The 57671-nt window shown below is 52.5% G+C and carries 49 protein-coding genes (1 of these 49 only partly in view); 17 read left to right on the top strand and 32 right to left on the bottom strand.

Annotation, left to right across the window (positions count from 1 at the left end; genetic code table 11):
- Window positions 1–165: 165 nt before the first annotated feature.
- The 4 genes from ACS5NO_RS27580 to ACS5NO_RS27565 all read right to left on the bottom strand — a co-directional run bounded on the left by ACS5NO_RS27580 (window position 166) and on the right by ACS5NO_RS27565 (window position 5239).
- Window positions 166–1086, bottom strand: coding sequence for a helix-turn-helix domain-containing protein (locus tag ACS5NO_RS27580; RefSeq protein WP_439418116.1), 921 nt, complete (start codon window positions 1084–1086; stop codon window positions 166–168).
- A gap of 73 nt (window positions 1087–1159) precedes the next feature.
- Entirely contained in the window at window positions 1160–2170 is a 1011-nt protein-coding gene (locus ACS5NO_RS27575) for an aldo/keto reductase (RefSeq protein WP_439418115.1), read from the bottom strand.
- Window positions 2171–2323: 153 nt separating this feature from the next.
- Window positions 2324–4198, bottom strand: a complete 1875-nt coding sequence (locus tag ACS5NO_RS27570) for a serine hydrolase domain-containing protein (protein WP_439418114.1) — start codon at window positions 4196–4198, stop codon at window positions 2324–2326.
- A 108-nt stretch (window positions 4199–4306) separates the two neighbouring features.
- Entirely contained in the window at window positions 4307–5239 is a 933-nt protein-coding gene (locus ACS5NO_RS27565; protein WP_439418113.1) for a M20/M25/M40 family metallo-hydrolase, read from the bottom strand.
- 149 nt (window positions 5240–5388) lie between these two features.
- On the opposite strand from ACS5NO_RS27565, the gene bla reads away from it, so the two are divergent.
- The gene (gene bla / locus ACS5NO_RS27560) at window positions 5389–6138 is read left to right on the top strand and encodes a subclass B1 metallo-beta-lactamase (protein ID WP_150879867.1); all 750 of its coding nucleotides are present in this window, start codon (window positions 5389–5391) and stop codon (window positions 6136–6138) included.
- Between the two features lie 67 nt (window positions 6139–6205).
- Here bla and ACS5NO_RS27555 read toward each other — a convergent pair whose 3' ends face one another.
- The 7 genes from ACS5NO_RS27555 to ACS5NO_RS27525 form a co-directional block, all read right to left on the bottom strand.
- Window positions 6206–6379, bottom strand: coding sequence for a hypothetical protein (locus ACS5NO_RS27555; RefSeq protein WP_439418112.1), 174 nt, complete (start codon window positions 6377–6379; stop codon window positions 6206–6208).
- A 333-nt stretch (window positions 6380–6712) separates the two neighbouring features.
- Entirely contained in the window at window positions 6713–7132 is a 420-nt protein-coding gene (locus ACS5NO_RS27550) for a hypothetical protein (RefSeq protein WP_439418111.1), read from the bottom strand.
- A 54-nt stretch (window positions 7133–7186) separates the two neighbouring features.
- Window positions 7187–7687: a hypothetical protein gene (locus ACS5NO_RS27545; RefSeq protein ID WP_439418110.1), complete on the bottom strand. Its 501-nt coding sequence runs from the start codon at window positions 7685–7687 to the stop codon at window positions 7187–7189.
- A gap of 33 nt (window positions 7688–7720) precedes the next feature.
- Window positions 7721–8173, bottom strand: coding sequence for a hypothetical protein (locus tag ACS5NO_RS27540; RefSeq protein WP_439418109.1), 453 nt, complete (start codon window positions 8171–8173; stop codon window positions 7721–7723).
- A gap of 100 nt (window positions 8174–8273) precedes the next feature.
- Window positions 8274–8909, bottom strand: coding sequence for a response regulator (locus ACS5NO_RS27535; RefSeq protein WP_150879863.1), 636 nt, complete (start codon window positions 8907–8909; stop codon window positions 8274–8276).
- On the bottom strand, window positions 8906–10891 hold the full coding sequence (locus tag ACS5NO_RS27530) for a tetratricopeptide repeat protein (protein ID WP_439418108.1): 1986 nt from the start codon (window positions 10889–10891) through the stop codon (window positions 8906–8908). The genes ACS5NO_RS27535 and ACS5NO_RS27530 overlap by 4 nt, the downstream gene beginning before the upstream one ends.
- A gap of 74 nt (window positions 10892–10965) precedes the next feature.
- Window positions 10966–11166: a hypothetical protein gene (locus tag ACS5NO_RS27525; protein WP_439418107.1), complete on the bottom strand. Its 201-nt coding sequence runs from the start codon at window positions 11164–11166 to the stop codon at window positions 10966–10968.
- A 480-nt stretch (window positions 11167–11646) separates the two neighbouring features.
- Between ACS5NO_RS27525 and ACS5NO_RS27520 the strand changes: the two genes are divergently transcribed.
- Window positions 11647–12216, top strand: coding sequence for a DJ-1/PfpI family protein (locus tag ACS5NO_RS27520; protein WP_439418106.1), 570 nt, complete (start codon window positions 11647–11649; stop codon window positions 12214–12216).
- A 110-nt stretch (window positions 12217–12326) separates the two neighbouring features.
- Here the strand turns inward: ACS5NO_RS27520 and ACS5NO_RS27515 are convergent, their stop codons facing one another.
- The 7 genes from ACS5NO_RS27515 to ACS5NO_RS27485 all read right to left on the bottom strand — a co-directional run bounded on the left by ACS5NO_RS27515 (window position 12327) and on the right by ACS5NO_RS27485 (window position 20730).
- The gene (locus ACS5NO_RS27515; RefSeq protein WP_439418105.1) at window positions 12327–12476 is read right to left on the bottom strand and encodes a hypothetical protein; all 150 of its coding nucleotides are present in this window, start codon (window positions 12474–12476) and stop codon (window positions 12327–12329) included.
- An 11-nt stretch (window positions 12477–12487) separates the two neighbouring features.
- Window positions 12488–12751 carry a helix-turn-helix domain-containing protein gene (locus tag ACS5NO_RS27510; protein WP_439418104.1) on the bottom strand — a complete coding sequence of 88 codons (264 nt, stop codon included), beginning with the start codon at window positions 12749–12751 and terminating at the stop codon, window positions 12488–12490.
- A gap of 105 nt (window positions 12752–12856) precedes the next feature.
- Window positions 12857–13405, bottom strand: coding sequence for an AAA family ATPase (locus ACS5NO_RS27505; RefSeq protein WP_150879857.1), 549 nt, complete (start codon window positions 13403–13405; stop codon window positions 12857–12859).
- Window positions 13402–13608 carry a hypothetical protein gene (locus tag ACS5NO_RS27500; RefSeq protein ID WP_150879856.1) on the bottom strand — a complete coding sequence of 69 codons (207 nt, stop codon included), beginning with the start codon at window positions 13606–13608 and terminating at the stop codon, window positions 13402–13404. Before ACS5NO_RS27500 ends, ACS5NO_RS27505 begins: the two co-directional genes overlap by 4 nt.
- 238 nt (window positions 13609–13846) lie before the next feature.
- Complete coding sequence (locus tag ACS5NO_RS27495; RefSeq protein ID WP_439418103.1) at window positions 13847–15235, bottom strand: cyclodeaminase/cyclohydrolase family protein; 1389 nt, start codon at window positions 15233–15235, stop codon at window positions 13847–13849.
- Between the two features lie 137 nt (window positions 15236–15372).
- Entirely contained in the window at window positions 15373–18792 is a 3420-nt protein-coding gene (locus ACS5NO_RS27490) for a ThuA domain-containing protein (protein WP_439418102.1), read from the bottom strand.
- Window positions 18793–19392: 600 nt separating this feature from the next.
- Window positions 19393–20730, bottom strand: a complete 1338-nt coding sequence (locus ACS5NO_RS27485; RefSeq protein WP_439418170.1) for a Gfo/Idh/MocA family protein — start codon at window positions 20728–20730, stop codon at window positions 19393–19395.
- Window positions 20731–20930: 200 nt separating this feature from the next.
- On the opposite strand from ACS5NO_RS27485, the gene ACS5NO_RS27480 reads away from it, so the two are divergent.
- Window positions 20931–21464 (top strand): hypothetical protein, encoded by a 534-nt coding sequence (locus tag ACS5NO_RS27480; RefSeq protein ID WP_439418101.1) that lies wholly within the window; start codon window positions 20931–20933, stop codon window positions 21462–21464.
- A gap of 80 nt (window positions 21465–21544) precedes the next feature.
- On the opposite strand, the gene ACS5NO_RS27475 is transcribed toward ACS5NO_RS27480, so the two are convergent.
- From ACS5NO_RS27475 to ACS5NO_RS27440, 8 genes are all read right to left on the bottom strand, one after another.
- Window positions 21545–23488, bottom strand: coding sequence for an SGNH/GDSL hydrolase family protein (locus tag ACS5NO_RS27475; protein WP_439418100.1), 1944 nt, complete (start codon window positions 23486–23488; stop codon window positions 21545–21547).
- A gap of 250 nt (window positions 23489–23738) precedes the next feature.
- Window positions 23739–24563 carry a polysaccharide deacetylase family protein gene (locus ACS5NO_RS27470; RefSeq protein ID WP_439418099.1) on the bottom strand — a complete coding sequence of 275 codons (825 nt, stop codon included), beginning with the start codon at window positions 24561–24563 and terminating at the stop codon, window positions 23739–23741.
- 40 nt (window positions 24564–24603) lie between these two features.
- Entirely contained in the window at window positions 24604–25956 is a 1353-nt protein-coding gene (locus tag ACS5NO_RS27465) for a neutral/alkaline non-lysosomal ceramidase N-terminal domain-containing protein (protein ID WP_439418098.1), read from the bottom strand.
- Window positions 25957–26077: 121 nt separating this feature from the next.
- Entirely contained in the window at window positions 26078–29131 is a 3054-nt protein-coding gene (locus ACS5NO_RS27460; protein ID WP_439418097.1) for a PVC-type heme-binding CxxCH protein, read from the bottom strand.
- Window positions 29132–29135: 4 nt separating this feature from the next.
- Complete coding sequence (locus ACS5NO_RS27455) at window positions 29136–30782, bottom strand: RagB/SusD family nutrient uptake outer membrane protein (protein ID WP_439418096.1); 1647 nt, start codon at window positions 30780–30782, stop codon at window positions 29136–29138.
- A gap of 21 nt (window positions 30783–30803) precedes the next feature.
- Window positions 30804–34253 carry a SusC/RagA family TonB-linked outer membrane protein gene (locus tag ACS5NO_RS27450; RefSeq protein ID WP_439418095.1) on the bottom strand — a complete coding sequence of 1150 codons (3450 nt, stop codon included), beginning with the start codon at window positions 34251–34253 and terminating at the stop codon, window positions 30804–30806.
- Between the two features lie 55 nt (window positions 34254–34308).
- Window positions 34309–35313: a FecR family protein gene (locus ACS5NO_RS27445; RefSeq protein ID WP_439418094.1), complete on the bottom strand. Its 1005-nt coding sequence runs from the start codon at window positions 35311–35313 to the stop codon at window positions 34309–34311.
- 69 nt (window positions 35314–35382) lie between these two features.
- Window positions 35383–36078, bottom strand: a complete 696-nt coding sequence (locus ACS5NO_RS27440) for an RNA polymerase sigma-70 factor (RefSeq protein WP_439418093.1) — start codon at window positions 36076–36078, stop codon at window positions 35383–35385.
- Window positions 36079–36282: 204 nt separating this feature from the next.
- Here ACS5NO_RS27440 and ACS5NO_RS27435 point away from each other — a divergent pair, with 204 nt between their 5' ends.
- From ACS5NO_RS27435 to ACS5NO_RS27395, 9 genes are all read left to right on the top strand, one after another.
- Window positions 36283–37776: an arabinose isomerase gene (locus ACS5NO_RS27435; protein WP_439418092.1), complete on the top strand. Its 1494-nt coding sequence runs from the start codon at window positions 36283–36285 to the stop codon at window positions 37774–37776.
- Between the two features lie 298 nt (window positions 37777–38074).
- Window positions 38075–38593, top strand: a complete 519-nt coding sequence (locus tag ACS5NO_RS27430; protein WP_439418091.1) for a helix-turn-helix domain-containing protein — start codon at window positions 38075–38077, stop codon at window positions 38591–38593.
- A 97-nt stretch (window positions 38594–38690) separates the two neighbouring features.
- Window positions 38691–39917 carry an ice-binding family protein gene (locus tag ACS5NO_RS27425; protein ID WP_439418090.1) on the top strand — a complete coding sequence of 409 codons (1227 nt, stop codon included), beginning with the start codon at window positions 38691–38693 and terminating at the stop codon, window positions 39915–39917.
- 162 nt (window positions 39918–40079) lie between these two features.
- Window positions 40080–42002 carry a polysaccharide biosynthesis protein gene (locus tag ACS5NO_RS27420; RefSeq protein ID WP_439418089.1) on the top strand — a complete coding sequence of 641 codons (1923 nt, stop codon included), beginning with the start codon at window positions 40080–40082 and terminating at the stop codon, window positions 42000–42002.
- Window positions 42003–42040: 38 nt separating this feature from the next.
- Window positions 42041–42670 carry a response regulator gene (locus ACS5NO_RS27415; protein ID WP_439418088.1) on the top strand — a complete coding sequence of 210 codons (630 nt, stop codon included), beginning with the start codon at window positions 42041–42043 and terminating at the stop codon, window positions 42668–42670.
- Window positions 42671–42826: 156 nt separating this feature from the next.
- On the top strand, window positions 42827–43267 hold the full coding sequence (locus tag ACS5NO_RS27410) for a response regulator (protein WP_439418087.1): 441 nt from the start codon (window positions 42827–42829) through the stop codon (window positions 43265–43267).
- Between the two features lie 162 nt (window positions 43268–43429).
- The gene (locus ACS5NO_RS27405; protein ID WP_439418086.1) at window positions 43430–44110 is read left to right on the top strand and encodes an SGNH/GDSL hydrolase family protein; all 681 of its coding nucleotides are present in this window, start codon (window positions 43430–43432) and stop codon (window positions 44108–44110) included.
- Window positions 44111–44362: 252 nt separating this feature from the next.
- On the top strand, window positions 44363–45367 hold the full coding sequence (locus ACS5NO_RS27400; protein ID WP_439418085.1) for a porin family protein: 1005 nt from the start codon (window positions 44363–44365) through the stop codon (window positions 45365–45367).
- 117 nt (window positions 45368–45484) lie between these two features.
- Complete coding sequence (locus ACS5NO_RS27395) at window positions 45485–46720, top strand: multidrug effflux MFS transporter (protein ID WP_439418084.1); 1236 nt, start codon at window positions 45485–45487, stop codon at window positions 46718–46720.
- A gap of 87 nt (window positions 46721–46807) precedes the next feature.
- On the opposite strand, the gene ACS5NO_RS27390 is transcribed toward ACS5NO_RS27395, so the two are convergent.
- A complete protein-coding gene (locus ACS5NO_RS27390; protein ID WP_439418083.1) occupies window positions 46808–47239 on the bottom strand; it encodes a VOC family protein in 432 nt (143 codons plus the stop codon).
- Window positions 47240–47426: 187 nt separating this feature from the next.
- Here ACS5NO_RS27390 and ACS5NO_RS27385 point away from each other — a divergent pair, with 187 nt between their 5' ends.
- From ACS5NO_RS27385 to ACS5NO_RS27375, 3 genes are all read left to right on the top strand, one after another.
- Entirely contained in the window at window positions 47427–47957 is a 531-nt protein-coding gene (locus ACS5NO_RS27385) for a YMGG-like glycine zipper-containing protein (RefSeq protein ID WP_439418082.1), read from the top strand.
- A gap of 44 nt (window positions 47958–48001) precedes the next feature.
- Window positions 48002–48454 carry a YybH family protein gene (locus ACS5NO_RS27380; RefSeq protein ID WP_439418081.1) on the top strand — a complete coding sequence of 151 codons (453 nt, stop codon included), beginning with the start codon at window positions 48002–48004 and terminating at the stop codon, window positions 48452–48454.
- A 256-nt stretch (window positions 48455–48710) separates the two neighbouring features.
- Window positions 48711–49106, top strand: coding sequence for a T9SS type A sorting domain-containing protein (locus ACS5NO_RS27375; protein WP_439418080.1), 396 nt, complete (start codon window positions 48711–48713; stop codon window positions 49104–49106).
- 215 nt (window positions 49107–49321) lie between these two features.
- Here the strand turns inward: ACS5NO_RS27375 and ACS5NO_RS27370 are convergent, their stop codons facing one another.
- The 4 genes from ACS5NO_RS27370 to ACS5NO_RS27355 form a co-directional block, all read right to left on the bottom strand.
- Window positions 49322–49735, bottom strand: coding sequence for a DUF6157 family protein (locus ACS5NO_RS27370; protein ID WP_439418079.1), 414 nt, complete (start codon window positions 49733–49735; stop codon window positions 49322–49324).
- A gap of 22 nt (window positions 49736–49757) precedes the next feature.
- Window positions 49758–50117: an iron chaperone gene (locus ACS5NO_RS27365; RefSeq protein ID WP_439418078.1), complete on the bottom strand. Its 360-nt coding sequence runs from the start codon at window positions 50115–50117 to the stop codon at window positions 49758–49760.
- Between the two features lie 18 nt (window positions 50118–50135).
- Window positions 50136–50639: a hypothetical protein gene (locus ACS5NO_RS27360; protein WP_439418077.1), complete on the bottom strand. Its 504-nt coding sequence runs from the start codon at window positions 50637–50639 to the stop codon at window positions 50136–50138.
- Window positions 50640–50738: 99 nt separating this feature from the next.
- Window positions 50739–52439, bottom strand: a complete 1701-nt coding sequence (locus ACS5NO_RS27355; RefSeq protein WP_439418076.1) for a DUF6909 family protein — start codon at window positions 52437–52439, stop codon at window positions 50739–50741.
- A gap of 272 nt (window positions 52440–52711) precedes the next feature.
- Between ACS5NO_RS27355 and ACS5NO_RS27350 the strand changes: the two genes are divergently transcribed.
- Window positions 52712–54841 carry a M3 family metallopeptidase gene (locus tag ACS5NO_RS27350; RefSeq protein ID WP_439418075.1) on the top strand — a complete coding sequence of 710 codons (2130 nt, stop codon included), beginning with the start codon at window positions 52712–52714 and terminating at the stop codon, window positions 54839–54841.
- Window positions 54842–54930: 89 nt separating this feature from the next.
- Here ACS5NO_RS27350 and ACS5NO_RS27345 read toward each other — a convergent pair whose 3' ends face one another.
- Window positions 54931–55218 (bottom strand): hypothetical protein, encoded by a 288-nt coding sequence (locus tag ACS5NO_RS27345; protein ID WP_439418074.1) that lies wholly within the window; start codon window positions 55216–55218, stop codon window positions 54931–54933.
- Between the two features lie 275 nt (window positions 55219–55493).
- On the opposite strand from ACS5NO_RS27345, the gene ACS5NO_RS27340 reads away from it, so the two are divergent.
- A protein-coding gene (locus tag ACS5NO_RS27340) for a glycosyltransferase family 117 protein (RefSeq protein WP_439418073.1) crosses the window boundary here: on the top strand, window positions 55494–57671 show its 5' portion. The gene runs 855 nt beyond the window's last position; only the first 2178 of its 3033 coding nucleotides appear in the window; the start codon lies at window positions 55494–55496; the stop codon falls past the right edge of the window.

The following is a 57671-nucleotide window of genomic DNA, read 5'->3' as shown; positions in this document are numbered from 1 at the left end:
GTCCGATAATAGCGTTTTGTATGTCATAAAAATTGCTTGTAAAAGCAATTTTAAATTGACTTACTACAAGACAAAATTTATGGTAGAAAGAATGAATAAAGCGCATGTCGTAATAGGCTTCGGTTACGACATGCTCCGGCAATGCATTCCTATTACTTCGGAAATCTAGTTGAATGTATGCCGGAATTCGAGCGGAGAGAGATTCGTTTTATTCTTGAACAGTTTGCTGAATGACTGCGGGTATTCAAAACCGAGTTGATACGCAATTTCGCTCACCGAGAGGGAAGTGGTCGTCAGAATTTCCTGTGCTTTTTCGATCAGTTTATTGTGGATGTGCTGCTGGGTGCTCTGGCCCGTCAGGTTGCGCAGCAGGTCGCTTAAATAATTGGGCGAAATGGCGAGTTGTTCCGAAATGTAGTGTACCGTCGGCAGCCCCAGTTGCTGCACTTTCTCGCCGGAAAAATAATCCGCTAAGAGCGCTTCCAGCTTGATCAGCAAATCATGGTTGGCAGCCTTTCGGGTGATGAACTGCCGGTTGTAGAACCGGTTTGAATAATTAAGCAATAATTCAATGTGCGAAACAATAACATCCTGACTGTAGGAGTCAATATTCGAACGATATTCCTGTTCGATATTCTTCATAATGGTGGTGGCCATTGCTTCTTCTTTTTCGGAAAGATGCAGGGCTTCATTCGCGGCATACGAAAAAAAACCGTAATTGCGGATGGATTTTGCCAACTGGTAATTCCGGATGTAATCGGAATGCACCACCAGCCACCAACCCGAAAGTGCCAGTTCATCCGTGATATCCGTGGTAATGACTTGCCCCGGTGAAAAGAACGTCATGATCCCTTCGTCGAAATCATAATAGTTCTGACCATACTTTAATTTTCCTTTGAATCCTTTTTTAATGCAGATCGAGTAAAAATTGTAAATAAGGCTTCTCATGCTTTCATCCGTATAGCAGGTTATTTCTTCGAAATTAATCACGCTCACCAGCGGGTGTTCTGGTTTGGGTAACTCCAAAATCCGGTGTAATTCAGCGATTGAACTGATAAAATAGGGAGAACGGTCGTTCTTTTTCATGCCGGTTTCGTTTTTAAAGAACCGGAAAAGCATTTTTTGGCAATGCTTTTCCGGGTTGCCTTTCTACTTTTATTTATAAGTTTACCATCGCCATTCCTCCAGCGTCATACCGGTCGCCGGTTGGCGTTCCCAGCGGAATGATGGCTTCCAGCCGGGCCAGTTCGTCAGCACTCAGCGTGATGCCGGTGGCCGCCAGATTCTGCTCTACGTATTTCACGCGTTTGGTACCCGGAATGGGCAAGAAGCCTTTGGCAATCACCCAAGCAATGGCCAGTTGCGACGGCGTAATGTCTTTTTCAGCGGCCAGTTTCTTGATCTCGTTCACCAGCTCAATGTTTTTGTGAAACTGCTCCCCCTGAAAGCGGGGAATGCTCCGGCGGAAATCGTTGGCGGGAAAATCATCTGGTGTCTGAATGTCGCCGGACAGAAATCCGCGTCCTAACGGCGAATAGGCCACAAAACCGATGCCCAGTTCCTGAATCGTTGCCAGAATACCGTCTTCCTCCACACTGCGTTCAAACAGGGAATACTCGGTCTGGACCGCCGTCAGGGGATGAACGTTGTGCGCCTTCCGAATGGTTTCCGAACCCACTTCCGACAACCCGATGTACCCGATTTTCCCTTCCTGAACCAGCTCGGCCATCGCGCCTACGGTTTCTTCAATCGGCGTGTTGGGGTCCAGACGGTGGAGATAATAAAGGTCGATGTAGTCGGTTCCCAGGTTTTTCAGCGAACGCTCGACGGCTTTTTTGACATAGTCCCGCTGGCCGTTGATCCGCCAGGTCAGTTGCTCATTATCGTCGATCTCGTAGCCAAACTTGGTGGCAATCACATACTGATCCCGGTTTCCCCGGATGGCTTTGGCCACGAGCCGTTCGTTGGCGAGTGGGCCGTACAAGTCCGCCGTATCCAGAAAATTGCCGCCCAGTTCGAGCGAGCGGTGAATGGTCGCAATGGATTCGGCTTCGTCGGCTTTTCCGTAAATATCCATGCCCGCAATCTGCGTCATGCCCATGCAACCCAGTCCAATGGCCGGAACGACAAGCCCCAGACTGCCTAGTTTCGTTTTTTGAATACTGCTCATAAGTTCTCTTGTTAAATCGGAGTCAACTATTGACGCTGCAAAGGTGCGACAGTTCATCTCCGAAAAAGTAACCAGATCTCTTGATGTTGTATCCAAAATGAGGAAACGGATCGAACGGATTTCGATCCGTTTTTTCTGCCTGACGGATGGGCGTTACTGCCAGCTTGGTACGCCAATGGCCCCAAACCACGTTAGATACCCGGTGGCCATGATATGGAGAACCGACAGCACGACCATGTGCCAGTAAAGTGTTCTGTTCAGGCTGGCTTTCCGTTCCCGGATCAACGTGATGACGGACCAGACGGCCGCCAGGGCAAAAAGAATGGACAATACCAGCGCGGAAACCGATAGAAACCCCATCTTTCCCAGCCGTTCCATTGGATCCTGCCCGCCGATGATGCCCAGAATCGTGGTCACCACAAAAAGCAGACTCGTCAGAAAAGGCCACAAAATAACGTTGCGTGTCTCCTTACGGCCCTGGCTGGTCCTCCAGTATCGGATCAACCAGATGCTGCCGAAAATTACCGAACCCAGCAGATACAGGATCCAGAGGATACTGAGCAGGTATTGACCGAAGGCCAGAACCGGTGAAATCCGCAGCAGAGCCAGACTGCCCACGTGAACGACTTCCCCCGCCAGCGGGTCCTGTACCTGCACCACACTGATTTTCCCGGTTTCGGGTGAGGCATACTGCCGGTCGGTCAGGGCGACGTGGGTTTCTAAACCGCCCCCGAACAGGTTTCGGCTAAAAAGAAAATTTCCGTTCCGCCAAAGGCGCTTTACATCCACAATCCGCTGTTGAAAATACATCTTTTGCACCCGCGGATTGATCGGAACATAATAGCCCGAGATCGCATCATCGAGCTTTCGATCCACCGGTTTTTTGCGGGTCGAATCGGTCTGAAAAGGGGCGGTCTGAAAACTCCGGATCAGGTTCCCGATCTGGGAAAGGGCATTTCCGTTTGCGGCATTGATCATAATGGCATAGCCCACACGGTGGGTCGGGAGATATGCAAAATCCGTCAGTCCGCCGTTCACCCCGCCTGAGTGGGATCGGTACACAAACTGCTTATACGGGGTCGAATAGTTGGCCAAACCGTATCCGTAGTCCAGACCCGCCCGGGCGCCCGTGGTGGTGGAGGGAGTTTCCATGCGTTTCAGGGAGGCTTCACGCACGAGTTGCCGGCCACCAACCTGACCCCGGTTGACAAAAAAACGCAGCATCCGGGCCATATCCAGCGGTGACGCATTAATGGCCCCCGACGGACGAACGCTGATGTTCCAATACGGCTGGGGATCGTTGTTCACGTAGAGGGTGGCCCCCCGTTGCCGGTAAAGCTCCGACGCAAAATAGGTCGCCGTTGTCATGCCCAGCGGTTGAAAAAAATGAGTCTGTATGTAGTCTTCAAAACGCTGGCCCGTCCGTTTTTCGATGATGTAAGCGGCCACCGGCGGACCTGAATTGCTGTAGGCCATTCGTGTGCCCGGCATCCAGCGGGATGTCCGGGTGCCCGGCAGAAAATCGAGTCCCTGTTTCAGCGTAAGGGTTGGATCGTTGAGGGCGTAATCTGCCATGTGCATATCGTCCCAGCCCGTGGTGTGTTCCAGCAGATGCTCCACCCGAATCGGAGCGGTTTTTTCCCAGGGGTTAACGTAAGCGATTTCGGGAGCTAAATCCCGGACCTTGTCTTTCAGACTTATCCGGCCTTCTTCCTGGAGCTTCAGAATCGCCAGCGAAACGAACATTTTCGACACCGAACCAATGCGGAACAGCGTCGTAGCGGTAGCCTTTGTGTTTTTTTCCAGATTGGCTTTTCCCAAACCGGCCACCCAAACCGTACTGTCTCCGTTCACCAAAGCCACCCCGACCGCCGGGGTCCCGGTTTCTTTCAGCACGTTTTCAATCGCCCGTTGAAGTTCCGGAATGGTTTTGGGGGACTTTGGTTTTTCCTGGCTTTTTCCGGTCAGATGAACGAAAAGGAAGCAAAAAAGGAAAAACGTATAACGAATTTGTTGGGGGAAGGTCATGCCGGAGGTCTTTCTACGTGGGCCAACGCTGTCAATTGCGCATTTTCAGTAGAAAGTCGCTTTGGTTCCGGCCATACTCTGCCAGGACAGAATCGTTCGCCGGGTAGCTTACTGAACCGGGGTGAATGTCATCTTCGGCAGCTTCATGGCCTTGTCGATCAGTTTGATTTCCAGACGCAGAATTTCCTCCTCGGCTTTGGCGTCTATTTTCTCGGCATCGTCACTGGGTTTGTGGTAATCCGGATGACCGCCGGTGTGGAAGAACAGCACGGGAATTTTTTTGGCGTAAAAAGCCGCATTATCGGAACCGCCGTTGCCGGCCCGGTCGGTGAAAAATTTTACCCCGGCGGTGACTTCTTTGAAAACCGTCGGCCAGGCGTCGGCGGTTCCGTAGCCTCCGATGCCGATGCCGCGTTCCGGGTTATACCGGCCGATCATGTCCATACACACCATGAAGTTCATCCGGTCCAGCGGCAGGGTGGGGTGGTTCAGGAAATGCCGCGAACCCAGCAACCCCAGTTCTTCCGCGCCGAACGCCATGAACAGAAAATTGTACGGTTCTTTCTCCGAATTTTTTGCGTAATACTGCGCCAGTTCCAGCAAACCGGCCACGCCTGAGGCATTGTCGTCGGCCCCGTTGTGAATCTGTCCCCGCGGGTTGGCGTCCAGCGAACTGCCCTGATCGCCCAGGCCCAGGTGGTCGTAGTGCGCGCCGATCACGATGGTATGCTCCGCGCCGTTGTCCAGAAATCCAATGACGTTGGCGGCTTTGCGGAGGCTGTCGGGCACCACCACGCGCCGAATTTTGGCCGTAAAAGGCTGGTAAAAACCGTCTTCCCCCAGCGGTTTCAGACCGTATTTTCGGAAATGCCGGGCAATGTAGGCCGCGGCTTTGGCATTTTCACGACTGCCGGTACCCCGGCCTTTCATTTGGTCGGAAGCCAGTTTTTTGATGTGTCGGGTAATGCGGCTGGCCGATGGCTCCTGCGCAAGAACCGGAACGGTTAACAGAAGAAATAAAGCAAAAAATCGGTAGTTCATGCCCGTAAAAGTAGCGGATTTTGCCGGTTTTGAAGCACAGAGCCTTATTGCAATGGTTTCAGATTGAAAACATTTTCGCAACTTTGTTATCAGGTATCACCGCTTTTTCACCAACGAATCAATTCCTTCATCAAGCTGTTTTCTACTTCATGCGCATCCTGACAGCACTTGTTTTTGCTCTTCTGTTCCAGCGTCAGACCTCGGCTCAATCGTCGCAAAAACCGAAACTCAAGGTAACGCCCCTGAATGATAAGGTTCTCGTTCATACGACCTACGGGGTTTATCAGAACACCAGTGTTCCCTCTAACGGACTGATTATTAAAACAAAAGATGGTGTTGTGCTCGTGGATTCGGGTTGGGACAGCGATGGCAATACCGACAACACCCGGCAATTGCTCCAGTGGGTGGCCGACAGCCTGCGTCAGCCCGTTCGGCTTTGCATTGTCACGCACGCCCACGAAGACCGCGTCGGCGGGATTGCCGAACTCCGGAAAGCCGGGGTCCGTGTGATCAGTACCCCCTTGACGGCCCAAAAATCGGTAAAACTGGGTTATGAGGCTCCCGAAGCCATCGTACCAAACGATACCACGTTTACCATCGGGCAGGAACCCATCCGCTGTTATTTTCCGGGCGAAGGGCACACGAGCGACAACATTGTGGTCTGGTTGCCGAAGCAGCAGATTCTGCACGGCGGCTGTTTCGTCAAAAGTGTGGCTGCTTTCGGGATGGGCAACCTCGCCGACGCCAACCTGAAGGAATGGGCGAATTCCATTCAACGGGTAAAAAGCCGGTTTGGCACGGCAAAAATTGTAGTGCCGGGTCATGAAGAATGGAGTGATCCGAAATCCCTGGACCATACGCTGCGGTTGCTGGAGAAGCACGCGGCTTCCAAACGTTAAAAGGGCAAGCGTCAGGCGGTTTTAACGAATGCCGTCAAAGATTTTCCCGGTACGGTTCCGGTTTTATTTAATGCGTTAGCTTTCTCCGCACCGTTTCGGCAGTTCGTAAATCTTTTAGACTGATTTTGGCCCGGTCACGAAGGACTTTACTGGCGTGGAACTGGTCGGTAACCGTGTGCAGCAGGAAGGCCAGCATCTGCGCTTCGTTTGCCGTTAGCTCAAGTTCAATGCGCTTTTTCATGGTATCTGTTGTTGTAATAAATAGAAGCGTAAAACCGTATCAGCCCCATCATGAAACCGTGAAAACCTGCCGCTGGAAAAAGCCGCTCGGGTTCAATTAATCGCATGAATTGGGATACGCCTAGATAACAAAATAAGTACAGATTTAGATCGCAAAATGACCGGTTTAACTACGGAAAATACAAGTAATTTGCGCGTATGAACAGTCGTGAGTAGAGCGGAAAAGTTGGGTCTGACATAGAAAAAACCGACCTGGAACAGGCCGGTTTTTATGTACTAACCGGAAGCACCTGGTCAGGTGTTTGCCGATTCTGGCAAAGGCTATCGTGTGAACTTACCGGTATTTTTTTTCAATGGCATTCACCAGCTTACGGGCCGCAGCCCGTTTGGCGTTAAACCCGTTGGTGCCGTTGGGGCTGGCTCTGTAGGTGTCCGTTTCCCAGAGCAGCACATCGGCTTTGTCGTAGAACCGGGCACTACAGGCCATCGAGGTGCCTCCCCAGGACGTAACCCGGATGCCTCTGCTGGCTTCGAGGTTTAACTTGATGATGAAATCAGCCGAGGATTTGTTGGCGGCTACTTTCCAATGGCCCCATTCCTGAAGCTGATCGACAAAAGCTTTCAGCGTTTCCTGGCTATTTTCGTTTTTCGACAACGATTCGACATAAACGGTATTTCCCTTTTTGAGCGGTTCTTCGGACTGAGCCAGAGCCAGTGAGGAAACGAGGAGCAAAAAACTAATCCAGATTTTCATAGCCGTAGCGTTTTGAGTTGACAGGGAGATATAAAATGAACGGTCCAGGTCGCTTTACCTCCCGAATTTAAAGGCTGCACCGAGTTCGAAGCTGGAACCGGCCGAATTGACGAGTCCAAGATTGAGCTGCGCATACGGGCCAATCCGTTCATTGACCAGATACCGGGCACCGAGTTGGGCACCGGCAAAAACGTTTCCGGAGTCCGTTCGCCCATCCCGCGACGCAAAGGGTTTGGCGATGTGAATGCCCAGGAAAGGGTCAAGTTTATTGCCTATAACCGAAAAAGCTTTGGCCAGATGGTAGTTGCCCAGCACGCCAATCGAATAGGCACTGTAGCCCTTGTTTGACTGATAAACCACTTTACCAGCGATCCCGATCTCATCCGTAACGCCATATTCAACGGCTAACGTAACGGGTGTAGCATTGTTTTCCAGGAGCAAACCGGCGGTGCCAACAATCCGGCCCTGCTCAAAGGCTTTCTGGGCCTGCACACGATCGCTGCACAGCAGCATCAGGAAGGCCGTGCTGAGGATAAAAGCAAGTTTCTTGCACATAATCAGATCCTTAAATGGGTGGAACAAGTGAGGTTACTTTTCGGCCGTGAACTTGAGCTCGGATGTTTCCTTCGTGGTCGGATCGGTTTCGGAAATTGCCAGATTCATTTTTTTGCCGTCGGAACTGGCAATGGTCTGGTTTCCTGCGGTTAGATCATAGCCCGACCCGTTTTGCTGCACGGTGAGATTTTTCAGCTCGATGGACTGATCGTCGCTGCCCGTTATTTTCAGCGTCAGTCGGAGGGTCACCTGATCGTCGGTGGTTTGGGGCGTCAGGCTAGCGGTGCCGGATACGGTCTGGCCGTTCTGGGTATACGGCAGCGTCGGCAGATTGATGCGGTCGTCTCCCGAAACGTAATAGAACGACTTCAGGTTATATGTACCCGCCACGGCTTCCGCCGGTTTGGCGGGCGCGACTTCGTTATCGTCTTTTTTGCAGGCCGTAAAAGTCAGTGTTACCAGAAGGAACAGGAGGAGCGTTTTCATAATCGTGCGTTGTTTTGGGGTGATTACCGTCAATCACCGGGGCAAAACTATCGGCTCGTTCCCGAGCCGACAATACCGCATTTGTATGATTTTTTACGCTTTATTTCCGTCCCAGGTACTTGTTGACCGCTTCAACTTTGGAGTGGACCTGGAGTTTTTCGTAGATGTTGAAGATGTGTTTCCGGACGGTGGTGGGGCTGACAAACAGCTCTGTGGCCACTTCCTTGTGGCTGTGTCCTTTCGACAGCCGATCCAGAATTTCCCGCTCGCGGGGTGTCAGAACGTCCAGTTCGTTGGGGGCTGTTGGGCTAATGTGAAACGAACTGGCAATTTTGCGGGCAATGGTGCTGCTCATGGGCGATCCGCCTTCGTGCAGTTCGGTGATGGCTTCCAGGAGTTTATGGGGCGGGCTGCGCTTGAGGATGTAGGCATTCGCCCCCGCTTTGAGCGCTTCAAAAACCGTCTCGTCTTCGTCATACATCGTACACATCATGAACTGGGTGGTCGGGCAGAGCTGTTTCAGGTGCCGCACACAGTCGATGCCGTTCATGCCCGGCAGGTCGATGTCCATCAACACCACATCGACACACTGACCCGGCAAATGATCTAGGGCCGCTTCGGCTGTTTCAAAGGTGGCCTGACAGGCGAAACCGTCGGCACCATCGACCAGAATGGCCAGCGACTGCCGGATCAGTTCCTTGTCTTCTACAATGGCGACGGTGATGGGGGTGTTCATCCGGCAATATTGGCGCTTTTTTGGGTTTTCTGCCATACTGCATTTGCAGTATTTTTGGCCGTCGGGTAGGGATATGTGATGGTCACACGGGTACCCGTCGGCGAGGAAGAAATGTCACAGGTGCCGCCCGATTCGCCCATGCGGTTTTTCATATTCCCCAATCCGTTCCGGAACCGGCTTCGTTCATGCGGGGCAAAACCGTGACCATCGTCGGCGACTTCAATCACCAGCCGGTCGGCTTCGGGCCGGATCGTGAGCCAGACCTGCGTGGCCTGCGCGTGTTTCACCACATTATGAAGGGCTTCTTTTACGGTTAGAAACACATTCCGCCGGTCTACCCCCCGCATGGCAATCTCCCGGGGCGACTCGCTTACCTGCGTCCGCAGGCGCAAATCCGTATCTTCGATGAACTCGCTGGCGAAGGCCCGGGTGTAGGCAATCAGTCCGTTGAGACTGTCGTTTTTGGTGTTCAGCGACCAGATAATTTCGTTCATGGCCGTCACCATGTCGGCCGAAATTGCCGAAATTTTGGCAATTTCAGGGAGCGTTGCGGCATTCATCCGCGTTTTGACCACCTCGCTCAACAAACCGATCGTCGTCAGCGATGCGCCGAGGTCATCGTGCATTTCTTTGGAAATCCGCAGCCGTTCTTTCTGCTGCCCCTGCAATTCGGACTGCACCACGGCGAGTTCGTGGGCGCGCTCGGCCGCCAGCAGGGCGTTGTCTGCCGTACGCCGACGCTGGCGCATATAGAAGTAGGCGAACACCAGACCGCTCACCACGCTCAGTCCTACCAGCCCCGCCACCAATAGCCACAGCTTCTGACGTTGCTGCGCCTGTTCCAGTTGCTCGATCCGGCGTTGTTTTTCGGCCAGTTGCTGCCCCGCTTCGGCCTGCCGGAGTTTCAATTCGTATTCGCCCAGCAGTTCCTTGGCCTCCCGCGTCGACAACGAATCGTTGGTTTTGACATACTGCTGATACCACGAAAAGGCGGTTTTGTAATCCCCTAAACCGTGGCTGGCATTCGCATATTCCCGGTAGATGTTTCGAAATTCCGACAGGCCCACCCGGTTGGTTTTCGCCATGTCGTGCGCCCGATCCAGCAGCGGTTTTGCCTTTGCAAACTGGTTCAGGCCGTTATACGTAGCCGCCTGACCGGCCAGCAAATGCAACTCCTGGAGGGGGTTGTTAGACTGGCGATTCAGCCGCAGGGCTTTCTGGTAGTAAAACAAGGCTGAGTCGTACCGGGCTTCTTCGTTGTGCAGATTCGCGATGTTGCTGTACAAATTGATCAGCAGCGAAAGGTCTTTGGTCGTGTCGAGAAGGGCTTTTGTTTTCCGGTAATACACCAGCGCTTCCTTCAACCGGTTTTGTTTGACGTACACAGAGGCCAGGCTGTGGTAGTCCACCGCCAGTTCCTGATTCGTGCTTTTCGCAATCCGGTCATATTGAATCGCCCGGTTGTAGTAGTTCAGGGCCTGCGGATACAGCTTTTCGGCTTCGTAGATCAGGCCCAGATTCTGGTACAGAACCGCAGCCTTTTTCCGGTTCTGATGGGCCAGCATGTAGGGTGCGGCCAGCTTGAGGTGCTGAATGGCCTGCTTGTTTTTGCCCTGCCACTTGGCCGACTGTGCCAGCGCAAAATGGCATTGACTCCGGTATTGTTCGGACGGCTCCCGCAGGGCTTTTTGCAGGGCTTCGGTCGCCAGTTTTTCCGATTCGTCGTGCCGACCCAGCACATCCAGCAGGTAGGTGATGAGTCGTACACTTTCAAAATATCCTTTGGTGTAGCCGGTTTTCTGAGAGACTGCCAGGGCTTCCCGGTAGTCCTGCAGGGCCTTTTCGGGCTGCTGCATTTCAATAGCCTCGGCCTGGTTGAGTTGCGTCAGAATGGCCGAGGTGTCCGCTAGCGACTGTCCGAAAGCGTTTGTTTCCGATAGAACCAGAACCGAAACTACAAGCAAAAGTCGTTTGACCAGCATACAGATGTTGGTTGTGCCAAGGCATTGATTCGTAAATATAGATGACTGGTTCTTTATTTATTCATAACCGGTGTTTAATCGAGCGCATAGGCTTCCGAAAAAGTAAAACCCTTTTCGACGGGATCATAGACGTAATCCCCGTCGGGTTCCGACAGCCCGGCCTGTTCCAGGTATTCGATCACCTGAAAGTGGTTGGTGAAGACGATGGGGGCGTGGTCGTCGACCCGAAGCTCAAAAACGGATTGCTCGATGTTGTAGGAAACCGCATATTTCATGGCGTATGGTGGCAAGCGTGAGGTGAACCCATACAACACCGGGCGGCTGGTTAGTGTTTGCGGTTTTTTGGGCTTTTAAAGGACGGATCGGCGGTTTTTTGGCTGACATACCATACCGATCACTCTGCCCGGTTTTTAGTCGCGTAGCGACGAAATGTTTGTAGCCTAATGCCTACCGGGTTTCGGCCTTTTGGGTCGCATAGCGATCGGACTTTGCTTTTTGCTGGATCGCTACGCGTTACGCGATCCTGGAAGGGGAGAAATGCCTTCTTTTTCTACAAACATCTGGTCGCTACGCGACCCACAAGAACGGTTTTTTGAAAGGTTGACTTCTGTTGAATCCTACGAATCGCGGGCGCGGACTATCCGGAACGTAATCAGATTTTAACGGATAGGTAGGACGGCTGGATTGTTTGCTTTTGGTGGTTTAGCGGGGTAAAATGGCTCTATTATTACCTCATGTTTTAAAATCGTTACGCCATGAATCGCAAAATCCTGATTGTCACCGGTGATGGTGGCGAAAGTTACGAGACCCTCTATGCCGTTCACCGCTTTCAGGAAGAAGGCGACATTGCGGTGATTGCCGCGCCCATCAAACGCCGGCTGAACCTGGTAATGCACGATTTTGAACCCGGTTGGGATACCTACATCGAGCGGCCCGGCTATTGTCTGGTTTCCGACCTGACGATCGACGAGGTGGTGGTCGACGATTATGACGCCATTCTGCTGCTGGGTGGCCGCGCCCCCGAATACCTGCGCAACCATGCCGGGCTGCTGGAGGTTGTCCGGGCGTTTGACCGGCAGTGCAAATGGGTCTTTGCCATCTGCCACGGCATCCAGATTCTGGTCACCGCCGGTTTGGCGAACAACCGGAATCTAACCGCTTACGAACATGTGCGGACCGAAATTGAGATGGGTGGTGGCACCTATTCGACCCAACAGGCCGTCCGCGACCGGAACATGGTAACCGCACAGACCTGGCAATCACACCCCGAGTTCTACCGCGAAGTCTTTGCCTGTCTCAAAAAAGAGGAACTCGTGGAAGAGTAAAAGCCGAATTTGAAGCCGTGTCGTTTCTGCCTTCTTTCTGCGCTTGCTGAAGAAAGCAGAAACGGCTCTAAAGTTTGATTGAAAGCTCCAAATACCCATCTAAACCACGTTCAACGATTTTTTGAAGGGTTGAAAAGCGAACTTCTTTTGAAGTTTTCATAGCCCGCTTCCAATTCTTCCCGCTTCACACTGCCCCGTTCGCCGTAATGCTGGTTCTTGAACTGTTCGAGCGTGGTGAGGGTATTATTTTTCGTTTTCATAGGGTGGCTTCTCATTTATACATCTTGTCCCGAACCATGCGAATGTTGTTGAACATCGGCAGGTCTTCAACGCAGTCAGCCGGAATAATGCCCCGGTTGATCCAGTTGACCACCACCTGAATCGAAACACCGTATTTTTTGGCGTAGTCCCGCACCGACAGCCATTCGCCCAGATCCAGTTCCTGGCCGTGCGATTTCAGAAAATCCAGCGTTTGTTGCTGGCCTCGCTTGATTTCTTCCAGTTCCGCAGTGAGATCAATTTTCGTTTTTTCCATCTCAGTGTATTGTAAAGGGGCGATTTAGGCCTCATCATCGGCCTTTTGTCCCGCAACCACGCAAGCAGAAGCAACAACCAAAAAGAGCTATATTCTGGGTCTCGATTATAAATAAATCTGTAGATTATTTTTTATCACCCAATCCGGTAAAATGCTGCTTTCTCTGGTCAGTTCGATGATTTCTGTATATGAAACGTCCACCAGGCGCACTTGCTGAAACAGCGATTTATTCTCTTCAAACAGTGGCATGGTACTGACATACATTTCTTCAATGACCTCGGTTTTAACTTCGTGTCCACCGTTCAAAAACCGGGCTTTCGCCCGGTTGATACAGAGATGAAGATCGTCCGTAAAAAACAGCAACAGGTTTACCTGGTTCGACCGGTCGAAGTTGGCAATCGACTTTAGATAAGCGTAATGCGAGGGAAACCCTAAATTCAATTCCAGGGCGAAATCTTCCTTATTAAACAAGCATTCCCGGATTTTTTGATGGGTTGTCAGGGATGCAATGTCCTGATAATCGGTGAATCCTCTTTTTTTGTATTGGTAGGCAGCTAGATCCTGATCAACGATTGGAACGCCTTCCGGGATCAATTCCCGGGCGTTGGTACTCTTGCCGATGCCGGGAGGGCCGGCGATCAGATAAATTGTCATTGGATCACCAGAATGCGGCCGTCTTTGTGTTCAGCGACCACATGGCCGTCCGGACGCTTGTAGACCAGCGGCTGACCAATGGAAAACAGGTAATCCCGCGCATTTTCAGCGCATTGTTTTTGCCAGCGGCTCCGCTCCTGCGGGGTCATGGCCCTCGGGTCTTTGACCATCTTTCCGGTCTGATACTGCACGTCGGTGGTCATGTCTTTATTCCTTTTCAGCAAAAATAACCAAAAAATACACGTTTCGCTACCATAAGCTTACCGCAATCTTACACCACGGCGGTAGCATGCTGTTTTTGCTTGCGTGTGGTACGTTGGGACTACATCGATACGGTCTCTGGCCCGAAGCCGCCGGTTTTAATGGGGAGATTGGTCAATTACTGGTTAGGGACAGAAAGTCTTTGAATAGAAACGCAAGTGACAAAGGGTCTCTCTAGAATTAATATTCTATTAATTCTAGCTCCTCTAATCTAATAGCCATTGCTTCGATTGAAACTTGAAGAATTTTTGACAATGAATCAAAAGGTCTAGAATTATAATATCCACACTTTGCAATCATTCGAGAAAGGTCACGTTTGTTTTTAACCTTCTTGCGAAGTTCATGAGCCGTACTATCAAGTAAACGTGCAGTGTTCTCATTAATCGTAAACCTCTTAATTTGAAATCGTTCATAAAACAGTTGGACTACTATCTTTTTGGGCATCAAAAATACAGCTGCAAATTTATCTGCTTGTATTTCTTCAATTGGTCTATATCGTTCTATGTCCGACCCATCTAATGGTAAATCACGGTGAAGTTCTATTTTGTCATGTAGCAAGGCATGTCCAAGCTCATGAGCCGTAGTGAATTTAATAACATCTGGCTTATACATATCTGAGATTGTAATAGTATAATCCTCGTTATTAATTATGCCAGCGATTTCTTCACCCTGTTCATTAACTCCTAAGGTATGTACTTTGTGAAATGCATATCTTAATAACTCTATAACTTTTTGTGGTTTCAGCACGCCAAGTAGATTATCTGGAGGGTTAACACTCCATATTAGTTCTTTATAACCCCATAATGCATTTTGAATTCGTCTTGCTAAATTTTCAATATCAGTGTGGGAAACATTAGATTTTCCAAATAGTGATTTCCTAATTTCAGTAAATTCTACTAGAAAATCCCCCTTTATATCTGCTTCCTCATCAAGGGTATCCATTAATCTAACATTCTCTTTGCTGAGATTATTAAACTCATTCTTTAGCTCCTTTTTTTGAATTTCAATTGAATTAGTCCAAGCATTTTTTGGGAACGATTGTAGATTTAGGCTTATGATAGCAATACAGCCTGAAAGACCTGAAAGAGAACTACCTAAAGCTACGCCTGAATCACCCCTAGCTGATTTAAATCCTTTATCAAATACTACAACGGAATATTTTGCGAGCTGGATACAAAGATTTGCAATTTCAATCGGAATTTCCGTTGATCTTTTCAGTTCTTGCAGTGATTCTTCCTGAAGATCGTTTTTTATTTTTTGATTTCTCTCTTTGTTTCGTTCCTTTCTCTTTTGAATCGTCTTATCAAACTGTAAAGAATCTTCTTCAAACAATACTTCTAATCTTGGCCCTATGATATTAATAATTTTGTTTTTTATTGCTTCAAACTCTGTTTTACAATGTATATATGTTTTTTCTCTTTCAAGCGTAAGTTCAATAACAGTCTTTAATAGTTCAGAGCTTAAAATTCCATTAAGAGCAGCTGCACTACCAGATCCAGGTTTATGATTACCCGCACCGATTTTATCTAGTAAATGTCGAGTTGGAAGTTGTAGTAAATCTGTGCTCATTAGAATTTGTTATTTTTTAGTAAAGATAAAATATTCCATGAAATATTTTTGGCGTTTTGCTGCTGGTAAACCAAAAAGCCACCGCAGTTCCTAAAAAGCCACGGTGGCTCCCTTCACTAAAAACCGTATCTAAAATCTTACTTCCCAAACTCAACCCAACTTACCCCGCCGATATTCTCGGCTTTCGGGTCCGCGTTCACAAACACGAAATACAAATCCTGCTTGCTGCCGGGGTCCTGAATCGGGGCGCTTAGCTCGGCGGTTTTGTTCCAGGCTCCCGTGGCCGTATACGCCACCGTGCTGATGACCGGGCCTTTCGCCGAGCCAGTATGCACTTCAATCGTGCCTTCGTGGTCTTTCGAGGCCACCTGGTACGTCAGCTTCTGGATGCCTTTCAGGTCCACGCCTTTCAGCACGAAATACGCTTTGTTTTTAGTAGCTCCCAGCCGTCCGCGCTGACGATTCATGTTATACACCTCATCGGCATCACCGGCCTGCACTTTGGCGGGGCGCAGAATCAGGCTCTCGCTGCTGGTCAGGGGTGTGATGGCTCCGCCTTGGTCGGTATACGACGCCGACAGAATGTAGCGCCCCGTCTGGTCCTTGCCAACGTGCTCTTTCAAAACCGTCGTGCCCTGCTGCGGCAGCGTCACGTCCGGTTGCTCGTTCCCCAACGCCAGCACGTATTTCACGATTTCGGTGGCGTCTTCCTTCGACAACTGCGGGTGGGCGTTCATGGCGTGTTCGCCCCAGACGCCACCACCACCGGTAATCACCTTGTTGGCCAGCCGGGTGGCTGCGCCCTTGTCACCCCGGTATTTTTTCGACACTTCGACGAACGCCGGGCCGACCGATTTGCCGTTGATCTGGTGACACGCCTTGCAATCGCTGGCCTGCATCAGGTTTTTACCCAGATTGAACGTGCTCGTAATCTGCTGGTGACCCACCAACTGGTCATTCCCGGCGACTTTCGGAATGTAGTTCAAGGCGACTTTTACTTTCTTCTTATCGATCACCTTGTCCTCGTTGTCCTTCACATTGACCGCGTATTTGAACGGCGTCTGGTCGGCGAAAAAGAACGTGCTGTTGTCGGTGGTCGCAATGGCCACCTGCGGCAGCGTGTTTCCGACTTTGATTTCCAGCGTATCGACCGAACTTTGACCCGATGGGTCGGTCACTTTCAGCGTTACCGGGTAAATGCCGTTTTTCTGGAACGTAAACGTCGGATTGGCTTCGGTCGAAGCCACCTGATTGCCTTCAAATTTCCATTCGTAGGTCAGTTTATCATCCTCGTCGAAGTCGTAACTCTGGCGGCTGTTGAAGGCCACTTTGAACGGAGCCAGCCCGATCGTATCCCGTGCCGTCACCTTCGCAACGGGCGTGCGGTTTCCGGGGTTGAACTCGATCTTGACCAGCCGCGCATCGTCGTTGTCGATGCCATACACCGAACCGTATTCCAGCATGTACATCTCACCTTTCGGCCCAATCTCCAGATCGACCGGACGGCGGAAATCGCCCCGCACCGGCATGAAGGCTTCCAGGCGTTTGTAGTTCTGGTTGTCGTCTATCCGAACGGCATACACCCAGTTCCGCATCCAGTCGTACATGAACAGCGCCTTGTCGTAATACTGCGGCAGTTTCACATCGGATTGCAGGTTGGCGTCGAAGTGGTAAACAGGGCCACCCATCGCACACCGACCGCCCGTTCCCAGTTCCGGAAATTCGGTTGATTTGTTGTAGGGATACCAGACCATCGCCTTCGTGACGGGCGGCAGGTTTTTCAACCCGGTGTTGTTGGGCGAATTGTTGACCGGCGCGTTTGGATCGAACTCAGCACCCACGGCTTTGGTCGCAAAATCGTAGGCTTTGTACGGTTTGCTGTCGCCAACGAAAAACGGCCAGCCGTAATTCCCGGCTTTCTTCGCCTGGTTGAACTCGTCGTACCCGCGTGGTCCCTGCGGCCCATCGGTGCCGGAATCCGGGCCAATTTCACCCCAGTACACAATCGACGTTTCGGGGTCGACCGAAATCCGGTACGGATTCCGGCAACCCATGACGTAGATTTCGGGCCGGGTTTGCGCCATGCCTTTCGGGAACAGGTTGCCCTCGGGAATGGTGTACGAACCGTCGGGCTCGACGTGAATCCGCAGAATTTTACCGCGCAAATCGTTGGTATTTCCCGCCGAACGGGCCGCATCGAACGTCAGCCGACCGGCCTGCCAGTCGGTCGGTGAAAAACCGCTTGATTCAAATGGCACAGTGTTATCGCCCGTCGAAATGAATAGATTGCCGTGTTTATCCCACGCCATCGACCCGCCGGTGTGCGCGCTCACTTCCAGATCGATCGGAAATTCGATGATGGATTTCTCCGATTTAAGATCCAGCGTACCGTCGTCGTTCATCACAAACCGCCCGATGCGCTGCTTCGTTTCCTCGCCGGTCTGAATCGTGTAGAAGAAATAGAGGTAGTGGTTTTTGGCAAAATTCGGGTCGATGGTCATGCCCAACAAACCGTTCAGATACTTCTCGACGGCTTTTACCGGAAAATCATAAACCAGTTTTGTGCTTCTGGTTTTGGGATCATACATATAAAACTTGCCCTTCCGTTCGGCCATAAACACCCGCCCATCCGGTGCCACGGCCAGTTCCATCGGTTCGTTGAGGTCGTTGGACAGCACGGTTTTCACAAACCGGGTTTCGTCCGGCGTTTTCACCGCGTACGATTTCGAGTAGTCGAGGTCCTTGTTGTCGCCGATCACGTATTTCAAGCCGCCGAGCAAATGTTGCTGGAACAGCGGCTCGCTGTAGCTTTCGTTCGTATGCCCACCGCCGGTATAAAACGCGCGGCCCCCGTCAAATTCGTGGTACCAGACAAACGGGTGATTGTCGCCGTTGCGACCACCTTCGTACGTCGTTTCGTCCAGTTTCGCCAGCACTTTGATGTCGGGATTGATGTTCCGGTAGCTGTACAATTCATCAAAGCGCTCCCAGCGGTCGGGCAGAAAACTGGTCGACGGGTGGTTTTTGTCAATTACGTCGATGGCGACTTTCTGCTGCTTGGGGTGGTGCAGGAAATACGCCCCGGCGAGTTTGTTGTACCACGGCCAGTTGTATTCCGTATCCGCCGACGCGTGAATGCCCATGAAATTGCCCCCGGCCTGAATGTAGCGTTCAAACGCCACCTGCTGATCGGGGTTCAGCACGTTGCCGGTGGTGCTCAGAAACACAACGGCGGTATAGTGTTTCAGGCTGTCCTCCACGAAGTAGTCGGCGTTTTTGGTCGTATCGACCCGAAAACCGTTCTCCTGGCCCAGCTTTTGAATGGCCGCAATCCCGGTCGGAATCGACTCGTGGTAATAGCCTTTGGTGCGCGAAAAAACCAGAATGCGCGGCACTTTCGGCTTGGAGGCTGGGGCCGTCGCCACGGGTTCGGGGGTTGACGACGGAACCTGTGACGTAGACTTCTGGGGCGTCTTGCAGCCGTAAAAGCTCCCGGCAACCGACGCCATAAGCAGGAGCGTGGCACCGATGGTACTTGTTTTGATAGAGATTGGCATTTTTATCGGGAAATTAAATTCGGTTGAGCACATCAAAACGGTTTTAACCGTTTGGGGTAATGCAATGACCCTGCATGAGGGCTACAAAATGATTCATCCCTACGGGATTGGTTGCCTTCGATCTTTATCTTTTTCGGCGGGTTAAAACCCACCGCTACAAAACGCTTCATCCCTACGGGATTGTTGGATTTGATCATTCCGGAAACATGAACCCTGTAGTAACCCCGGTCAAAACCGGAGGTTGAGATGAACGAGATGGGTTTAAAATTTCACAGGAATGACTCCTTTTTCACCCCGATTCAAACCGGAGGGAAATAGAGAAGGGTCTAAAATCCCGTAGGGATGATTCATGTTGTAGCCCCCGGTTTGAACCGGGGGTAGACGTGAACAAGATCCGTTTAAAATCCCGTAGGGATGATTCATGTTGTAGCCCCCGGTTTGAACCGGGGGTAAACGTGAACAAAATCCATTTAAAATCCCGTAGGGATGACCGATCGAATGCCAAAGAGCACTTGTTTCTTGATAAAAAAGAACCGTGGGCCAGGAGCAAGAATCGTACATAGTGGAAACTATTTTAACGGTTTCAGGCCGGGCCTTCGGTTAGACTTTAATCGCCCATTCGCTTTTCAACGACCTTTCCAACAGGCCGTTGGCTTCTTTGTCTTTCTTGAAATTCTCCTTTTTCGGATCCCATTTCAGCGGACGTTTGAGCTGGTAGGCAATGTTACCGATGGTGCAAACCGACGCCGTGCGGTGGCCAATTTCTACGTCGCAGATGGGTTCGCTGCGCTTCCGCATGGCGGTCAGGAAGTCCTTGTAATGGTTGTCGCTGTGGTAAACGTGTTTCTCGTCCGGACCGATCACCTTGTCTTTGAGCGTAGCCGGGGTGGTTTCCAGCTTCTTGCGCTGAATGTTTAACGTACCTTCCGAGCCGACAAACTGAATGGCGTTGTTCCATTCCCAGGGCTCGTGGGTCATCGTGATGCCGTTGTCGTAGCGATACGTCAGGAATTTGTGCTCCTTGCCATCGGGCGGAATCACCTCCACGGGGCCGCTGTTGTCCATGTCCAGCGACCACTGGACGATGTCGAACATGTGCGCCCCCCAGTCGGTCACCATACCGCCACCAAACTCCTTGTAATTCCGCCAGTTGGGGAACACGTCTTTCGACAGGGGTGGGGCCAGTTCGGAATTGAACGGTACCGGTTCGTTGGGTCCCAGCCACATGGCCCAGTCCAGTCCTTCCGGAATGGGTTCAGCCGGTAAATCATACCGTTTCGGCGGAGGTCCCACGTTCACCTTGATGCCTTTGATGTCACCGATGTAACCGTTGCGGATCAGTTCGGCGGTTTGCCGGAACTCCGGCCACGACCGTTGCATGCTGCCCGTTTGAAACACCCGCTTGTGTTTGCGGGTGGCGTTCACCATCGCCCGGCCTTCTTTGATGGTCAGCGCGAGCGGTTTTTCGCAGTAAATATCTTTCCCGGCTTCGGCGGCTTTCACGGCCATGACCGCATGCCAGTGGTCGGGAGAGGCAATGACCACGGCATCGATGTCCTTGCGGTCGAGGAGTTGCCGGAAGTCGTTATAGGCCTGAATTTCCGAATACGCGCCATTGACTTTGGCCTTTCCGTCTTCGCTGGTGTAATAGGCTTTGGCCTGTTCGATAAACAGATCGCGTTTGGCTTTGTAGACTTCCGCACTGGCCAGAATCCGGGTTTCGCCGGTGGCCAGAAAATTCCGGGAGAGACCGCGGCTTTGCTTGCCGGTTCCGATAAATCCCAGCGTAATGATGTCGCTTGGTGCCCGGTAGCCCGTTCCGTCGGACCGCCGACCGCCCAGCACAAACCGGGGGACGATCATGAAGGCCGACAGGGCTGCGGACGCCTGTCCGATGAATTTTCGACGGGATAACGCACTAAAAGGTTCTTTTTCCATGAGGGTCTGGCAAATTGAGCTTGATTTCCAAGTAGAAAGCCAAAACCGCCCCGGATTTACTATCGGCGGTTTTCGAAAAGCCGCCCATTCGGTCGCTTCAGGGGCGGCTTTTTCCGTTTCAACCGCCTGACCACTGGCCGATGCCCGACGACGCGCCAATTTTGACGCCGATTCCAGTAAACACAAATCAAACTGAACAAATGAAAACACTAGTGATGACGTTGCTGACGGTGGTCCTGCTGGGCAGTTGCAAAAAAGACACGGACACCGTCCTGCCAGGGGGGCATGTACCGACCAAAGCCGCCGGGAAATGGATGTACGGCTCGTTTGCCATGGGGGACTTCTGGGCCTACGACGGTTCCTACCAAGGCAAACCCTTTGAGCTGGCGGTGGTGTTCGACTTTAAAACCGATGGTAACTACGAGAAGTATTTCGTGGCGACTACCCGCGATTATTCGGGTTGCAAAACCGAAGCGTTTACCTTCGAAAAAGGAAGCGTGGATTTCAGCGAAACCGACGGATCATTTACGACAACCCCCACGGAGGGCCATTACCGGGGCTTTTACTCCTGCTTTCCGAAGCAAAATGTGAACCGGAAAATGAATCGCGAGGAACTGAAAAAGCAGACGTACTATTACGAACTGAAAACCGGCAGCAATGGCAAGCCGAATCTGGTGGTGCGGTTTCAGGAAGGTGACAGCAACGTCAGTACGTTTCTGCCGACATCGTGGTAAATGAACACCCTTAAAAAAAGCTAAAAACCGGTCAGGTCTTCAAGACCTGACCGGTTTCGTTCCGTAATTCGACAGCGTTCTTAATTCACCAGAAAATACACAATCCGGCAGACGGTTCCTTTGCTTTTGGGGTTTTGGGTGGCCGCTAGGCGGAGTTGCAAAACGTGCTTTTTATTGGGTAGGTTGCTGGCGAAAAGCTTGTACCACGGCAGGTGCAATTGCTGGCTCCACTGGGTCTGGAGGTCCATTTTCTGGTACGGCCCTTTGTCGATGCGGTATTCCACTTCCCCCGCATCCGGCCCCGAAATCAGGGCGATGCCAACGGCAGTTCCCGTAAAGTTGAGCGAAAGAGCGGCTCCCGGCGTGGTGGCTTCCAGCATGGGCCGGTCGACAAAACCGGGGCGGGTCGAAACGCCATCCGCCGGTTTCCAGTTATCGACCAGCTTCCAGCCGTTTTGAAGCGACGCTTCGTTGATCGAGACATAATGGCCATTATCAAAACTGCCGCGAACCAGCGGAGGCACCACGGGCAATGGGTTGGCCGGAGCTGATGAAGCGGTTTGAAAAGCCGTATTCAGCAAATACTTCATGGTTTGAAAATACACTTCCTGCCCGAACGGCGACGGGTGCAGATCCTTGAAATCGTATTCCCACGAAAACTCGTTCGCTGCGATTCGGTCGTACACTTCCCGGGCCAGGTCGATAGAAGGCAGTTGGTAGTGGGCAGCTACCCGCTCATGGTTGGCGAGTTCCACAGGTTTTTTGCCCTGCCGGAAATCACCGAACTTGTCGGGGTCGGCAAATTCCATCAAAATGACATCGACGGCCGGATTGCTTTTTCGGGCGTGCCGCACAATGCCTTCCAGCGCGCGAAGTTGCGTCAGGCTATCGGTTTCGTTCGTGCGGTCGTTGACGGCGGCTTCCACGAACAACAAATCGACTTTGCCCTGGCTCAGTACATCCTGCTCGATGCGGAACGAGTGCGGCAAACTCCCGAGCGACGGAATCCCGGCTTTGATGAAGGTGAATGCCGTTTGCGGAAATTTCTCCTGCAAATACCGGCTCACCTTGTCGCGCCAACCGGGATTGTGGGTGATGGAACCGCCCAGAAACGCCACCGTGGCCTTTTTCTGCTCCGTGATCACCCGGTAGGCATTCGCCAAACCAGCCCGGATGGTGACATACGCCGACGAGGAAAGCGGTTTTTGAACGGGAACAGAATGCCGGGTGATGAAATCGGCCCACCACTCGGGATGTTCAATCGGGAAGTGATGGCCTTCGAGTGTTTGCGCACCCCTCGACATGGCATAAACCGTGGTCGGGCCACCCAGTTTCTGATACCGTTCCACGAGCGGAAACGTGTTTTCGTCGGAGGGGACCAGCTTGTCGTTCAGGCTGATGACGTGCAAAATGGGGATTTTATAAGCCGCCATGCCTTCCAGATGATCCATCGGATTGTCGTCAAATGCCAGCGCCTGTGGTTCCGAAAACCCGTAGACGTCGAGCAGTTGCTGCCACGATTTGGCGTCGCCCTTACTTTTTCCTTTTCCGCCGGGCCAGCTCTTAAAATCACAAACGGGGGCTTCGGCATAGATGCAACTCACTTTGGCGGGATTCCGTTTGGCCCAGCCGTAGACGTACAAACCGCCCCGGCTGACGCCCTCCAGTGCTACCTTCGGGGCAAAGCCTTTTTCCGAAACCAGATGCTGGTAAAAAGCATCCCAGATCATCATCGCTTTGGGGCTGCCGTATAAGTCGTTGGTGTTGATATAGGCAATATGAAAACCGCGTTCCAGCAGCATGCTGTCCATTTCGATGTGCCAGTCGGGGAAGTGGGCGCGCCAGACCCACGGATTGCCGGGCAATGGTTTTCGGGGTTTGATGTACCGGGCCGGTACGTCATTTAGCTTGAATTCTACTTTTTCAAAGCTGTGCCAAGGGGTGGTTTTTTCGCCCGGCTGAGCGCGCAGAATACCAGCAGTGAATGTTAAAAAGAGGGCAAAGATGATCGGGAGGGAACGCATAGGAACGGAAGATCGACTCAAATCCGGAAGCGATAATCGGTTTATTTCTACTCTTTTCCACCGGTTTTACGGGGCGTCTCAACGTGTTTCCGTGTCCCCGTATTCCCGCGTCCCCGTATTCCCATATCGCCCCGTCCCCGGGTTATACCCGGGGCTAGTTATGGAAGCCTTTCAGGCTTTAAGGGGGGGACGGCAAAAAATCAGCCTCCGGCCAGAAGCCGGAGGCTGACAAAAAATTACCATCTCTATTTTAATTCCGTTGTTTGTTAACGTGTTTGGCCACCGTGCCGATGGGGGCGATCCAGACGCCGTTGGCGGGGTCTTTGGCGTATTCGCAGAGTTGCTTCAACATGGTCAGGCGTGTGGTTTGCCCCCCGGATTCGGCGGTTTCGTGACCCGCCAGCACCAGCCACTGCCCGGTTTTGCGGGCGGTTTCGATCAGGTCTTTGATTTCACTGAAATCCTTTCCGTCCATTTCCATCCCATAAATCTGGGCCATGTCACAATAGGCCGGATCATTGGGCGCTTCATTCCGCCAGCCGCGGCCGCTGATGAACAGGTCGGACACAATCGGCACGTAGCTCTGCGTGGTTTTTCCGCGCCCGATAAACATCTGCCCACAGGGGTAGGCAAACACTTCCGGTTTGACGCCCAGCAGTTCCTGCACCTGTTGGTTGGCTTCGATTAGTTCCGCCCGCATTTTCTCGCCCGTATAGTCCTCCAGCGCCTTTTCCCGCGACCACGTAAAGTTGCCGCTGCACGGGTGATTGACCGAGTGATTACCCATTTCGTGACCACTCGCTACGGCTTTTTTCCAGCCTTCCAGCCGTTTTTTTACCGCCGATGGCACGACGAAGAACGTGACTTTGACATCGTATTGATCGAGCAAAACCGTCCCCTTGTCGACGTTGCTCAACCGGGCATCGTCGAAACTGAGGCTTAAGGCTACTTTCTTGCCGTTCGGCCAGACAATGGGGGCTGCCGATGGTTTGACGGATGGCATTTCGCTCGAAAACGAAAGGCTAAGGAGGGCGCAGAATAGGGTAGATGCGCGCAGGATCGGGGTTAGTTTCATCGGAATAAAGTCTGAAAGACAAAGGTAAGAAAAACCGCGGTCATGGTTTTTTAACGATGGGAGGGTGTGACTGCAAGTAATTGACCACGGATTCCGTCAGATCTTTGGCGGCAGCGGGCGTGTAGGGCGAAACCGTTATCTCATACCCACCGTGCGTGATTTCTTCTGCCGTCAGCAAATACCCCAGCCAGCCGTTGCCGTAGCCAAAATAGAAGGTATAGGGGAAAGGCGACCGGTCGCGAACCTCGTTGGAAATTTCACAGAACAACTCAAGCGGGGCGCTCCAGATGGCGATGTCGTTGTTGATTTGCAGAAACCGGACGGGCAGTTTAATCATATTGACCCCGGCTTTCGTGGTGCGGGTGTAGTCTTTCAAATCATCGACCCAACCCAGTTCGGGCTTCCGGGGTGTTTCAACAACCAGGCTGGCGGTTTTCAGACTAACATCCGCCGTGGTCGCCTTGATCGACTGGTTGGCGGTAATGATTTTGTCACCCAATAAGGTCTTGAACTGGTGGAGTCGACCTATTTTGTGGTTTGCGTACTGGCTGTAGATCGGGGCAATATTGCCGGCCGCCCCGTTGATGAACAGCAACGGAATGCCCAGTTGTTCTTCTACATACTGAGCTACCACGCCCGGCGCATCCCCGCTGATCAGCAGGTTTTCGCCCCCCATCACCGTTCCGTGAATCGCATAGTTGGAAATCAACGCCATCGGGGTACCGTCTGCTTTATCCAGTCGAAGCATCCCGATCCGGCGATCGACCGGGCCATCCGGGTCCATCCCCAGAAACGCTTTGCCGTCGACGCCCTTCGCCCGCCGGTTGATGTTGGCCTGCGCCATGCCCCACCCCACCCCCAGTCGGGCCGGTTCGAGTTTCTTCCGGGCTTCGGCGACACCATCGATGAGCTTCTTTTCGACCACATCCGTGTAGTCCGAATCGAATTTATGCTGATACCGTTCACCCATAAAGAGTGCCGGTAAACCGGGGGGACCCACTTCGGGTGCCGAATGCGTGTGCGTTAAGGTCCACCAGAAGTTGACCGGATCGATGCCCAACTGACTTTTCAACTTGGCGGCTACCTTGTCGTATTCGGAAGGCGAAACCACGGCAAAATCCGACGATACCAGCACGAACTGCGTTTTGCCGTCGTCCAGTACGGTGATCCGGTGGTAAATCCGATCCAGAACCCCGGTCGAGCGCCGGGCACCGTAGCCGAGCAGCATCTGGTGACCTTCCGGCGTCACGTCCACCTTGACCACAGCCGCCCGAAAACCGGTGGCTTTGGGGGTGATGGCCTGACTCCTTATCGGAAAAAGCAATAGAACAGCTACCGCCCAAAGGCCGGTCCGGCGTTTAAAAGTCGGTATATGGTTTTGAAAAAAAAGCATGGTTAAGGAGTTAAGAAGTGTTTTTTTGGGTTTACGGTATTCGGTTTACGGTTTTCGGTTGGCTGACGCGTTTTGTTTGCATGCGTCAGCCACCGTAAACCGAATACCGTAAACCGTAAACTCATTTCGCCTTCCGGATATACGCCAGCAGATCCGCCATTTGCTGCGGGTTGATCTGCTTTTCCAAACCGGCGGTCATGGCCGACATATTCATGGCTTTCAGGGTCTCGATGTCCTGCCGGGCAATGGTGGTTTCCTGGCCGCCCTGGTTGCGCAGCGTAAGGGCCGTTGGTGTTTCGGTCGAGATTAATCCCTGCTGGGTTTCGCCGTTTTTCAGCGTGATCGTCCAGAGGTCGTAGCCGTCGGCGATGGACAGGTTCGGGTTCAGAATATCGCCCAGAATGGAAGCCGGTCGCCGGTTTCGGATGGTCGCCAGATCGGGGCCGAACGCAATCCCACCCGTGCTGCTGATCTGGTGGCAGAGCGCACAGTTCTGCTGGAAAACCAGCGCACCCTTGTCCGCATCAGCCGGTAGTTCCAGCGAAGTCTGGTATTGTTTAATGACCTCATCCCGCTGTTTGTCGCGTTTCGTCAGCAGCACCCGCGCCCGGTTTCGCGATTCGACGTTCGAGTTCGCCATCAAACCGACGCTGCGGGGCCAGCCGATGCTGTTCTGGTCGATGGTTCCTTTTTCGACGGCATCCAGCAGCAGCTTGATCCGGGATTGTCGTACCGGGTCCGGGCCGCTGAAAAACGTTGCAATGGCCGGTTCGCGGATGTCGGGGGTCATGACGGGCCACTTTTGCAACACATAGTCACTGACCGTGGCATCGGGGATCGAGCTTAGGGTTTTCAGCGCGGCCACCTGAACCGAAAGCGGCTCATTTGGCGCAATCATTTTTTTCAGGAGCGGGATCTGGGGCGTTGCGTCGCGCAGGGCCAGAAAACCGAGGGCTTCGGACCGCTTCTCTTCCGACTGTTTCGGATCAGCCGCCGTCTGAACCGCCTGTTGAAAAGCCGCCGTTGTCTGGGCGTCGTCCGGCAGGCCGGTTACCTGCAAAAACTGAAGGCAGGCCGAGCGAACGGAAGGGGAGGAGTGATTGAAAAAAGACCGGATCAGCAGTTGTTGTTCTGCCAGAAAATTCGAGTCGAGCGTCGAGTTTCGCCGTTTTACGCCCTGGGCGACGCCTTTGATGATGGAGGGTTGCCACGTTTCTTTTTCCGCCGAAACCGGTACGAGCGCTTTCTCCAGAAGCGAATGAATCGTTTTCGGTGGCTGACTCGCCCCGGTCATGGCACTGAGCCGCTCGACCAGCGAACCATACGCCGGTTGGTCGGGCTTGTAACGCGTCAAAACCGCATTGAGCAAATCGCCTTTTTGCGACGCGGGCGCGGAAAGGGCCGCAATCTGAACCCATTGGTCGTCGATGTCGGTGAACAGCAGTTTCTGACGGGCGCTGGCTGCTTCGGGCGTTTCAACAAAACCGAGGGTGCAAAGCAGTTGAAAGCGGACTTTCGGATCGCTGTCGGACTGCATCGCCAGCAACGCTGGAATGAGCGCCGGGGCGGTTTTGAGATGTAGTTCCGCCAGTTTGATCGCGTTGGTTCGGACACCCGGAACCGGGTCTTTCAGGGCCGCCGTAATCAATTCAGGGCGAAGTTTTTTTAGCCCTTCGAGCGTCCAGAGGGCGTGCAGACGACCCAGGGGCGACGACGGATTTTTCGCCATGACTTCCAATTCGGCCACATCCTGAGGTGTCGCGCGATCCAGCAAAAGCCGTTGCGCATTCCGGCGCCACCAGCTATTGCGGTTGGCCAGTTTTTCGATCAACTGCGCATTGGACGCCTTCCCCAGCAGGTCTTTGTTCAGGACGGCGGGTTTGGTTCCTTTGGGCGTGATGCGGTAGATGCGGCCCTGATCTGTTCCGTTGTATAAGGCCCCGGATTTGATAACGTCTTCGGCCATCCATTCGGGGTGTTCGACAATTTGCCGGTAATAATCAATGACATACAGCGCGCCATCGGGTCCGACGTACATATTGACGGGTCGAAACCAGGCGTCCGTCGAAGCCAGAAATTCTTTGCCGGTGTGGACGCGGCTGGCCGTAAAACTGGCTCCTTTTTCATGGATTTTATCGAAGTGAATCAGATTGCTGACGGGTTCGGCCACAAACGTCACGCTGTCGTACAGGGCCGGAAACACCCCGCCCAGATACGCCGTTATGCCACAGGCCGACGTGATCACGCCAATGTCCGTGAGCAGCTGCATCTGCGGATTTTTGGTGATCGGAAACACTTCGGCGGCATTGCCGTGGTCCGAAATCGACTGGGTGACGTTGGAAACCAGCAAATCCGGATTGCGCTTCAGATACGGCGTCGTGATGACTTCGTGGAAGGCGTGGTTGGCGTTGCTCACCAGCAGGCGGTTTCCCCAGGCGTCGAAGGTATGACCAAACTGCGTATTGCCGGCCACCGGTTCCAGTTCGTAGCGGTCGGGCCGAAACCGGACGCTGCGGCCACTGGCGTTGTCGGGCAGACGGATGCCATCAGGTTTTTTGGGAAAGAAAACATCACTCCCGCGGTCGCCGAACTCTTCCTTATACACCTGCGCCGTCACCGCCGATTCGTGGGCGAGGTAAATCCAGTTGTCAAGACCCAGCAGGGGCGCGTTGACGTTATGCTGCGGATTGGAAAGGGCAAAACCGGTCAAAACCGTGTCGCGGACGTCGGATTTGCCATCGCCGTCGGTATCTTCCAGGTAGTAGACATTCGGCGCGTCGGTCACCAGCACGCCTTTTTTCCAGCGCATGATCCCGGTAGGCAGCACGAGGTTCTCGGCAAAAACCGTGCTCTGGTCCATGCGACCGTCGCCATCTGAATCGGTGAGCAGTTTGATTTTTCCGGTACCGGTTTTGTCGAGCGGATAACCGTGCATTTCCACGACGTAAAACCGCCCATCCTCGTCAATTTCCATCGCAACCGGGTCGGCCACCAGCGGTTCGCTGGCCACCAGTTCGATCTGAAAACCGGGTTCGAGTTCGAACGTTTTCAAAGCCTCTTCGGGGGAGGTTCCCGAAGAGGTAGACGACTTCTGACAACCCGGCACCATCACCAGGCTGGCAGCGATCAGACTGTAAAAAAGATACTGCTGTATTTGAGTCAATGAAATTACCATTGGGTCAGTAATTCGGGTTTTGGGTCAGCTTCGTATTCTGGTTCAACGCCGATTGCGGAATCGGAAGCAAATAGTTTTTATTGGCAAAGAACGTTTTGCCGCCTTCCGGTGCGGGAATGACCGTGTACACCGGTTTTCCGCCCACCAGCTCAATTTTCATGGCGTGTAACGTTCCGTTCAGGTTCTTTTCCGCCAGCTTCAACCGCATCAGATCGAACCAGCGCCGTTCTTCAAACGCCAGCTCCACCCGGCGTTCGCGCATGATGGCCACCCGCATCTCGGCCTGCGTCAAGCCGGTTTTCAGGTTCGGTAATTCCGACCGCGTCCGCACCTGGTTGATGGCGGCATACACCGACGCATCCGGCCCGACGGCTTCGTTCTGGGCTTCGGCATAACTCAGCAGCACCTCGGCGTAGCGGTAAATGATAAAACTGCCGCTGTTCAACAAATGGTTGCCGTTGATGGTGTATTTTGGATTCAATCCCTTCCGCAAATAATAACCGGTATTGGTCGCTTCATTGGTATTACTCAAATCCGTCGCATTCCGACTACCGACGCCCTGTTTCATTACCATTTCGGCGCCAACCCAAGTCGATCCATCATACACAATGGACTGATAAAACCGCTTTTCCCGGTTCACATACGGATTCTGCGGATCGTAGCCCGAAGCCGGGTCTGAAATCGGTAAACCGTTGGCCATCGCGTATTCGTCCACCAGTTCCTGCGTCGGGTCGACGCCCCCGTAGGCTTTTTGAACCCCGCCGACCATCCAGGGACCCCAAAGGCCTTCTTTGCCACTGCCCAGGGCCGTACCACCGAGGTATTGCTTGGCAAAAAGCACTTCCACATTGTTGTTGTTGTCCTCGTAAAATTGCGTTTCGTAATTGGAAAACAGGCTGTGTGAACCCAGATCGATGACACGCTTGTTGGTAGCGGCCGCCAATGCCCAGCGGGCTTTGTCGTTGGCGGTATTTTTCAACGGACTGGCCCAGAACAGTTCGCACCAGCCTTTCAGCGTCAGTGCCGTGGCTTTGGAAACCCGGCCGGCTTCGGCCTTGAGCGGCAGGTCATCGACAATGGCGGCACACTCGTCCACAATGAATTTGTAGGTTTCTTCGTCGGTGTTGCGCGCCCGGAAAATGGCGTCGCCCTGCGTGTTCTGATTCAGCGAACTGGTGATGATTGGAACCCCGCCGTGGGCGGTCCAGAGCAATTGGTAGTAATAGGCGCGTAAAAACCGAGCTTCCGCGATTTTGGGTTTTTTCCAGGTATCCGGAAAGGCCGACGCCGTTACTTTTTCGATGAATAAATTGGCCCGGCGGATGTTGGCATACTGCCCCCACCAGTTGGGCGCGTTGCTGGCCGTATAGACCGACGGCGAGTACAAAACCCGGCTGGGCAGCCCGTTGACGCCGTTCATGGCATTGTCCGTAAAGTTTTCCCACGGATCGAAGGTGTTGAACGGCCCCGGAATTCCGGAGTAGACGTTATTTAGAAACAGGTCGGCCGTGGCGGCATCGGTCCAGACGATATCGTCCGAAATCTGGTCTTTGGGGGCCACGTCCAGAAAATCTTTGCAGGAGAAAACTCCCAAAATCAGGAACAGCAAAGCTACTTTGCCATTCAACTTTATAAGCCTAGACAGGTTCATCGCGGGGGGGTGTTTTCAGGATTAAAACGTTACATTCAAGCCAACTGACATCACTTTTTGCTGCGGATAACTCCAGGCGTTGGCCTGCGTAATTTCCGGGTCAAAATTCCGCAACTTCGTCCAGGTCAGGACGTTCTGCCCCGACACGTAGACCCGCGCATTCTGGATTTTTATTCGCTGCGTGATCACCGACGGAATCGAATACGACAGGGTGGCGCTTTTTAACCGCAGGTAGCTGGCATCGCCGATCCAGTATGAGGACGTCTGCGTGTTGTTGGTCGTCGGGGCGTTGGTGATGCGTGGATAGGTCGCATCCGGATTTTCGGGCGTCCAGTAGTCCAGTGTTTCCCGGACCGCACCCATGCCATTGCTGAAGGCCCAGGCTGCACTGCCCGAGTAATAGAAGTTGGTTTTGGCCGCGCCCTGAAACAGCAGGTCGAGCGTGAAACCTTTGTATTGGACGTTGGGGGCAATCCCGTAAATGATTCGGGGCGTGGCTACGGCGTCACCAATCCGGGTGAGGTCGTCGTCGTTGATTTTGCCATCGTTGTTCATGTCCTGATACCGGATGTCGCCGGGTTGAACCGCCCCCCAGGGTTGGACTGCAATTCCCGGTTTTAGCTTACCGGCTTCGTCAAAATCGGCCACCTGAAAAAGACCCAGTGATTGAAAGCCAAACTGCGTTCCGAGCGGTTTTCCGGTCAACCGGCGGTTGAGGTTGTTGTAGGTTGCCCCGGCTTCAAACACCTGCAATAGCTTGTTTTTGGCGTACGTAAAATTGCCGTTGAGGGCAACGCGCAGGCCGGACGCAAACCGGTGTGCCGAGCCAATGGACAGGTCAATGCCCTGGTTTTGCATGATCCCGGCATTCACCTGGCTCAGTCCGATTCCGTATTCGGACGGCACAATGACATCGGGATTAACCAGCATGTTGGAGCGTTTTTCGTAGAAATAATCCATTTCCAGGTTCAGCAGGCCTTTCCATAACGTGGCTTCCAAACCGATGTCGGTCTTTTTCGCGCGTTCCCAGGTGATGTTCGGGTTCGGTTCGTTGCGTTCGCGGAGGGCCTGAACGGCGTTGCCACCAAGCACATAGGCCGGACCCACCACGCTGTAGGTGCTCATGTACTGAAAGGCACTCCCGGCCAGCGCGCCCACTTCGCCGTAGGACCCGCGCAGTTTCAGGTTATCAATCCAGCGCACATTGTTCTTGATGAAATTCTCTTCCGACAAACGCCAGCCGAGCGAAAAGGCCGGGAAGAAACCGTAGCGGTTTTCGGGGGCAAAGTAATAGCTGCCGTCGTAGCGACCGCTGGCTTCGAAGAGGTATTTATCGGCGTAGTCGTACGTAACCCGGTAAACCAGACCCATTTGCCGGCCGTAGTTGGAAGTTCCGGTGGTCGTCATGTCGGCCTGACTCGAACTCCCCATGTCCAGTTCGTCGATGCTCAGGTTGTAGTTCCGGCGGGTAGCACCCAGCAGCATCGCGTCGTTGGCTTTGGCTTCAAAAACCGCCAGCGCGCCCACGGTGCTTTTGCCAAACGACCGCACGTAGTTCAGGCTGGCCTGGTAGGTCAACTGCTGGGTCTGGTTGTAGGTCTGGTTCAATGACGATTTGGCCTGACCGAAAATGCCGTCGGTGATCACTTTCGTCGTTGTATTGATCGTAGCCAGGTGAACCGGAGTCGTCCAGATTTTATCCAGAACCATCGTCGGATCGTAGGCAATCGTACCTTTGGCCACCAGCCCCGGAATGAACGGAATCTCCTGTTCCACCGACAGTTGAGAGTACAAAGCCGTCGTATTGGTTTTCTGATACCCGCTGTTGTAAATGCTGCCGGTGACGTAGGTGCCATTCATGCCGTTGCTGAAAAACAGCGGGCCGTTTTGCAGGTGAGAATAGGCAATCAGTTCGAAAAGACGCGACGTGCCAATCGACGGATACTGCGACTTTTGCACCCTTCCGTTCAGGTTAAAAGAAATTTTGGTGGTTTTGGTGGCCTGTGCGTCGAGGTTGATCGCCAGGTTATACCGTTTATTGCTGGTCGACGGCCACATCCCGGCCTGGTACTGGTAGCCCAAGCTGGCGTAATATTTGATCCGCTCCGCCCCGCCCGACAATTCGATGTTGTGGGTGGTGATGACGGCGTTGCGGTTGACAATTTCCTTGACGTAATTATCAGCCGGGTACGAATCGTTGTCCGAACCGTCTCTGAATTTCTGTAACGCTTCCGCCGAATACGGTTCTGGCAACCCGGCGTATTTAGCGGCTGCATTTTTCAGCGAGGCAAAGTCGTAGCCGTATAAATAATCGGGCATGACGGTCGGATTCTGAAAACCGACGTAAGCATTATACGTCAGCGACGGCGTACCGGTTTTTCCGCGCTTGGTCGTCACCAGAACCACCCCGTTAGCACCTGCCACTCCGTAGGGTGCCACCGCTGCGGCATCTTTCAGGATTGTGAACGTTTCGATGGTGTTGGGATCGAGTTGCTGAAAACTGCGGGGAATATTGTCAACAATTAATAAGGGCTGGTTGTTGCCCGTGGAGGAAATCCCGCGAATGTAGATATTGGAACCGTCGCGGCCGGGTTCGCCGGAAGCCTGTTTGACGATGACGCCCGGCAACCGACCCCCCAGGCTGTTGCTCAGGTTGGTGACGGGAACAGAGGCAATTTCTTCTCCTTTCATGGCCGAAACAGCCGCCGTCACCGAGGTTTTCTTCTGAACCCCGTAGCCCACCACAACGACTTCGCTCAACGCTTTGATGTCCGGTTTCAGGCTGACGTTGATTTCGGTGCGGCCACCGACCAGCACTTCCTGTGGTTCGTAGCCCACAAAACTAAAAACCAGAACCGCTTCCGGACCGGGGATGGCCAGCTTGTAGGTGCCGGTTCCGTCGGTGGTGGTTCCGCGCGTCGATCCTTTTAGAACAATGCTCACGCCGGGCAGGTCTTCGCCTTTTCCGGCATCGGTCACCCGGCCCTGGATGGTGATGTCGGCAACAACCGGTTTTTCCACGACGCGGGCCGCCGGAACCTCTAGCGCTGCTGCTTCGGTGGCCGGTCGGTTTTCGGTTTGGCGGGCGAAAGGGGCTTCGGGAAATCGACTCGGATTGATTTCCGACCTCCGCTGCGGTTCTTTGGCGGTGATCACGTAGCCCCCGTTTTTCGATTTTTTATAGCTTAACCCAAACGGTTTTAACACCGTCTCCAGGTTGGTTTCCAGCCGGTCGTCCCAGTGAATGGCGTCCGACGAAACGACGTAGCCCTCCACAATCCGGTCGAAAAACAGAATGTCTACTTTATAATGGTTTTTCAGTTCCCGCAGGGTTTCTTTCAACTGGCGGTTTTCGGGCCTCACAGACAGCGGCTGGCGGGCTGAGGTCTGGGCCTTCGCGAGCATTTGGGCAAAACCTGGCTGGATAACACCCAGCAGCAGAATCAGCAGTGGTGGTATTCTTTTTTTCATGGAGGTAAATAAGAAGAATGGGTTAGTAAGCAGAAATGAGAAGAAGTACGGTGGGTTAGTGAGCAGGATTCGGAATGACAATGTGGTTGCCGGTGCGTTTGTAGGTCAGGGCCGACCCTTCCATCAGCGACTCCAGGAGTTCTTCGGCGTTGCCGGCTGTAAAAGAGCCGGAAACGGTCCATTTGGCCAGTTTGGGATCGGTGATTTCCAGCACCAGGCCGTAGTTTTCCTTGAACAGATGGGTGATTTCTTCAAGCGTCGTTTCTTCAAACACAAAGCGGTTTTCGCGCCAGGCCGAAGCGTTTTCGGGCTGACTCAGTTTCCGGAGCTGGACCTGCCCATCACGCCGGTTTAAGGTCACCAGATCGCCCGGCTTCATCATCAACTGACGGGGAGCCTTGCCCTCCTGGTACCGGAGCTGCACTTTCCCTTTATTCAAAACCACTTTGCCGCCCCGTTCCCGGTTGTACACCGAAAATTCGGTGCCGAGTACGACCACCTCGAAGTTTCGGTTTGTTTTGACCACAAACCGCTGATCGTCCGTCGTGTGGGTAACCGAAAACGTGGCCTCGCCCGATAGCGCCACATCCCGCGTCTGAGCACCAAATCCAAACCGGGGCACCTTCAGCGTCGAGTTCGCGTTCAGCGTCACCTCACTGCCATCGGCCAGTGTCAGTTGCCGGGTTTCGCCGTAGGTCGTGGTATATTTTTCGTTCATGACGTCGTCCCGATACACCCAGCCACTCCCGACCAGCAAAGCCACCGAGGCCGCAGCAACCCACCGAAACCAGGGCTGATGGGTCATGGGAATGGGCCGATCGACACCAGCCGGTTCGTCCTCCTGCGGGTCCTGAGCCATTCGCATCTGGTGACGGTTGAGGGCGGTTTGGACATCGGCCACATACTGCGGATGCTGGCTTTCCCAGATTTCCAGCCAGTGAAAAAACTGTTCCCGGTTGTCTGTATCTTTGGCCCATTCGTCGATCAACTGCTTCTGAAAAGCCGTAGTACGACCGGCGAAGTAGTTGAACAAGAGTTCTTTCGTTACCTGTGTTTTCATAAGTCAGACCGGTTTCGGGCTGGCAAAAACAGCCACACCAAAACCATGTTTCAGGAAGTTGTTGTGGTTTTATTGCGGATACTGGCAGAAGCTGAGGAGCAAAATCAGCCATTTGTCTTTCAGGAAAGCCCGGACGTGGCGGATGGACCGGTACATGTGGACTTCGACGGTTCGTAGGGAAAGGTTGAGTTCCTGGGCAATCTCGGTGTATTTCCGGCCTTCAAACCGGTGCATGACGTAGACCTGTCGCTGTTTCATCGGCATGGCGTCGATGGCTTTTTCCACGTCGTGATACAGTTCCTCAAACTGCGTCACGGAATCGGGTTGCTGCTCGCTGGGAAACGAAACCCGTTCGGCCTGGTCGAGTGAGGTGCTGCGTTTCATCTCGGCCCGGACGTAGTCGAAAGCCCGGTTGCGTACGGCGGTGAAAAGAAAGGCGCGGTAAGACGTCGTGATGGTGAGGTAAATGTGGCCGACGTGGAACTCGTAGAAAATGTCCGAAACAATGTCCTCGGCAATTTCTTTGGACGAAACAAACCGGACAACGTGGCTGCACAGCGACTGGTAATAGTGCTGAAACAGCAGTGCGATGCCCGAATCCGGGTTCTGTTCAAACGCCTTATGAATCAGCCGTTCGGCATCCAGTGCCACCGCCGGTCGCTGAAAATGGGCCGGAGGATGATCACTGAGCGGACGATCCCCGAGTGAAAATGGGTTTGCCTGATTGCCATTTGGGTCCGGTACTAAACGTCTAACCTCTCCCATGTTCGGTAAATGGTGAAAATACTAGTCAGAAAGGCGAAATCACTGCTTCGATACAGGGAGACGTTTCAGGGACGAAAAAACACTTACCGTAATTTTATATTTATTTGGCAGATTTGAAAAATAGTTTGAAGAAAGTGTCGATTCCCTGTTTACTTGCCAATTCTATTTTAGAAAATGAGCCAGTACGTCAATTATAAATGGTCTATGAAAACGAATCAGGGAGTCGAAACCGGTCAATCCGTTAAAGGAACCGTATCCACGTTGAACACACCATCGTTTCCGTTTAAAGTCGGTTTATTCGGAATTGGGCTGGATACCTACTGGGCGCAATTCGACGGGCTGGAAGCCCGGTTGAAAGGTTACCTGCAGCGCGTCGAGTCGCGGTTCAGTCGCCCGGGTGTCGAAGTGGTCAACCTCGGCCTGGTCGATTCGCCGGAAAAAGCCCTGGTGGCCGGTCACCAGTTCCGGCAGGCCGACATCGATCTGTTGTTCATTTACGTCACCACCTATGCCCTGTCGGCGACGGTTTTGCCGGTGGTGCAGCGGGCCAAAGTGCCGGTAATCGTCCTGAATTTAGCACCCGAACCGGCCATTAACTACGAATGGTTCAATCAGTTGAACGACCGAACGCGGATGACGGGCGAATGGCTGGCTTACTGCTCGGCCTGCCCCGTTCCCGAAATCGCCAACGTATTCCGTCGCGCCCACATCCCGTTTCATCAGGTCACCGGCATGCTTGAAAACGACCCCGAGGGCTGGCAGGAAATCGATGAGTGGATCGAAGCCGGGCGGGTGGCGCACGTCATGGCGCACAACTGCCTGGGTTTGATGGGCAATTATTACAGCGGGATGCTCGACATTTATTCCGACCTGACGCTGCAAAACGCAACCTTCGGCGGCCATATGAAAATCGTGGAAGTCGACGAGCTATCCGCTCTGCGGGAAGCGGTTTCGCCGGAACAGGTGAAGGAACGGACGGCGGTTTTTGCCGAAACCTTCGACGTTCAGGCCGATTGTTTACCCGAGGAACTCGCTCGCGCTGCCCGAACCTCCGTGGCACTGGATCAGTTGGTGGAAACCCACGGTTTGGGATCGCTGGCGTATTATCACAAAGGCAGTGGTAATCCGGCGAATGAAGACACGATGAGTTCGGTGATTCTCGGTAATTCACTGCTGACGGCGCGCGGGATTCCGGTGGCGGGTGAATACGAAGTCAAGAATGCCCAGGCCATGAAAATCATGGACAGCTTCGGCGTTGGCGGTTCTTTTACGGAATATTACGCGATGGATTTTGCCGACAATGTGGTGCTGATGGGCCACGATGGTCCCGGCCACATCCGCATTGCCGAGGGCAAAACCAAGGTCCGTCCGCTCTATGTATATCATGGAAAAGTGGGTCGGGGGCTTTCGGTGGAAATGTCGGTTAAAAACGGGCCGGTCACGCTCCTGTCGGTGGTGGAAAACGGGAACGGGAAAATCAGTCTGCTCGTGGCCGAAGGTGAATCCGTGCCGGGACCGATTCTGCACATTGGCAACACCAACAGCCGCTACCGGTTTTCGCCGGGTGCGCGGAACTTCGTACAGACCTGGAACAGCCACGGTCCGGCGCACCATTGTGCGGTGGGAGTGGGGCATATTGCTTCCAAACTGGCAAAACTGGGGGCGTTGCTAAATGTGGAGGTGATTCAGGTGTGCTAGCGTGGCTGACGTGGTTGATCGCGATTGCAGATCTTGACCAGCACCGTTGCAAATCTTGATCAGCCCGACAATTAAAACATCTTTGTCTGATAAATTGGAATTTCTGGATCGATTTTTGCATATACAAAACCAAGGACCGTTTAGTAAAGATTCCCTCTTTTTTATCTTTCTGCTGCTTCTTCTCTTGTCACCGTACTGGTGACCCGGCCCCCTTCTCTTAGTGAGTTTCCTTCATACGCTGTTCAGCAAAAACAAGGTGAAAGTTTTTATCCGGTATATGGTTAGTGGGCGTTGCAAAATGATTGTACAGGCAATTTTTAAAAGAGCCAGCCTGGATTGTGAGGTGGTCGATCTCGGTGAAGTAGAGGTTCGGGGGACAATTTCTGTCGGACAAATGGATCAGTTGCGAACCGGTTTATTGGAAGCCGGGCTCGAACTGATTGACGATAAAAAAGAAGTGCTAATCGAAAAAGTGAAAAACGTAATTGTGGAGCTGGTTCACTACACCGACGAGCTGCCCAAAATGAAGAATTCGGACTACATCAGTTCGAAACTACAATATGATTACACCTACCTCGCCAACCTGTTCTCAGAAGCGGAAGGTACGACCATTGAAAAATACATTATTGCTCATAAGATAGAACGGGCGAAAGAATTGCTCCGGTATGACGAACTCAATCTCACCCAAATCTCCTACAAACTCAATTACAGCAGTGTCGCCCATTTGTCCAACCAGTTTAAAAAGGTGACCGGAGTAACGCCTTCCAACTACAAGCAACTCAAGCAAAATGGACGCAATACGCTTGAAAATGTGTGAATAATGTAACCTTTCTGGGGAATTGTGTAACATATACGAGTTTGCAAAAGCCCATCTTAGCAGTGTAAAACAAAACCAGCCTGATCATTCAACGACTATGAAACGAAAACTACTTAATAGCCTGGCCTACAGTGTCTTGTTCGCCTTACCGTTCATCGGTTTCGGACAGAGCGCACCGCCCCTCGGAACCACGTCTACCTTTGCTTTATTTACCGCCAACGGTGCGCTTTTGAACGACGGAGCCTCCCAGATTACGGGTGACATTGGAACCAATGTCGGATCCATTAGCGGTTTTGAGACAGCCACCATCTCCGGAAACACGTATACCGCCGGAAGTCCGCAATCGATCCAGGCAGCGGCTGATGTCGCGTTGGCCTACAGCTCTTTGCTTGCCGCTCCCTGTAATCCGACGGCTATCGGTGTTGAACTGGGGGGACAGACGCTGAATCCGGGTGTTTCCTGCCAAACCAGCGCCAGCCCTACCACCCTGAATGGAACGCTCACCTTGAGTGGAGCCGGTATTTTTATCATCAAGTTAAACAGTGCTCTGGTAACCGGCACCGGTTCAACCATTTTACTGACGAACGGCGCCACGGTTGAAAACGTATTTTTTCAAATCAACGGAGCCGCCACCCTGGGAACCGGTTCGACGTTTAGAGGAACCATCATTGCCCTGGATGCCATTGTACTGAACACGACTACGCTGGAAGGAAGGGCCCTTTCAACTGCGGGAGCCATTACGATCAACGCCAGCACGGTTATCGTTCCTACAGCGGCCCCGTTGCCGGTAACGTTGGTCAGCTTCACGGCGAAAGTACAAGCCAATCGGACGGTCGAACTGGCCCTGACAACATCGCTGGAAATCAACAACAAAGGTTTTTTAATTGAGCGGAGCAAAGATCTGCAACGGTTCGAAAAAGTGGGTGAAGTAGCTGATGTTTCGGTGAATAGCACAACCTTGAAAACCTACCGGCTGACCGACCAGACACCCTATTCCGGCACCAGTTATTACCGCCTGACGCAGACGGATTTAAACGGCCGATCGACGGTTTACCGGGCGGTTTCGGTGGTAATGCGGGATGATGCGTATGGCGTGTACCCCAATCCGGTGGCTCGCGGGGAACGCTTTGTGCTGAAGCTGGATGAGCCCGAAACCGCCATTCTTGGGTTCTACAGTGCCGATGGACGTTTGCAGTCTCTGCAGAAAACCGGTATTCAATCGGGGAATCTGCTGCTGAAATCGACAGGTCTGTCGTCTGGTGCCTACATCCTCAAGGTTCAGGAACGGGGGCAGGTACGCCAACACCGTTTTATTGTGGAGTAACCGGTTGTTTACCTGATTGGCTGGTTGATAGTCTTTATTGCGGGCTGGCCTTCGATTCTCAATAGTCCATTTTGGAGCAATTTAACGGTGATTTCGGTTCACCCTGGCACGGCTTTGTGCGGTCATTCCGACTTTTTCGGCTCCCTTATCTGCGTATCACGAATGATCGAGAACTACCTCCGAACGCATACCAACCGTTTTCTGTCCAGCTACCTGATTCTGCTGACCGATACGATCATAACCGGTATTGCTTTTGCCCTTGCTTATGGTCTGCGGTTTAATTTTGATTTCAGCGCCATGAACGGGGATAATCTGCTGGCCGGTTTGCTGATCACCACCCTCTGTCGGTTAATCTGCTTCGTTCTGGTGGGATCTTACCGCGGCATTATCCGACACACCAGCCTGGAAGACCTGCGGCTGTTGGGGCTGGCGGTTTCGATGAGTACGGCACTAACGGCGCTGGTTTCCGGCCTGCTGGCTTTGGGAAATGGGCCGTGGACGCTTTATGTGCCGGTTTCCATTCTGCTCATCGACTATTGCTGCTGTCTGGTTATTCTGGCCGCCAGCCGGTTTGGTGCGAAGGCACTTTACTGGCATTTGCTGCTGGTGGGGGGCGGGCGTCGCCAGCCTGTCCTGATTTATGGCGCGGGCCAAACCGGACTGCTCACCCGCAAAGCCCTGGAGCAGGATGCGGATCACTGGTATCAGATGCTGGCATTTGTGGACGATGATCCCGCCAAACGGGGTAAAGTCCTGGAAGGGGTCGAAGTGCTATCCCGTCAGCAGGCTTACCAGCGGTTTATCAAAGGCCAGACCGTGCTGCCCCAGGTGATTCTGGCGATGGAATCCTGTACACCCCATCAGCGGACGCAGATTACCGACTTTTTTCTCCAATACGACATTCCGGTCAAAACCGTCCCCGGGGTCCGGCAGTGGATGGACGGCCGTTTCGATGCACTGCAAATTCGTGACATTCGCATCGAAGATTTGCTCGAAAGAGCCCCGATTCAGCTTTTCAACGACACCTTGCGGGCACAGCTCGATGATCAGGTGGTGATGGTGACGGGCGCGGCCGGTTCCATCGGAAGTGAACTGGTCCGTCAATTGTTGAGCCATCACCCGCGTACGATTGTGCTCGTCGATCAGGCCGAATCGGCCTTGTTCGACCTGGAGTTTCAACTCCGCCAGCACTTTAAAACCGCCCTGAACGAAATTCGCCTGGTGATTAAAATCGCCGATGTGTCCAACCAGACGCGAATGCAGCACGTGTTTCGGGATACCCGGCCGACGCTGGTTTTTCATGCCGCAGCCTACAAACATGTTCCGCTGATGGAGGAACATCCATTCGAGGCTGTTCGGGTCAATGTGCTCGGTACGCAGGTCATGGCCGATCTGGCGCTGGAATACGGGGTGCAGCGGTTTGTGATGATCTCGACCGACAAAGCCGTCAATCCGACCAATGTCATGGGAGCCACCAAGCGGCTGGCCGAGCTGTATGTCCAAAGCCTGAACCATTCGGATTCGCTGCTGCGCCGGACACGTTTTATGATCACCCGGTTTGGCAACGTGCTGGGTTCCAACGGTTCGGTGGTAACGGTTTTTCGGCAACAGATTCAGGCGGGTGGCCCGGTGACGGTAACCCATCCCGAGGTTCGGCGGTATTTCATGACCATCCCGGAATCCTGTCAACTGGTGCTCGAAGCCGGGGCGATGGGGCAGGGTGGAGAGGTCTTTGTCTTCGATATGGGTGAGCCGGTCCGGATTGTGGATCTGGCCCGGAAGATGATCCGGCTGTCGCGCGAGCCGGGCGGGCAGGACATCAAGATTGTTTTTACCGGGCTGAGACCGGGTGAGAAACTGTATGAAGAACTGCTGCATACGAACGAACGCACACTGCCCACCCATCATCCCAAAATTATGATTGCCCGGGTGGCGGCACTGCACGCGGAGGAAATCCGGTTTTGTCTGGAACAACTCCGTCACCAACTCGCCGACGGCAATGACCGGGCTTTGGTCAGCAGCATCAAACGAATCATTCCGGAGTTCATCAGCAACAATTCCGAATTCAGCACACTGGATTATTGAGACTGGCCTTTGGGCGGGGAATAAACACCAACCGAATCATGCATAAATTAGTAGTTGTCGATGGTCATTCTATTGTGCGCTCGGGCATCCGTCTGCTGTTGAAAGACTACTACGGCACAATCCAGATCGACGAAGCCCAGAACGGCGGGGTGGCTTTCCGGAAAATCATGGACACCGACTATGATCTGGTGATCATGGAACTGAACCTGCCGAATACTGATACGTTTAGTTTTCTGGAAAATCTCCGCAAGATGGTGCCTGAGCTGCCTATCCTCCTTTTCACGACCGTCACCAAGTATGCGTTCCTGAAGCGGTATCTGCAAATGGGGGTAAGTGGCTACTTAAGCAAAGAAGCCGGCGATCCGGAAATTCTGACGGCAGTGCGGAGTATTCTGACGGGCCGAAAATACATGGATCCGTCGTTGCTGGACCAGACGCTGGAAGACCGGCATCAGGCGGATGAACTGGACCCCTTTCAACTGCTGTCGAACCGGGAGTTTGAAATTGCCCAACATCTGTTCAAAGGGACATCGGTGAGCACCATCGCCGATTATTTAAATATTCACACCTCCACGGTTGGAACCCATAAAGCCCGGATTTATGACAAACTTCGGGTCGATAACGTCATCATGCTCAAGGATTTGGCCGAATTATACCGTTTGATCTAGCAATGGCTCCCGGGCGTTTCAATACCGGTTTTGGAAAAATACCCGTCGTATCCGGAAGTCTGAGAACGGTGCTTCCGGCAGTTGGTCGTTCCTGTTTACAAAAATCGTACAAATGTTGATGTATATTTGTAAACAACCGTATGCAACTGACCCCGTATGGCTCAACGTAACCTGTCATTGAAAGGCCCCATTATTTCAATCGAAGATGATGACGACGACCAATTTCTGCTGGCGCAAATTATAAAGCGACTGGACATTCCCAACGAAATCCGTTTTTTCTCCAATGGCCAACTGGCTTTGCAGTATCTGGAAGCGACCGACGAACAGCCTTTCCTGATTTTGTGTGACATCAATATGCCCATCATGAACGGGCTGGAACTGCGCCGACGGATCATTCAGAACGAGACTCTGCGCCAGAAATCCATTCCATTTGTGTACCTAACGACCGCAGCCAATCCCGACATCATCCGCGAAGCGTATGAACAGGAAGTTCAGGGCTTTTTCCAGAAAGCAACGGATTACGCCGGTTTTCAACAGCAAATGAAACTTCTCGTTGCCTACTGGCAGAACTGTCTGCATCCCAACAGCACGTTGTAACCGCTTTGTTTTGTCAATTGGAAGAACAATACAATTTCGGGATTGAATCAGCCGTTTACTATTCGACCGAAAACACCGTGTCGCAGCCGATGAAGTCGGTTGGGTTCGACAGGGGGCGGCTCCTGAATCTCGTATTTTTCCCAGCATTGGTTTCCGCATTCTATGGCCATTCTGTTTCGTATTTTTTCCCGGCTGAGCTTTTTTTTAGTCGTTTACACGGTTTTAGGTTGTACCCTTTTTGATGGATTATCTCCCAAAGACAAAGGCTCGAATGTCATTGTGGGCTGGGGCGATAGCATGACGGAGGGCAGCAACGGCAGCTCATACCTGATCGAACTGCAAAAACTGGCCCCGCAGTACACGTTTGTGAACGAGGGAATCTCCGGAGAAAAAAGCTACCAGATTGCCAAGCGAATGCTGGCTGCGACGGACAAACATTCGTATAATACAATCATTTGGGCGGGTCGCAATAATTACCTCGAACCTGAACAAATCAAAGCCGACATCGCGTCGATGGTGAAAGCGTTAGGGCACGACCGGTATCTGGTGTTGAGCATTGTAAACGGTAGCTTCGGCCAGAACGAAGATGTTTTTGGAGCTGGCCACGACGCCATCATGAAACTGAACGGCGAGTTGTATACGATTTATGGCGATCATTACATTAATATTCACGCGTATTTACTGTCACAATATGACCGGTCGAGCTACCTGGATATTGTCGATCATACGGATGATGTGGTGCCGAGATCATTGCGGTTCGACCCTTTACACCTCAATGAAAAGGGAAATCAGAAAGTGGCCGAGCGAATTTTCCAGAGTATGAACGTCCTGACTAACCAATAAATCTTTCCATTGGCGTGAGCGCATTCGTTCATTTAGATGCAGGGACGACACCGCTTGTGAGTGGTTCCGATGCGGGAAGATCGGCAAATAGGACTGTTTTTTAGTACGAATTTTCGCTTATTAAATTTGACTATTTCAAGAATTTATTAAACAATATTGTCTCCAAAAACCGTCCTTTGTTCCTGAAAGTGACTTTTTGATCCGAAATCCTTCCAATAGGAAAATGATTTCTCACTTTCACGACCAAAACCGATGAATCGGATTCTCTTTGTAGCCACTCTTGCATTTGTCACTCAAGCTCCTTCATGGGCGCAACAGCCGACTGTTTCATCCGAAAAAAACGATGTGCGATCCGAATCGCCGGTGATCGAACGTACCGAATCCATCATTTACGAAAAACGGGTAACGGAAAAACGCCTGAACAATGCATATTCGATCCCGGCACCCGTTTCCGGATCGACGGCATCACTCTCTGTTGAACCGCCCGTCTATGAATCCCAATCGTCGGTCAGCCTGCCCCGCAACGGCCAGGTAACAACAGGTTCTGCGGTTTTTCCGACAGCGAACGTGGCATCGAACCCGGATGAAATTCGGGCATTGCGCAGGATGATCGAGGCTCAGAATACCAAAATCGACAGCATTCAAACGGATCTTGGGCAATTGAAAGGAGCTACAACTGCCGCTTCGCCAAACCACCTGTCAAAACCGGAAAAAATGCTCAAACGCGACAACGTTTCGATTGGGGTTTACGCCGGACCCAACTTCTCGAAGTATTCGACAGATCAGGATAGCCTGGAATCCAAAGCCCGGGTGGGCTACCAGCTCGGCGTTTATGTTCGCGGAGGAGGACGGCTGTTTGGGCAATTGGGGGTTGAATACGTGGGCGTTTCGTCGAAACTCTACAGCAAGAACGATAAAGGGACTTCGCTGAACGACATCAACAGTACCATCAATACCCACTACGTTCAGATTCCGCTCCAGATCGGGTTTCGGCCGGCCATGACCCAGACCAAGCGGACGGGAATCCGGATTCAGGCGGGGGCCGAATTGTCTTATTTACTGAATGCCGATAAAAATGATTTCAACCTGACCGACGACGATTACAACAAAACCGTTGTCAATCTACTGGGTGGTGTCGGCTTCGATCTGGGGCCGGTTACCCTCGATGTGTCCTACCATCATGGCATCAAAGACGTGTATAAAGCCGAGAATGCCAAGCTTCGGATGGTCAGTGCCAGCCTCGGGTTTAAGTTCTGATTTACCCGAATGATCCTGAATAAGGAACGTTTTTGGGCGATTTTCTAAAAAAAATGCAATATCGGGAACAATCACTGGTCGTTGAGCGTACTTTTGTAAGAATCTCTTCCGCAGTTCATGACGCGCCGACAGCATTTTATTGTGATCCTGATTTTAGGAACGCTCACTACGATCAGTCCATTTTCCATCGACATGTATCTGCCGGGTTTTCCGGCCATTGCGAAAAGCCTCAACACCACCATTGAACAGGTGCAGCTTTCACTGACCGCTTATCTGATCGGTATTTCGGTGGGGCAACTCCTGTATGGACCTCTGTTGGATCGCTATGGCCGGAAACGCCCGTTGTATGCGGGGCTGGTGCTGTATCTACTGGCTTCGATTGGCTGTGCGCAAACAACGTCGATCGAAACCCTGATTTTAATGCGGCTTTTGCAGGCTGTCGGGGGCTGTGTTGGGTTGGTGGCGGCTCAGGCACTGGTGCGTGATTTGTTTCCGGTATCGCAGATTGCCCAGGTTTTTTCGCTGCTGACGCTGGTGCTGGCCATTTCGCCGATGATTGCACCCACGGTGGGTGGTTATGCCACGGTGGCGCTGGGCTGGCACTCCATATTCCTGATTCTGGCGGGAATAACCGCGCTCATTCTGGTGGCTATTTATTTCGTTTTGCCCGATGGGAAACAAGCCGATCCCTCGTTGTCGCTCCGGCCCAAAGCGGTTTTGAGCAGCTTTCTGACAGTGGCAAAACATCCACAGTTTTTGACTTACACGCTGGTGGGCGGGATTGCCACATCGGCTCCTTTCGCCTATATTTCCGGCTCACCCGATGTCTTTATGAACATCTACCGGATCAGTGAACAGCAATACGGGTGGATGTTTGCCTTTTTAGCCATCAGCATGATTGCGCCAACGCAATTGAATCACCTTCTGTTGAAGCGGTTTCGGAGCGAGCAGATCATTTATGCCACGTTGACCTACCAATCCATAGTTGGCTTGCTGATGGTTTGGGGAACCTGGGCGGGCTGGTTTGGCCCCTACGGTTTGATCGCTATGCTGTTCTTGTTTCTCGCGGGTCAGGGACTGACCGGCCCGAATGCCTCGGCACTTTCACTTTCTCCCTTCTCCCGCCACGCAGGCAGCGCGGCCGCGCTGATGGGCAGCTTCCGGATGGGCTTTGGCGCGTTGGTCTCCGCAGCCGTCAGTGTTTTTCACAACCACACCGCCATCCCGATGGTGGGTACGATGCTGATCTGCGTGGTGAGTGGTCTGGCTATTTTTGTGACGGGACAAAGGGTGATTCATTACCGGGCGAAGAAAGCCGGTTTTGAAGAATCACTTTCGGAAGTGGCTTTGTAAAAGGTGGTTGTATCAAACGCATAAAAAAACCGTAGCGAGCCTCGCTACGGTTTTTTTATGCGTTACCAATCGAAGTCTTTGCGGTGTTTACTTACTGGCTTCGGCCGCTGGTTGTTCCTGTTCGACGGCGCTGGGGTCCATCCACATTACTTCCCACAGGTGCCCGTCCAGGTCCTCAAAACCGTGTCCGTACATAAAGCCCTGATCCTGTTTTTCATTCGGCGTTTTTCCACCAGCCGCTACCGCTTTGCTGACCAGTTCATCGACAGCCTCCCGGCTTTCGGCAGAAAGGCAGATGATCGATTCGGTGGTTTTGGTCGAATCGGCAATCGCTTTTTTGGTGAATGACTGGAAGAACGGTTCTACCAGCAACATGACAAAAATATCCTCGCTGATGATCATACAGGTGGCTTTTTCGTCCGTAAACTGGGGATTAAAGCGGTAGCCCAATTGGTTAAAAAACGCGACGGATCTGTTCAGGTCTTTAACGGGCAGGTTTACAAAAATTTGAGTGGCCATGTGTATTTGTGGTTTAAAGTTTACCTGACAAAAGTACGGCCGAACCCGGTTTTTCGGGTGTGTGAATGCGACATTGACCGGGTCGAATGCGACTTTCTGCGCATCAAACATTTCTTTAATGTTACCGTTTTTTAAACTATTGGCACATGTACGTGTCTATAGGGCATTCAACTTAACATGAAACGCTATGAAAACGAATCATAATAGTTTTATCCTGATCCTGCTGGTTGCATTGCTGGCGGGTCATTCGATGGAGGCTCAAATTCTGAAAAGCTGGAGCCCTCAGGCCAAAGGAACCGCCATTGGGGCCGGAACCGGAGCGGCCGCCGGTGCCATCATCCATAAACGGAATCGTGTGGTGGGTGGGGTAGTCGGTGGGGTAGTCGGCGGTGCCGCCGGGTATGCCGTTGGGAAACACATCGACAACAAACGCAAGAAAGCGGCCTGGCAGGAAGCCGGTCGCCGGGCGGCAGAACAGCAGCCGCTGGCCACCAGTAAGGGAGCCGCTCCTTCCATTACGAAACGTACCGCCGTGGCCGCCAGACCCGCGGTGTCGACGCCAAAACCGGCCTTCAATGCCCTTCAACCGGTGCCAACGCCCGAAACCGAGAGCAATCCGGCCTTGTATATCCTGAATCAGGGCTATCTGCCCAATCCGTATTACGGGGATCAGGCAGCGCCGTATGGAGCGACGGAATACCGTCAGAAAAGCTGGTAACCTCATTTCGTATTGGTTCATTACACCCTAAAATCGCAAACACTATGAAAGCATTCATCGCAATATTGATGCTGGCAACGCTGACTACGGCCTGCTCGCCAGCCAATGAACCTGTCAATGTGCAGGAACTGAATAAGCAGTTTATCACCGCCTGGAATACGAAAGAAGCCGATAAAGTTGTCGGTTTTCTGGCCGACGATGTTCAGTTTGTCCAGGGTAACAGCCACTGGCAGGGTAAGTCCGAAGTCGCCACGAAATGGGTTCGGGCCACCTTGCCGACGCTGGACGATCTGAAAACATTTGCGGTCAGTTCATCAACCGATCAGCAAACCGCCTACGAAGCCGGAACGTTCTCCGTAGACGTGTTGCCCGCCAACCCGGATGAACCGCACGGAACCGGTGAAGGGAACTATATGCTGCTCTGGAAAAAAGGAGCCGACAACACCTGGAAGCTTAGTTACGCCCAACTGGAAGACCTGCCGGTTCGGGTCAAGTAAGAACCCGTATTTTTAAGAGTTTCTTCTGGTCTCATCGCCCGTTCTGACAATCCGCCGGTTGTTGGTGCGGGCGATTCCTTTTGTTTATCCAGGCCACCAACCATTCATCCCGGTATTTAGACCGCCAAAGTACTATGTATAGCAAGGTACCTTATGAAGTTGCTATCTTTGAACCATCAAAACGGCGGCAACGTCGTAGCCGCCGGAAAACGGCAGTAACAACAAACGCTGACAACATCCTTAAACAACCAATACAATGAAAACCTTGTTCGCTTCTGCTCTGCTTGCTTTGGCCCTGAGTACGTCTTCAGCCTCGTTTGCCGCTGACAACAAAGAAAATGCCGAACCCAAATCCACGTTTCAATCGGCGGTTTATCCGGTGATCAACAGCATGAAGGTGAGTGTGAACGTCAGCAAACCGAAAGACAGTAAAGTCGATATCCGGTTGGTCAATGAAGCCGGGCAAACCTTGACGGTTTTGAAACTGGGCAAAGACAACGAGACGTCGATCATCCGGTTTGACCTCAACAACCTGGAAGACGGGATTTACAAAGTGGAAGTTTCCGACGGGGTCAAAACCGACGTCAAAACCGTGAAAGTGCAAACCAGCACCCCTGTTGAAGTTGCGCACCGTGAAGTGAGTTTGAAGTAACCAGCGGAAATCCTTCACGATTTGATAACCCACCCGCATCGGGATTCGAAGTAACTTTGCAATTCTTTCGTATTCTCATGTTCATTGGGTAATCCAAACAGGCTGAGGATTTCCGGCAGATTCTGTTTCAACGATTTAGATTTTACGCAACAAATCCCGACAGCTTGCCGGGATTTGTTTTTTCGTTCGCATCAGGTGGCTGGAAATCGCAGCATTTATCGGCTTGATTTCATGGCTTTTACGACCTGCAGACTTTCGTCACTGGATAATTTCTCATATTCCTCCGTTTCGCAACCCAGCAGAGCAATCCGGCCGTTTTCGTCGCTGTGAACACCCCAGCCGTAGCGTTTGGTCAGGGGAGAAGCCCGAAAACACGGTTGTCCTTTGGAGAAAAACTGCTGCCGGGCGGCTGGCCGTTCACTTTCCGTGAGGTCGTTCCGGTCGGCAAACACCTGAAACAGGACATCATCGGAGGTATAGTGATACGGTTTTTGGCTCAGCATCTCAAACTGCAGCGTGGCCACCGATTTGGCATCACCTTTCTGCGGTGGAATTTCTCCCCGGCTTGCGGGACAGTCGTCGGCAACGGCGATGAGCGTGTTGGTATAGTTGGTGGTGTGAATTTTCATGGCGAACGTCGATTGGAAATTTCTACTGTAACACCTTTCCGCCCGTTTCTGCAATTCTGAATTGGATGAGATCGGTGATCAGGGCCAGCGGCAGTGGTTTATTATATGCAAACTGAACCGTGCTTTTCGATCCTTTGTAGGGCGCGATGGCTTCCTGAAAAGCGTCGTTGCCTTTGGGGGCCGGGTACATCCCGATGTGGTTTTTATGGGCCGAAAAATGAATCAGATAACCGTTCAGCCTGAACGTCGGCATGTTGTAGCTAATGGTTTCTTCCGAATCAGGGGCCGCTTTCTGAACAGTTTCCCGAATTTGTTGCAACAGTTCCTGTATTTGTGGTGGAAAACCGGCGATGTAGTCGTCGATGCTGGCTGGTTTGTTCATACGCGGAAAAGGGTTTCTTTATTCATGAAGTCTTTTATAGACCAGGAAGGCGTGTGAGAGATGAAATACGAGAAAAAGTACTGAAACCGCCCCGAAAATCCAAGGTCGATAGGACAGATTGAAAGAAAACGAGCGACCCATCAGTCTGATCCCCATTAACCAGACAAATGGCGTGTAAGCGGGAGCCAGAAAGCCCCACAGGCTGTGGCTCCACGCGCTGTCGGGGGCATAGAGCAGGACGAGCCACGAGGAAAAGTAGAGGACCAGGCCGGCCCCATACACAATAAAACCGGTTTTCTGGGTCCTTGACACCAGCGAAAGCGGCATCAGATAAGCCAATCCAAAGACTAGCCATCTCAGGCCGTTTTCGCCGAAAGCTAGAAACGGAGGGATATCCTTCCAAAATACCGCAGGTTGAAAAACGGGCGGCAGTTGATTCGAAAAGGCCAGATTCCAGAGCAGAATGGGGATGAGCAGAAGAAAACAGTTTAGGAAATAGGTTTGAAAGGGGTTTGGTTTCATTTCTTCCTGTTTTTTCGTTTTGGGATAGGAACGCGGATTGAACGGATTTAAACGGATTATCACAGATTAAAATCCGTTCAATCCGCTTCATCCGCGTTTCTATCCTAAAATCTTCTCCAAACACTTCATTGTAATCAAATACGTCGGTTTTACGCCCAGCGTCCCCAAACTCCCGGAGGCCAGTGTCGCCCCCGTGAGCAGTGGGTTATCCGACGCGTAATAGGCATACCGAACCTTCATGCTGGGCTGTACGCTGCCCCTGATTTTGGCGTGTGACTGAATCGCTTTCTGGTAATGCGCGCCTTCCATTTCGAGTCCGACGGCTTTCCACGACGAGTTTTTGAAATACGACAGAATGTCTTTGTTCTGCAATGACGTTCCCAACACCGTGATCATCGCGCCCTCGTAGGCATCGATGCCAAAACCGGCAAAATCAGCAATGGAAAAGTCGTTTTCCAGTGGATAATTGTCGGCGGTTCCCTCAAAAATGTGCGAAGTTGGAATCATGAGGTCGCCCTTATCGCCGGTTAGAATACCGGCTTTGCCCATGATTGAGATGGAGGCTACATTCAGCGCGAACGACTCGTCGCCATGGTCATACGGTTTCAGTAATTCGTCCATCGTTTCGAAGGCCTGTTCGCCAAACGCGTAGTCCATCACCAGCAGCAGCGGTTGAGTTTCCTGAATCAAAACCGGGTCGTGGGCGATTTCGGGCGACAGCTTCGTCGCATTAAGCTGGGCGGTATCGATCACCTGCACCAGCAGATTCGTGCCGCCCAGATCCTCCAGTTCGTGCAAGCCGTGGGCTTCGGCAAATTCGGTCACCTGCTGGCGGAGTTCCTGTTGCGCGGGTTGGCTGAGTTTGTAGGCCAGATCGTAGAGGTTTTCCCAGGACGTCACTTCGGCCAGCGCAGCCGGGGCATACAGGCAGTTGACAACGCTGTGCGGATTGGCGCTGATGACGTGAATCGGGCGGTTTTGCCAGCCGTTGGTCTGAATGTAGTGTTTGATGCGGGTGGCCCAGCGCTCACCGTACAGGTGCTGCCCGACGCGCTCCCGCAGCATGGGCGTGAAGTTGATTTCGCGGTCGACTTTTTTCTCCTGAATTTCCCGTACCGACACGCAGCCCAGACCATAGACGATCTGGAAAAGCCCGTTGTTGGTTCCGGCATTTTCCGCAAACCGGTGGTAAGCCTGCTGCGTTTCTTCAAACGTCCGGCCCAGAATTGAACTCAGGTACATCAGTGCCAATTCCTGTTCGTCTTCCTTGACGGTTCCGCCAGACTGGATAATGGCCTCTAGTTTTTCCCATTCGCGGAGTTTGTTGCCCCGTTCTATGAATACATTCCGCCGGATTTTGTCGGCTTCCATGAACAGAAACGTGAGGTGGGTCAGAATGTCGTAGATCTCGCTGCGGCCGTTCGTGACCTCGATCACCATTTGCTCGTTATCGACGCGGTAACAGTTCCGACGGCGTTTGGCCGGCACCAGCACCGGAAACCGCGAATGCTCAAACCCTTCGCGCGACACCAGCGTAATGACCCGGCACGCTTCGATGCCCTTCGGCAAGCGGTCCATGACATACACAAGGCCGTCTAATTCAACCCGTTGCGGATCGTTGACCGAGCCGTAGATTTCGGGTCGGAGGGTCAGCAGGGCCTGCCGGATTTCTTCACCCGATACACCGGACGGTTTATAAAATCCCCGGTTGAACAGGTGACGCATCGTGATATAAAGTTTTTCAATAGCCAGACGGGATTCCTGAGCGCGGGTGAGGGGGGGCGAATACTCGGTGTTCATCGTGAAGTAGATAAGTGGTTGCAAGATAAATGTTTGAAGTTGACTTGTCTTTCATTCCACTTTTGAATAATTCATTTTATTTGATGAATTGGGAAATGGCAGGCCACGAAGCAGGGGTACTAAAACCGTCGGCCGGGGCGTAAATTGTTTCCCTGCACCAGGACGTGACTCCCTGATTACCACTGCTCAAACACAAATCCCGCTTGTCCGGAATTCCTTTTCTAAATTTCCGTACTTTTGTAGACTGCGAGAAACTCCATCAGCAAATCAAAATGTTTACACTTCGAAAAATGACCCAAACGGCGGTGTTGCTGGCGGCTTTAACCCCGGCCCTTCGCGCACAGCCTTCTCCCGAAAAAGCCAAAATGAGTGAAAATCCGCTTTTGCAACCGTTCAAAACACCGCATGAGACGGTGCCGTTTGATCTGATTAAAAATGACCATTACCTGCCCGCTCTGAAAGAAGCCATGACGATGGGCCGGAAGGAAATCGACGCCATCGTGGCGAATCCGGCCGCGCCGACGTTTGAAAATACCGTGGTCGCGCTCGAAAATGCTGGTCGTATGGTCAACCGGGTGTCGTCGGTGCTGTTCAATCTGAACAGCGCGGAAACCAGCCCCGAATTGCAGAAAATTGTGCGGGAAGCCTCGCCCTTGCTGACGGAATACGGCAACGATATTTCCCTGAATGAGAAACTGTTCAATCGCATCAAAACCGTTTACGATCAACGCGATCAGTTGAAACTGGAAGGTGAAGACCGGATGTTGCTCGAAAAATCATACAAGGGTTTTGCCCGCAACGGCGCCAATCTGAAAACCGCCGATAAGGACAAATTCCGGGCCATCAACAAAGACCTGTCGCAGTTGTCGTTGCAGTTTGGCGAAAACGTGCTGAACGAAACGAACGAATACCTGATGGAAGTGACCGACGAAAAAGACCTGGCGGGTTTGCCGGACTTTGCGCGGGAAGCCGCCAAAGCCACGGCAACGCAGAAGGGAAAAACCGGCTGGGTGTTCACCTTGCAGGCGCCTAGCTACCAGCCTTTTATGCAGTATGCCGACAACCGGGAGTTGAGAAAGAAGCTGTTTATCGCCTATAACTCACGGGGTTTTCATAGCGATAAAAACGACAACCAGCAGATTATCGGCAAACTCGTCCAGCTTCGCTACGACCGCGCCAAGCTCCTGGGCTACCAGACACACGCCGATTTCATTCTGGAAGAAAGCATGGCGGGTTCGCCGGAGAAAGTGAAGCAGTTTCTGAGCGAACTGGCCGGTTATGCCAAACCCGTGGCCGAAAAGCAAATGGCCGAACTGACCAACTACGCGAAGCAGAACGGTTTCAAGGACGAACGACTGGAACGCTGGGATTACAACTACTATTCCGAAAAACTGAAAAAGGAAAAATACGCCCTCGATGATGAAATTCTGAAACCGTATTTCAAACTGGAAAACGTCATCGAAGGAGCCTTCACGATTGCCAACAAGCTGTACGGCCTGACGTTCAAGGAGCGGAAAGACGTGCCGACGTACAACCCCGAAGTAAAAACCTACGACGTTTTTGATCAGGACGGCAAGTTTCTGGCGGTTTTTTACGGCGATTACTTCCCGCGGGCGGGTAAACGCAGCGGGGCCTGGATGAACGATATTCAGGGGCAGAAAGTTGAAAACGGCGTGAATGTTCGTCCGCACATTGTCAACGTCTGCAACTTTACGCGTCCTACCGAAACCAAACCGTCGCTGCTGAATTTCAACGAAGTAACCACGCTTTTCCATGAGTTTGGGCATGGTTTGCACGGCATGTTGGCCAACAGCAAATACGAAAGTCTGTCGGGAACGAGCGTGTACCGCGATTTTGTGGAGCTGCCTTCGCAGGTGATGGAAAACTGGTGTTACGACCCGGAAGCGCTGAAACTGTTTGCCAAACACTACCAGACGGGCGAAGTGATCCCGAACGATTTGATCGAAAAAATCCGGGCGAGTCAGAACTTCATGGCCGGTATGGCCAACCTGACGCAGTTGCGCTACGGGCTGGTCGACATGTACTGGCACGGCGGTGCGCCGAAAGGGGAGACCGTCGAGCAGGTCGAATCCCACATCGACTCGCTGGTGAATCTGTTTCCAAAAGTACCAGGAACGGCTTTCAGTCCGGCATTCTCACACATCTTTGCCGGTGGGTATTCCGCCGGTTATTACAGCTACAAATGGTCGGAAGTACTGGATGCCGATGCGTTTGAGTTCTTCAAGGAAAAAGGACTGTCGAGCCGGGAAGTGGCCGACAAATTCCGCAAGAACGTTCTGGAAAAAGGGGGGACGGAAAAACCGATGGAGCTTTACAAGAAATTCCGGGGCCGTGAACCATCTCCGCAAGCCATGCTTCGCCGAAGCGGACTGACGCTTTAAAAAGGGTTATATCGCAGAGTTAATCAGAGGTTATCAGAGAAAAACTCCGCTTAACTCTGATGCCCTCTGATTAACTCTGCGATATAACTTCACTTATTCGCACTCAGCCGGTTAGAAGCCGCAATCAGCAACATCATCAGGCCGAAGCCCAGGAGTGGAAAAGCCGGAAGCCGGGCCGTGACCGTCGACAGCGAAACCTGGTCACGGGTTTTTACATAAATCGCCAGGGCCACGAAGGTGCCACAGAGGGCGATCGCCAGTAGCCCTTTGCCGGCATACAATTCCGGCCACAAAAAGGTGCCCGCCAATGCATCATACATGCCATAGAGAACGGCCATGCAGTCAATGGCAACGCCAAGTCTGAAAAGAGATTTCATAGGATTAATTGGGTTGGTTGGTGAACGGGCCGACAACCGCCGGAATGAACCAACAATTGTCTTCACGGTCGTTGAATAGCGGATTGAAATACCGGATTTGGTTACACTTTTGCTACCCGGAACCAATAACTGGCGGGTTTGAGTCCATAAGTTGCAGCAACCGGCAATAGCTGGTAGAAGACCTCCCAAACGGCTTTAACAAACTTTAACGGGCCTGACCGGCGTCAAGCGGGGTTTATTTTGTTAATTTTGGGGAAAATATACCGCTTACCCCAATGCAGACCATCAGAGGAACAGAATCTACAGTGCGTTCCGGGACGCCCCCGCAAGCATCCGGTTTTTCGTATAAACGCATCAACAACATAACCGGCTGGGTGCTTTTCGCCATCGCGCTGTTTACGTATGCGTCGACGGTCGAGCGGACGGCCAGCTTCTGGGACTGTGGCGAATTCATTGCCTGTGCCTATAAACTTCAGGTGCCTCACCCGCCGGGAGCGCCGTTTTTCCTGCTGACGGGCCGCGTTTTCTCGATGCTGGCCCTCGGCGATGTCACCCAGGTGGCCTACTGGATCAACATGATGTCCGTGCTGGCCAGTGCCTTCTCCATTCTGTTCCTGTTCTGGACGATCACCATGCTGGGTCGCAAACTGATCAACAAGCAATTCAATGAACTGACTCCGACCGAAATCTGGACGGTGATCGGTTCCGGTGCGGTTGGTGCCCTGGTCTATACATTTTCGGACACATTCTGGTTTTCTGCCGTTGAAGCCGAAGTATACGGGGTTTCTTCCTTTTTTACGGCCATTGTCGTCTGGGCGGCTTTCCGCTGGGAACTGATCGAAGACGAGGCTGCCGCCAACCGCTGGCTGATTTTCATCGCCTACCTGATCGGCCTTTCCATCGGCGTCCACTTGCTGAACCTCGTGACGCTGCCCGCCATGGCGTTGATTTACTACTTCAAAAAGAACCCGAAAGTGACACTTTGGGGTGGTGTTATTTCCTTCGGTGTCGGGATGGTCATTCTGGGCATCATCAACTCGGGTATCATTCCGGGACTTCCCACGGCGGCTTTTGCCGTTGAACGGTTTTTCGTCAACACGTTTGGAATGCCCTTTACGACCGGTATCATCATCTTCACGATTGTCTTTATAGGAGCACTGATCTACGGAATTATCTGGTCGGCGCGCAAAAACCGGCCCATTTTGAACACGGCTTTGCTGGGACTGGCATTCGTTTTGATTGGCTACGCGTCCTACATTCAGGTGCTGATCCGGTCGGATTTCAATACGCCGATCAACGAAAATAACCCGAGCGATGTGGTTAATTTCGTGTCGTACCTGAAACGGGAGCAATACGGGAATCGTTCGCTCAGCTACGGCCCGCTGTTTTTCTCGCGCCCCGTCGATCAGAAAAAAGGCGCTCCACAATACGAAAAGCGCGACGGCCAGTACAAAATCTTCGATTATGCGCCGGAATACATCTACGACAGCGACAAGCAAATGCTGTTTCCGCGGATTTACAGCAACCAGAATAATCACCCGCAACTGTATTCGCGCATGCTGAACATTCCGCTCGACGCACAGGGGCAACCCACGCGGAAAGTGACGATGGGGGATAACCTGCAATTCTTCTTTCAGTACCAGTTGGGGCACATGTACTGGCGTTATCTGATGTGGAATTTCGCCGGACGTGCCGGTGATCAGGAAGGGTCGGGTTATCTGCTGCCCTGGACGAGTGACGATGGTGTTCCGGATCTGATCAAAGACAACAAAGCCCGTGATAACTTCTACATGCTGCCGTTTTTGCTGGGCTTGTTCGGGATGGTCATTCAATATTTCCGCCGGCCAAAAGACCTGCTGATTGTGGGGATGCTGTTTTTCTTTACCGGGATTGCCTTGCAGATCTTCCTGAACTCTCCGCCTTCCGAACCGCGTGAACGGGATTACATTTACGTAGGCTCATTCTACTTCTTTGCCATCTGGATCGGTCTGGGGGTGGTTGCACTGGTAGACGGTTTGGCGGCCTATTTGAAGAGTGAAAAGATGCGTGTGGGGCTCGTCGCTGGTCTGTGTTTGCTGGTTCCGGTGATGATGGCGGCCAAAAGCTGGGATAACCACGACCGGTCAAACCGTTACCATTCGGTTGATTTTGCCAAAAACCTGTTGAATTCCTGCGCCCCGAACGCCATTCTGTTTGTGGGTGGTGATAATGACACGTTCCCCTTGTGGTATGCCCAGGAAGTCGAAGGTTTCCGGACCGACGTACGGGTTTGTAACCTGAGCTTGCTCGGTACCGAGTGGTACATTCAGCAAATGAAACGCAAAACGTACGAGTCTGAAGCGTTGCCAATTTCGCTGGAATTTGCCCAGTTCAACAAAGGGAAAAACGACGTGATTCCGTTCTATGAAATCCCGGCGGTGAAAAATGGCATCAACCTGAAAGAATACATCGGG

Origin of the sequence: Larkinella fluvii (assembly GCF_051857545.1) — a bacterium.
GTDB lineage: Bacteria > Bacteroidota > Bacteroidia > Cytophagales > Spirosomataceae > Larkinella.
This window is presented reverse-complemented; position numbering and strand designations above follow the sequence as displayed.

Excerpts from the sequence above, each read along its gene's own strand:
- ACS5NO_RS27360 (WP_439418077.1), bottom strand. The coding sequence starts at position 50,639 with ATGAAACCAAACCCCTTTCAAACCTATTTCCTAAACTGTTTTCTTCTG.
- bla (WP_150879867.1), top strand. The coding sequence starts at position 5,389 with ATGCGCATCCTGACAGCACTTGTTTTTGCTCTTCTGTTCCAGCGTCAG.
- ACS5NO_RS27580 (WP_439418116.1), bottom strand. The coding sequence starts at position 1,086 with ATGAAAAAGAACGACCGTTCTCCCTATTTTATCAGTTCAATCGCTGAA.
- ACS5NO_RS27440 (WP_439418093.1), bottom strand. The coding sequence starts at position 36,078 with ATGGGAGAGGTTAGACGTTTAGTACCGGACCCAAATGGCAATCAGGCA.
- ACS5NO_RS27465 (WP_439418098.1), bottom strand. The coding sequence starts at position 25,956 with ATGCTTTTTTTTCAAAACCATATACCGACTTTTAAACGCCGGACCGGC.
- ACS5NO_RS27345 (WP_439418074.1), bottom strand. The coding sequence starts at position 55,218 with ATGAAATCTCTTTTCAGACTTGGCGTTGCCATTGACTGCATGGCCGTT.
- ACS5NO_RS27525 (WP_439418107.1), bottom strand. The coding sequence starts at position 11,166 with ATGAAATATGCGGTTTCCTACAACATCGAGCAATCCGTTTTTGAGCTT.
- ACS5NO_RS27415 (WP_439418088.1), top strand. The coding sequence starts at position 42,041 with ATGCATAAATTAGTAGTTGTCGATGGTCATTCTATTGTGCGCTCGGGC.
- ACS5NO_RS27450 (WP_439418095.1), bottom strand. The coding sequence starts at position 34,253 with ATGAAAAAAAGAATACCACCACTGCTGATTCTGCTGCTGGGTGTTATC.
- ACS5NO_RS27445 (WP_439418094.1), bottom strand. The coding sequence starts at position 35,313 with ATGAAAACACAGGTAACGAAAGAACTCTTGTTCAACTACTTCGCCGGT.
- ACS5NO_RS27485 (WP_439418170.1), bottom strand. The coding sequence starts at position 20,730 with ATGGAAAAAGAACCTTTTAGTGCGTTATCCCGTCGAAAATTCATCGGA.
- ACS5NO_RS27405 (WP_439418086.1), top strand. The coding sequence starts at position 43,430 with ATGGCCATTCTGTTTCGTATTTTTTCCCGGCTGAGCTTTTTTTTAGTC.
- ACS5NO_RS27420 (WP_439418089.1), top strand. The coding sequence starts at position 40,080 with ATGATCGAGAACTACCTCCGAACGCATACCAACCGTTTTCTGTCCAGC.
- ACS5NO_RS27365 (WP_439418078.1), bottom strand. The coding sequence starts at position 50,117 with ATGAACAAACCAGCCAGCATCGACGACTACATCGCCGGTTTTCCACCA.
- ACS5NO_RS27520 (WP_439418106.1), top strand. The coding sequence starts at position 11,647 with ATGAATCGCAAAATCCTGATTGTCACCGGTGATGGTGGCGAAAGTTAC.
- ACS5NO_RS27380 (WP_439418081.1), top strand. The coding sequence starts at position 48,002 with ATGAAAGCATTCATCGCAATATTGATGCTGGCAACGCTGACTACGGCC.
- ACS5NO_RS27375 (WP_439418080.1), top strand. The coding sequence starts at position 48,711 with ATGAAAACCTTGTTCGCTTCTGCTCTGCTTGCTTTGGCCCTGAGTACG.
- ACS5NO_RS27410 (WP_439418087.1), top strand. The coding sequence starts at position 42,827 with ATGGCTCAACGTAACCTGTCATTGAAAGGCCCCATTATTTCAATCGAA.
- ACS5NO_RS27495 (WP_439418103.1), bottom strand. The coding sequence starts at position 15,235 with ATGAGCACAGATTTACTACAACTTCCAACTCGACATTTACTAGATAAA.
- ACS5NO_RS27575 (WP_439418115.1), bottom strand. The coding sequence starts at position 2,170 with ATGAGCAGTATTCAAAAAACGAAACTAGGCAGTCTGGGGCTTGTCGTT.
- ACS5NO_RS27425 (WP_439418090.1), top strand. The coding sequence starts at position 38,691 with ATGAAACGAAAACTACTTAATAGCCTGGCCTACAGTGTCTTGTTCGCC.
- ACS5NO_RS27390 (WP_439418083.1), bottom strand. The coding sequence starts at position 47,239 with ATGGCCACTCAAATTTTTGTAAACCTGCCCGTTAAAGACCTGAACAGA.
- ACS5NO_RS27545 (WP_439418110.1), bottom strand. The coding sequence starts at position 7,687 with ATGTGCAAGAAACTTGCTTTTATCCTCAGCACGGCCTTCCTGATGCTG.
- ACS5NO_RS27530 (WP_439418108.1), bottom strand. The coding sequence starts at position 10,891 with ATGCTGGTCAAACGACTTTTGCTTGTAGTTTCGGTTCTGGTTCTATCG.
- ACS5NO_RS27435 (WP_439418092.1), top strand. The coding sequence starts at position 36,283 with ATGAAAACGAATCAGGGAGTCGAAACCGGTCAATCCGTTAAAGGAACC.
- ACS5NO_RS27395 (WP_439418084.1), top strand. The coding sequence starts at position 45,485 with ATGACGCGCCGACAGCATTTTATTGTGATCCTGATTTTAGGAACGCTC.
- ACS5NO_RS27475 (WP_439418100.1), bottom strand. The coding sequence starts at position 23,488 with ATGCGTTCCCTCCCGATCATCTTTGCCCTCTTTTTAACATTCACTGCT.
- ACS5NO_RS27515 (WP_439418105.1), bottom strand. The coding sequence starts at position 12,476 with ATGAAAACGAAAAATAATACCCTCACCACGCTCGAACAGTTCAAGAAC.
- ACS5NO_RS27370 (WP_439418079.1), bottom strand. The coding sequence starts at position 49,735 with ATGAAAATTCACACCACCAACTATACCAACACGCTCATCGCCGTTGCC.
- ACS5NO_RS27555 (WP_439418112.1), bottom strand. The coding sequence starts at position 6,379 with ATGAAAAAGCGCATTGAACTTGAGCTAACGGCAAACGAAGCGCAGATG.
- ACS5NO_RS27510 (WP_439418104.1), bottom strand. The coding sequence starts at position 12,751 with ATGGAAAAAACGAAAATTGATCTCACTGCGGAACTGGAAGAAATCAAG.
- ACS5NO_RS27400 (WP_439418085.1), top strand. The coding sequence starts at position 44,363 with ATGAATCGGATTCTCTTTGTAGCCACTCTTGCATTTGTCACTCAAGCT.
- ACS5NO_RS27505 (WP_150879857.1), bottom strand. The coding sequence starts at position 13,405 with ATGACAATTTATCTGATCGCCGGCCCTCCCGGCATCGGCAAGAGTACC.
- ACS5NO_RS27540 (WP_439418109.1), bottom strand. The coding sequence starts at position 8,173 with ATGAAAACGCTCCTCCTGTTCCTTCTGGTAACACTGACTTTTACGGCC.
- ACS5NO_RS27480 (WP_439418101.1), top strand. The coding sequence starts at position 20,931 with ATGAAAACACTAGTGATGACGTTGCTGACGGTGGTCCTGCTGGGCAGT.
- ACS5NO_RS27350 (WP_439418075.1), top strand. The coding sequence starts at position 52,712 with ATGTTTACACTTCGAAAAATGACCCAAACGGCGGTGTTGCTGGCGGCT.
- ACS5NO_RS27460 (WP_439418097.1), bottom strand. The coding sequence starts at position 29,131 with ATGGTAATTTCATTGACTCAAATACAGCAGTATCTTTTTTACAGTCTG.
- ACS5NO_RS27470 (WP_439418099.1), bottom strand. The coding sequence starts at position 24,563 with ATGAAACTAACCCCGATCCTGCGCGCATCTACCCTATTCTGCGCCCTC.
- ACS5NO_RS27570 (WP_439418114.1), bottom strand. The coding sequence starts at position 4,198 with ATGACCTTCCCCCAACAAATTCGTTATACGTTTTTCCTTTTTTGCTTC.
- ACS5NO_RS27535 (WP_150879863.1), bottom strand. The coding sequence starts at position 8,909 with ATGAACACCCCCATCACCGTCGCCATTGTAGAAGACAAGGAACTGATC.
- ACS5NO_RS27500 (WP_150879856.1), bottom strand. The coding sequence starts at position 13,608 with ATGACCACCGACGTGCAGTATCAGACCGGAAAGATGGTCAAAGACCCG.
- ACS5NO_RS27455 (WP_439418096.1), bottom strand. The coding sequence starts at position 30,782 with ATGAACCTGTCTAGGCTTATAAAGTTGAATGGCAAAGTAGCTTTGCTG.
- ACS5NO_RS27385 (WP_439418082.1), top strand. The coding sequence starts at position 47,427 with ATGAAAACGAATCATAATAGTTTTATCCTGATCCTGCTGGTTGCATTG.
- ACS5NO_RS27550 (WP_439418111.1), bottom strand. The coding sequence starts at position 7,132 with ATGAAAATCTGGATTAGTTTTTTGCTCCTCGTTTCCTCACTGGCTCTG.
- ACS5NO_RS27430 (WP_439418091.1), top strand. The coding sequence starts at position 38,075 with ATGATTGTACAGGCAATTTTTAAAAGAGCCAGCCTGGATTGTGAGGTG.
- ACS5NO_RS27565 (WP_439418113.1), bottom strand. The coding sequence starts at position 5,239 with ATGAACTACCGATTTTTTGCTTTATTTCTTCTGTTAACCGTTCCGGTT.
- ACS5NO_RS27490 (WP_439418102.1), bottom strand. The coding sequence starts at position 18,792 with ATGCCAATCTCTATCAAAACAAGTACCATCGGTGCCACGCTCCTGCTT.
- ACS5NO_RS27355 (WP_439418076.1), bottom strand. The coding sequence starts at position 52,439 with ATGAACACCGAGTATTCGCCCCCCCTCACCCGCGCTCAGGAATCCCGT.